General features: G+C 70.8%; 46 protein-coding genes. 23 read left to right on the top strand and 23 right to left on the bottom strand.

Annotation, left to right across the window (positions count from 1 at the left end; all coding sequences use genetic code 11):
- Window positions 1-54 precede the first annotated feature (54 nt).
- Both J3P31_RS16680 and J3P31_RS16675 read right to left on the bottom strand, forming a co-directional pair.
- Window positions 55-771: an LrgB family protein gene (locus J3P31_RS16680; protein WP_210529628.1), complete on the bottom strand. Its 717-nt coding sequence runs from the start codon at window positions 769-771 to the stop codon at window positions 55-57.
- Window positions 771-1,139 (bottom strand): CidA/LrgA family protein, encoded by a 369-nt coding sequence (locus J3P31_RS16675; RefSeq protein ID WP_210529627.1) that lies wholly within the window; start codon window positions 1,137-1,139, stop codon window positions 771-773. The genes J3P31_RS16680 and J3P31_RS16675 overlap by 1 nt, the downstream gene beginning before the upstream one ends.
- Before the next feature lie 205 nt (window positions 1,140-1,344).
- On the opposite strand from J3P31_RS16675, the gene J3P31_RS16670 reads away from it, so the two are divergent.
- From J3P31_RS16670 to J3P31_RS16620, 11 genes are all read left to right on the top strand, one after another.
- Window positions 1,345-2,388 (top strand): LLM class flavin-dependent oxidoreductase, encoded by a 1,044-nt coding sequence (locus J3P31_RS16670; protein ID WP_210529626.1) that lies wholly within the window; start codon window positions 1,345-1,347, stop codon window positions 2,386-2,388.
- 171 nt (window positions 2,389-2,559) lie between these two features.
- Complete coding sequence (locus J3P31_RS16665) at window positions 2,560-2,973, top strand: DoxX family protein (RefSeq protein WP_210529625.1); 414 nt, start codon at window positions 2,560-2,562, stop codon at window positions 2,971-2,973.
- Between the two features lie 165 nt (window positions 2,974-3,138).
- Window positions 3,139-4,041 carry a siderophore ABC transporter substrate-binding protein gene (locus J3P31_RS16660; RefSeq protein WP_210529624.1) on the top strand — a complete coding sequence of 301 codons (903 nt, stop codon included), beginning with the start codon at window positions 3,139-3,141 and terminating at the stop codon, window positions 4,039-4,041.
- Window positions 4,038-4,997 (top strand): ABC transporter permease, encoded by a 960-nt coding sequence (locus J3P31_RS16655; protein ID WP_368373096.1) that lies wholly within the window; start codon window positions 4,038-4,040, stop codon window positions 4,995-4,997. The genes J3P31_RS16660 and J3P31_RS16655 overlap by 4 nt, the downstream gene beginning before the upstream one ends.
- Window positions 4,987-5,928, top strand: a complete 942-nt coding sequence (locus J3P31_RS16650) for an iron chelate uptake ABC transporter family permease subunit (protein WP_246849579.1) — start codon at window positions 4,987-4,989, stop codon at window positions 5,926-5,928. Before J3P31_RS16655 ends, J3P31_RS16650 begins: the two co-directional genes overlap by 11 nt.
- Complete coding sequence (locus J3P31_RS16645; protein ID WP_210529622.1) at window positions 5,925-6,683, top strand: iron ABC transporter ATP-binding protein; 759 nt, start codon at window positions 5,925-5,927, stop codon at window positions 6,681-6,683. Before J3P31_RS16650 ends, J3P31_RS16645 begins: the two co-directional genes overlap by 4 nt.
- A 110-nt stretch (window positions 6,684-6,793) precedes the next feature.
- Window positions 6,794-7,741 (top strand): galactofuranose ABC transporter, galactofuranose-binding protein YtfQ, encoded by a 948-nt coding sequence (ytfQ, locus tag J3P31_RS16640; RefSeq protein WP_210529621.1) that lies wholly within the window; start codon window positions 6,794-6,796, stop codon window positions 7,739-7,741.
- A 179-nt stretch (window positions 7,742-7,920) separates the two neighbouring features.
- Window positions 7,921-9,426, top strand: a complete 1,506-nt coding sequence (locus J3P31_RS16635; RefSeq protein ID WP_210529620.1) for a sugar ABC transporter ATP-binding protein — start codon at window positions 7,921-7,923, stop codon at window positions 9,424-9,426.
- A complete protein-coding gene (locus J3P31_RS16630) occupies window positions 9,423-10,457 on the top strand; it encodes an ABC transporter permease (protein ID WP_210529619.1) in 1,035 nt (344 codons plus the stop codon). Before J3P31_RS16635 ends, J3P31_RS16630 begins: the two co-directional genes overlap by 4 nt.
- Window positions 10,454-11,419, top strand: a complete 966-nt coding sequence (yjfF, locus tag J3P31_RS16625) for a galactofuranose ABC transporter, permease protein YjfF (protein WP_210529618.1) — start codon at window positions 10,454-10,456, stop codon at window positions 11,417-11,419. Before J3P31_RS16630 ends, yjfF begins: the two co-directional genes overlap by 4 nt.
- Window positions 11,416-12,150 (top strand): FadR/GntR family transcriptional regulator, encoded by a 735-nt coding sequence (locus tag J3P31_RS16620; RefSeq protein WP_246849580.1) that lies wholly within the window; start codon window positions 11,416-11,418, stop codon window positions 12,148-12,150. Before yjfF ends, J3P31_RS16620 begins: the two co-directional genes overlap by 4 nt.
- A gap of 15 nt (window positions 12,151-12,165) precedes the next feature.
- Here J3P31_RS16620 and J3P31_RS16615 read toward each other — a convergent pair whose 3' ends face one another.
- From J3P31_RS16615 to J3P31_RS16575, 9 genes are all read right to left on the bottom strand, one after another.
- Window positions 12,166-12,978 (bottom strand): ABC transporter ATP-binding protein, encoded by an 813-nt coding sequence (locus tag J3P31_RS16615; RefSeq protein ID WP_210529617.1) that lies wholly within the window; start codon window positions 12,976-12,978, stop codon window positions 12,166-12,168.
- On the bottom strand, window positions 12,975-13,826 hold the full coding sequence (locus J3P31_RS16610; protein WP_210529616.1) for an ABC transporter permease: 852 nt from the start codon (window positions 13,824-13,826) through the stop codon (window positions 12,975-12,977). Before J3P31_RS16610 ends, J3P31_RS16615 begins: the two co-directional genes overlap by 4 nt.
- The gene (locus J3P31_RS16605; protein ID WP_210529615.1) at window positions 13,823-14,782 is read right to left on the bottom strand and encodes an ABC transporter substrate-binding protein; all 960 of its coding nucleotides are present in this window, start codon (window positions 14,780-14,782) and stop codon (window positions 13,823-13,825) included. Before J3P31_RS16605 ends, J3P31_RS16610 begins: the two co-directional genes overlap by 4 nt.
- On the bottom strand, window positions 14,779-16,866 hold the full coding sequence (locus J3P31_RS16600; protein ID WP_210529614.1) for a N,N-dimethylformamidase beta subunit family domain-containing protein: 2,088 nt from the start codon (window positions 16,864-16,866) through the stop codon (window positions 14,779-14,781). The genes J3P31_RS16605 and J3P31_RS16600 overlap by 4 nt, the downstream gene beginning before the upstream one ends.
- 93 nt (window positions 16,867-16,959) lie before the next feature.
- Window positions 16,960-17,715: an MBL fold metallo-hydrolase gene (locus J3P31_RS16595; RefSeq protein ID WP_210529613.1), complete on the bottom strand. Its 756-nt coding sequence runs from the start codon at window positions 17,713-17,715 to the stop codon at window positions 16,960-16,962.
- Window positions 17,712-18,752: an ABC transporter ATP-binding protein gene (locus tag J3P31_RS16590; protein ID WP_210529612.1), complete on the bottom strand. Its 1,041-nt coding sequence runs from the start codon at window positions 18,750-18,752 to the stop codon at window positions 17,712-17,714. Before J3P31_RS16590 ends, J3P31_RS16595 begins: the two co-directional genes overlap by 4 nt.
- Window positions 18,749-19,522, bottom strand: coding sequence for an ABC transporter permease (locus tag J3P31_RS16585; protein ID WP_210529611.1), 774 nt, complete (start codon window positions 19,520-19,522; stop codon window positions 18,749-18,751). Before J3P31_RS16585 ends, J3P31_RS16590 begins: the two co-directional genes overlap by 4 nt.
- Window positions 19,519-20,358 carry an ABC transporter permease gene (locus tag J3P31_RS16580; protein ID WP_210529610.1) on the bottom strand — a complete coding sequence of 280 codons (840 nt, stop codon included), beginning with the start codon at window positions 20,356-20,358 and terminating at the stop codon, window positions 19,519-19,521. The genes J3P31_RS16585 and J3P31_RS16580 overlap by 4 nt, the downstream gene beginning before the upstream one ends.
- On the bottom strand, window positions 20,355-21,407 hold the full coding sequence (locus J3P31_RS16575) for an extracellular solute-binding protein (RefSeq protein ID WP_210529609.1): 1,053 nt from the start codon (window positions 21,405-21,407) through the stop codon (window positions 20,355-20,357). Before J3P31_RS16575 ends, J3P31_RS16580 begins: the two co-directional genes overlap by 4 nt.
- Window positions 21,408-21,496: 89 nt before the next feature.
- Here J3P31_RS16575 and J3P31_RS16570 point away from each other — a divergent pair, with 89 nt between their 5' ends.
- From J3P31_RS16570 to J3P31_RS16540, 7 genes are all read left to right on the top strand, one after another.
- Window positions 21,497-22,138 carry a TetR/AcrR family transcriptional regulator gene (locus J3P31_RS16570; protein ID WP_368373097.1) on the top strand — a complete coding sequence of 214 codons (642 nt, stop codon included), beginning with the start codon at window positions 21,497-21,499 and terminating at the stop codon, window positions 22,136-22,138.
- Window positions 22,135-23,115 (top strand): agmatinase, encoded by a 981-nt coding sequence (speB, locus tag J3P31_RS16565; protein WP_210529608.1) that lies wholly within the window; start codon window positions 22,135-22,137, stop codon window positions 23,113-23,115. Before J3P31_RS16570 ends, speB begins: the two co-directional genes overlap by 4 nt.
- Before the next feature lie 82 nt (window positions 23,116-23,197).
- Entirely contained in the window at window positions 23,198-24,262 is a 1,065-nt protein-coding gene (locus J3P31_RS16560) for an ABC transporter substrate-binding protein (RefSeq protein ID WP_210529607.1), read from the top strand.
- A 55-nt stretch (window positions 24,263-24,317) separates the two neighbouring features.
- A complete protein-coding gene (locus tag J3P31_RS16555; RefSeq protein WP_210529606.1) occupies window positions 24,318-25,355 on the top strand; it encodes an ABC transporter ATP-binding protein in 1,038 nt (345 codons plus the stop codon).
- A complete protein-coding gene (locus J3P31_RS16550) occupies window positions 25,352-26,203 on the top strand; it encodes an ABC transporter permease (protein WP_210529605.1) in 852 nt (283 codons plus the stop codon). Before J3P31_RS16555 ends, J3P31_RS16550 begins: the two co-directional genes overlap by 4 nt.
- Entirely contained in the window at window positions 26,200-27,000 is an 801-nt protein-coding gene (locus tag J3P31_RS16545; protein ID WP_210529604.1) for an ABC transporter permease, read from the top strand. The genes J3P31_RS16550 and J3P31_RS16545 overlap by 4 nt, the downstream gene beginning before the upstream one ends.
- A complete protein-coding gene (locus J3P31_RS16540; RefSeq protein ID WP_210529603.1) occupies window positions 27,000-27,782 on the top strand; it encodes a carbon-nitrogen hydrolase family protein in 783 nt (260 codons plus the stop codon). Before J3P31_RS16545 ends, J3P31_RS16540 begins: the two co-directional genes overlap by 1 nt.
- 69 nt (window positions 27,783-27,851) lie before the next feature.
- Here the strand turns inward: J3P31_RS16540 and J3P31_RS16535 are convergent, their stop codons facing one another.
- Window positions 27,852-30,917 (bottom strand): efflux RND transporter permease subunit, encoded by a 3,066-nt coding sequence (locus J3P31_RS16535; RefSeq protein WP_210529602.1) that lies wholly within the window; start codon window positions 30,915-30,917, stop codon window positions 27,852-27,854.
- Window positions 30,914-32,173 carry an efflux RND transporter periplasmic adaptor subunit gene (locus J3P31_RS16530; protein ID WP_210529601.1) on the bottom strand — a complete coding sequence of 420 codons (1,260 nt, stop codon included), beginning with the start codon at window positions 32,171-32,173 and terminating at the stop codon, window positions 30,914-30,916. The genes J3P31_RS16535 and J3P31_RS16530 overlap by 4 nt, the downstream gene beginning before the upstream one ends.
- A gap of 156 nt (window positions 32,174-32,329) precedes the next feature.
- Between J3P31_RS16530 and J3P31_RS16525 the strand changes: the two genes are divergently transcribed.
- Entirely contained in the window at window positions 32,330-32,803 is a 474-nt protein-coding gene (locus tag J3P31_RS16525; RefSeq protein WP_210529600.1) for a GbsR/MarR family transcriptional regulator, read from the top strand.
- 172 nt (window positions 32,804-32,975) lie between these two features.
- On the opposite strand, the gene J3P31_RS16520 is transcribed toward J3P31_RS16525, so the two are convergent.
- The 4 genes from J3P31_RS16520 to J3P31_RS16505 form a co-directional block, all read right to left on the bottom strand.
- Entirely contained in the window at window positions 32,976-33,197 is a 222-nt protein-coding gene (locus J3P31_RS16520; protein ID WP_210529599.1) for a YjiS-like domain-containing protein, read from the bottom strand.
- Between the two features lie 340 nt (window positions 33,198-33,537).
- Complete coding sequence (locus J3P31_RS16515; protein WP_210529598.1) at window positions 33,538-34,530, bottom strand: sugar-binding protein; 993 nt, start codon at window positions 34,528-34,530, stop codon at window positions 33,538-33,540.
- 43 nt (window positions 34,531-34,573) lie between these two features.
- Window positions 34,574-35,626 carry an ABC transporter permease gene (locus tag J3P31_RS16510; protein ID WP_210529597.1) on the bottom strand — a complete coding sequence of 351 codons (1,053 nt, stop codon included), beginning with the start codon at window positions 35,624-35,626 and terminating at the stop codon, window positions 34,574-34,576.
- The gene (locus tag J3P31_RS16505; protein ID WP_210529596.1) at window positions 35,623-36,363 is read right to left on the bottom strand and encodes an ATP-binding cassette domain-containing protein; all 741 of its coding nucleotides are present in this window, start codon (window positions 36,361-36,363) and stop codon (window positions 35,623-35,625) included. The genes J3P31_RS16510 and J3P31_RS16505 overlap by 4 nt, the downstream gene beginning before the upstream one ends.
- Window positions 36,364-36,785: 422 nt before the next feature.
- Here J3P31_RS16505 and J3P31_RS16500 point away from each other — a divergent pair, with 422 nt between their 5' ends.
- On the top strand, window positions 36,786-37,811 hold the full coding sequence (locus J3P31_RS16500; protein ID WP_210529595.1) for a LacI family DNA-binding transcriptional regulator: 1,026 nt from the start codon (window positions 36,786-36,788) through the stop codon (window positions 37,809-37,811).
- A gap of 40 nt (window positions 37,812-37,851) precedes the next feature.
- Here the strand turns inward: J3P31_RS16500 and J3P31_RS16495 are convergent, their stop codons facing one another.
- Entirely contained in the window at window positions 37,852-38,532 is a 681-nt protein-coding gene (locus J3P31_RS16495) for an AIM24 family protein (protein WP_210529594.1), read from the bottom strand.
- Between the two features lie 14 nt (window positions 38,533-38,546).
- Window positions 38,547-39,353 (bottom strand): bestrophin-like domain, encoded by an 807-nt coding sequence (locus J3P31_RS16490; protein ID WP_210529593.1) that lies wholly within the window; start codon window positions 39,351-39,353, stop codon window positions 38,547-38,549.
- A gap of 118 nt (window positions 39,354-39,471) precedes the next feature.
- Here J3P31_RS16490 and J3P31_RS16485 point away from each other — a divergent pair, with 118 nt between their 5' ends.
- The gene (locus J3P31_RS16485; RefSeq protein ID WP_210529592.1) at window positions 39,472-40,428 is read left to right on the top strand and encodes a TAXI family TRAP transporter solute-binding subunit; all 957 of its coding nucleotides are present in this window, start codon (window positions 39,472-39,474) and stop codon (window positions 40,426-40,428) included.
- A 200-nt stretch (window positions 40,429-40,628) separates the two neighbouring features.
- On the top strand, window positions 40,629-42,344 hold the full coding sequence (locus tag J3P31_RS16480; RefSeq protein WP_210529591.1) for a calcium-binding protein: 1,716 nt from the start codon (window positions 40,629-40,631) through the stop codon (window positions 42,342-42,344).
- A gap of 44 nt (window positions 42,345-42,388) precedes the next feature.
- On the opposite strand, the gene J3P31_RS16475 is transcribed toward J3P31_RS16480, so the two are convergent.
- Window positions 42,389-43,015, bottom strand: coding sequence for an FMN-binding negative transcriptional regulator (locus J3P31_RS16475; RefSeq protein WP_210529590.1), 627 nt, complete (start codon window positions 43,013-43,015; stop codon window positions 42,389-42,391).
- Window positions 43,016-43,055: 40 nt separating this feature from the next.
- Complete coding sequence (locus J3P31_RS16470; RefSeq protein WP_210529589.1) at window positions 43,056-43,685, bottom strand: LysE/ArgO family amino acid transporter; 630 nt, start codon at window positions 43,683-43,685, stop codon at window positions 43,056-43,058.
- Between the two features lie 72 nt (window positions 43,686-43,757).
- Here J3P31_RS16470 and J3P31_RS16465 point away from each other — a divergent pair, with 72 nt between their 5' ends.
- Window positions 43,758-44,666, top strand: coding sequence for a LysR family transcriptional regulator ArgP (locus J3P31_RS16465; RefSeq protein WP_210529588.1), 909 nt, complete (start codon window positions 43,758-43,760; stop codon window positions 44,664-44,666).
- Between the two features lie 45 nt (window positions 44,667-44,711).
- Here J3P31_RS16465 and J3P31_RS16460 read toward each other — a convergent pair whose 3' ends face one another.
- Window positions 44,712-45,086, bottom strand: coding sequence for a response regulator (locus J3P31_RS16460; protein WP_210529587.1), 375 nt, complete (start codon window positions 45,084-45,086; stop codon window positions 44,712-44,714).
- On the bottom strand, window positions 45,079-47,466 hold the full coding sequence (locus J3P31_RS16455) for a PAS domain S-box protein (RefSeq protein ID WP_210529586.1): 2,388 nt from the start codon (window positions 47,464-47,466) through the stop codon (window positions 45,079-45,081). Before J3P31_RS16455 ends, J3P31_RS16460 begins: the two co-directional genes overlap by 8 nt.
- Window positions 47,467-47,534: the final 68 nt, after the last annotated feature.

Raw genomic sequence — 47,534 nt, 5'->3', positions numbered from 1 at the left:
CCACCGCACCTGGCGCGCCGCCCTGGCCCAGGTCCTCCACACCCCCTGACCCAATCAGGAGATGAGAAAAGCCAGAAGGGGCACGAGGATCGAGGTGGCGATGGCGTTCAGGGCCATCGCCAGCCCCGCGAACAGCCCGGCCGTCGGGCTGACGTCGTAGGCCCGCGCCGTCCCGATCCCATGCGAGGCCAGCCCCGCCGCAAAGCCGCGCGCGGCATAGTCGGTGATCCGCATCGCATTCATGAGCGGCGTCACCACGAGGGCCCCCACGATCCCCGTCAGGATCACCAGCACCGCCGTGAGCGAGGGGTTGCCGCCCAGCGACTCCGAGATTGCCATGGCGACGCCGGCCGTCGCCGACTTGGGCAGGAAGGACAGCAGGACCACCTTCGACAGGCCCAGCGCCCGGCCCAGCACCAGCACCGACCCGGCCGCCACCACGGACCCGACCACGAGCGCCGCCGCCATGGGCAGGACGACCCGGCGCACCTGCTCCCATTCGCGGACGAGCGGCACCGCGATGGCCACCGTCGCCGGCCCCAGCAGGAAGTGGACGAACTGCGCCCCCGCGAAGAACCGCTCGTAGGGCACCCCGAACCACCACAGGAGCGCCGAGAGCGCCAGGATGGATGTCAGCACGGGGCTGGCCAGCGGGTGGCGGCGCGCCCGGACCGAAAGCTCCACCGCCACGACCCAGATGCAGACGGTCAACGTCAGCCAGACGAGCGGCGCGGCGGACAGATAGACCCAGAGCTCGACCGGGCTGCGCATCACGGCGGATCCTCCCGCCCCATCCACCGGCGGGTGAGGAGAAAGGCCCAGACTGTCGCGGCCAGCGTCAGGATTGCGGACAGGACGAGGACCACGGCGATGGCGGCCCCCTGCCCGTCGACCATGGCGCCCAAGGCGACCACCCCGACGCCGGCCGGCACGAACAGCAGTCCGAGATGCGACAGGAGCCCGTCCGCCACCCGTTCGACCGGAAGGCCGGCCTCCGGCGCCCAGCGACGGGACGCCTGCAGGGCCAGGAAGAGGAGCACCAGCCCCACCACCGGGCCAGGGACCCTCAGCCCGGTCAGGAAGACCAGGCTTTCGCCCAGGAGCTGGAAGAGCAGCAGGGCTGCGATGCCTCGGATCATGGGACGGCTATCCGGAAGACGGGCCAGGAGGGGCGGCGGGGTCGGACGTGGGGGCGGGCTGGGGCCGACACTGCCGCAGCCGGACCGCGGCGGCAACGCTTCGCGGCCACCACGCCGCACACGGCTTGTGCAGCGCCCCGGCTTTACCCCGGGACCGGCAGTTCCTACCCTCTGGGCAACCTCGATCCCGGCATCGGAGACCACCATGCCCGCCATTTCCCTCGGACTCGACACCTTCGGCGACGTCACCCTCGGCCCGGACGGACGGCCCAAACCGATGGACCAGGTCCTGCGCGACGTGGTCGAGGAGGCCGTGCTGGCCGACTCGGTCGGGATCGACTTCATCGGCCTCGGCGAACATCATCGCGACGATTTCGCCATCTCCGCGCCCGAGATCGTGCTGGCCGCCATCGCGGGCCGCACCTCGCGCATCCGGCTCGGCACGGCCGTCACCGTCCTGTCCACCGACGACCCCGTGCGCGTGTTCCAGCGCTTCTCGACCCTGAACGCCCTGTCGAACGGCCGGGCCGAGGTGATCGTCGGGCGCGGCTCCTTCACAGAAAGCTACGGCCTCTTCGGCTTCGACCTCCAGGACTACGACACCCTGTTCGAGGAACGGCTCGACCTCTTCGCCCGGCTCGTGCGGGAGGAGAAGGTGACCTGGGAGGGCCAGACCCGCGCGCCGCTGCGCGACCAGACCGTCTATCCCCGGCTTGGCCCCGAGGGGCTCACCACCTGGGTCGGCGTGGGCGGCAGCCCCGAATCCGTGGTCCGCGTCGTGCGCCACGACCTCCAGCTCATGCTGGCCATCATCGGGGGCGACCCGCTGCGGTTCCGGGCCTATGTCGATCTCTACCACCGCGCCTGCCAGCAGATCGGGCGCACGCCCAAGCCCATCGGCGTCCATTCCCCCGGCTTCGTGGGCGAAACCGACGAAGCCGCGCGCGAAGCCCTGTGGCCGCATTACAGCACCATGTTCGGCCGCCTGGGCCGCGAGCGGGGCTGGCCGCCGGTCACCAAGGAGCGCTTCCTGGCCGAGGTCGAGCAGGGCGCCCTTTACGTCGGCTCGCCCGAGACGGTGGCCCGCAAGATCGTCCGCACCGTCCGGGGCCTGGGCATCCAGCGCTTCGACCTCAAATACGCCAATGGCGGCATGCCGCATGACCAGCTCATGTCCTGCCTGCGCCTTTACGGCGAGAAGGTCATTCCCCAGGTGCGCGAGATGCTGAGCCTCGACGCCGCCGCCTGAGGCGGCCGGGCCGCCGGACATGCCCGGGGCCGCACATCGGCTGTGCGCCCCGCGCGTTGCGGGCCGGCCCGATCGGCCCAACAACCGCCCGGTCCCGCCCCCGCGGGATCCCCGACTTCGGCCTGCGCTCCGGCTTCGGCCCGGCCCGGGCCCCAACCGCAAGGAACGCCCATGACCTCATCCCTCGAAACCACCTGGGCGCCCCGCGCCCTCAGCGTGCTGCGGATCGTCGCCGCGCTGATCTTCTTCGCCCATGGCACCCAGAAGCTCCTCGGCTTCCCGGCTTCGGACATGGTGCCGCCCCCGGGCTCCCTTCCCTGGATCGCCGGGGTGCTCGAACTCGTCGGCGGGGCGCTGCTGGTCGTCGGCCTGTTCACGCGACCGGTGGCCTTCGTGCTGTCCGGCCTCATGGCGGTGGCCTACTGGATCGCCCACGCCCCCCAGGGTCCCTTCCCGGCGCTGAACGGCGGCGACGCGGCCATCCTGTACTGCTTCGTGTTCCTGTATCTCGTCTTCGCAGGCCCGGGCCCCTGGAGCCTGGACGCCGCCATGGGCCGCAACGGGCGCTCCACGGCCCGGGCGTGACCCTCGGGCGGGAGGGTTCCGCAAAGTCAGGCGGCTTTTCCTAGCATTTCACTAGGGAAAGCCTCTGGACAAGGACGGGACGGGTGTCCTACCCCCGTTCCAACCGCGACGAGCCAGGTTCTCCCAGCCAGTCGCACGTCCCGACGTGCCTCAGGAGACCCGCTCATGCCCCGTTTCCCCCTTCTGGCCGCTGCTGTCCTGCTTGCCCCGCCCGCCTTCGCCCAAGGGGTGACCGTGGAGACCGCGCGCGGCCCCGCCGACCTGCCCGGGGCTCCGGCCTCCGTGGCGGCCTATGACATCGCCGCCATCGACACCCTGGACGCGCTGGGCGTCGCCCCGACGGGGGTGCCGGACCGGCTTTACGTCGATTACCTGTCGCACCTGGCCGGCACCGCCACCCCGGTCGGCACCCTGTTCGAGCCCGATCTCGAGGCGCTGAACGCCCTCGCGCCCGATCTGGTGATCGTCGGCGGACGCTCGGCCGACCAGCTCGACTCGGTGTCGGCGCTCGCCCCGGCCATCGACATGACCATCCCCGGAGGCGACCTGGTGACCCAGGCGCTGGCCCGGCTCGACGCCTACGGCACGATCTTCGGACGCGAGGAGGAGGCCCGGCGCCTGGCCGAGGGGTTCCAGGCCAAGCTTCAGGAAGCGCGCGCCGTCGTCGCCGACCAGGGGGACGCCCTGATCGTCATGACCAACGGCCCCAAGGTCACCGCCTACGGCGCGGGATCGCGGTTCGGCTGGATCCATCAGGCGACCGGCTTCCCCGAGGCGGTGCCCGGCCTCGAGGACGCCTCGCACGGCGAGGCCATCAGCTTCGAGTTCATCCGCGAGGCCGATCCCGACTGGCTGATCGTGGTGGACCGCGCCGCGGCCATCGGCGAGGACGGCGAGCGGGCGCAGCAGACCCTGGACAACGAACTCGTCGCCGGCACCACCGCCTGGCGCGACGGCCATGTCATCTACCTCGACGCCGCGGCGACCTATGTCGCCGGAGGCGGGATCCAGTCCATGTCGCGGACGCTCGACACCCTGATCGAGGGGATCCGCGCGACCGGATCGTGACGCGCGCGCCGGGCATCGCCGCCGCCGGGCTGGGCCTCCTGGCCCTGGCCGCGGCCTCGCTCCTGACCGGGGTCATCGCGCTGGGGCCGGGAACCTGGGACGGCCCGGAGGCGCTGGCCGTGCTGGCGGTCAGCCGCATCCCGCGAACCCTGGCCGCCCTCCTGACCGGCGCCTCCATGGCCGTCGCGGGCCTCATCATGCAGATGCTGGCCCGCAACCGCTTCATCGAGCCCGCGACAGCCGGCACGGGCCAGAGCGCCGCGCTCGGCATCCTGGGGGTCACGCTGCTCTGGCCCGCGGCACCCATCTGGGCGCAGATGGGCACGGCCAGCCTGGCCGCGATCCTGGGCAGCCTGGGCTTCCTGCTGATGATCCGCCGCCTGCCGCCCACCCAGCCGCTGCTCGTGCCCCTGGTCGGGCTCATCTACGGCGGCCTCCTCGGCGCGGCGGTGGGGGCGATCGGCTATCAGCTCGACCTCCTCCAGTATGTTGAGGTCTGGATGAACGGCGAGTTCTCGGGCGTGCTCCGCGGCCGCTACGAGCTCCTCTGGGCCAGCGGCGCGCTGACCCTCCTCGCCTACGCCTTCGCGGACCGCTTCACCATCGCCGGCCTCGGCCGGGAGGCGAGCGTGAGCCTCGGCCTGAACTACGCCCGGGTCGTGGCGGTGGGCCTGCTGATCGTGTCGGTCACCACCGCGCTGACCGTCGTCACAGTCGGCATGATCCCCTTCGTGGGCCTCGTGGTGCCCAACATCGTGAGCCGCCTCGCGGGCGACAACCTGCGGGCGACCCTGCCGGGCGTCGCCGCCCTGGGCGCCGGGCTGGTGCTGGCCTGCGACCTGCTCGGGCGCATCGTCCGCGCCCCCTACGAGATCCCGGTCGGCACTCTCCTGGGCGTGCTCGGGGCGCTCCTGTTCCTTTGGCTCCTCAATGCGCGGCCCCGCCATGCGCGCTAGGTTCCTTTGGCTCGGGCTCGGGCTCCTGCTGGCCTCGGCGCTGTTCCTGACGCTCGGGGCGCGCGGGGACTGGGGCTTCGTGCTGATGCTCCGGGGCACGCGGCTCCTGGCGCTGCTGGTGGTGGGGGCCGCGATGGCCGTGGCCACCGTGCTGTTCCAGACCCTTTCCGGCAACCGCATCCTGACGCCCTCGGTCATGGGGTTCGACGCGCTCTTCGTGCTGCTCCAGACCATGCTGGCCGTGACGCTGGGCGGCTTCGGCCTGGCCTCCCTTCCCGCGCAGATCCGGTTCGGGCTGGAGCTCGCGCTGCTCCTTGCCGCGGCGCTGGCCCTGTTCGGCACCCTCCTGGGACAGTCGCGGCCGGATCTCCACCGGATGATCCTGACCGGCCTCATCTTCGGCGTGCTGTTCCGCAGCCTTGCGGGCTTTCTCCAGCGCCTCATCGACCCCAACGACTTCGCCATCGTCCAGAGCGCCGCCTTCGCCCGCTTCAACGCCATCCCGGCCGACCTCCTGGCCCTGTCCACGGTCCTGACCCTGGCCGCGCTCGGGGCGGCCTGGAGCCTCCGGCACCGGCTCGACGTCATGGCACTGGGCCGCGACCATGCCGTGAGCCTTGGCGTCGATCACCGCCGGACGCTGCTGCTCGCGCTCGTCGTAGTGGCCGTGCTCGTGTCGGTCTCGACCGCCCTGGTCGGGCCGGTGACGTTCTTCGGGCTGCTGGTGGCCGCGCTGGCCCAGCTCGTGCTGCGCGACCACCGCCACGCCGTCCTTCTGCCGGGCGCGGCGCTCGTTGCCGGAATCGTGCTGGTCGCCGGCCAGACCCTGGTCGAACGGGTGTTCCACCTGTCCATCACCCTGGCCGTCGCGGTGGAGTTCGCGGGCGGCCTCCTTTTCCTTGCCCTCGTCCTCCGGAGCCCCGCGCGATGATCGAGATCAGACAGGTCAGCCATCGGATCGGGGGAACGCCGATCCTGTCGGACATCGACGTCACCATCCCCAAGGGCGGGATCACCGCCCTGATCGGCCCGAACGGCGCCGGGAAGTCCACGCTCCTCGGCCTTGTCGCGCGGCTCGAACGGCTCCAGGCGGGGCGCATCGCGGTCGACGGCCTGGACGTCGCGCGGACCCCCACCGACCGGCTGGCCCGCACCCTGGCGATCCTGCGGCAGGACGGGACCGTGGCGGCGCGGCTGACCGTCCGCGACCTCGTGGGCTTCGGCCGCTACCCGCACCACAAGGGCTGGCCCGGCCCCGCCGACCGGGACGCGGTCGAGGAGGCGCTGGAGGCCTTCGACCTCGCCCCGCTCGGGACCCGCTTCGTCGATACGCTGTCCGGGGGCCAGCGCCAGCGGGCGATGGTGGCGATGACCTACGCGCAGGGCACCGACTACATCCTGCTGGACGAGCCGCTGAACAACCTCGACCTCGCCCATGCCCGCGCCCTGATGCAACGGCTGCGCGGGATGGCCGACCGGCACGGGCGCACCATCGTGGTCGTGCTGCACGAGGTGAACTACGCCGCCCACTACGCCGACCGCATCATCGGCCTCCGCGACGGCCGGATCGCCGCCCAGGGCCCGGCCCCGGAGGTCCTGACCGAACCCACGCTGTCGTCGCTCTTCGGCTCGCCCGTGCGGCTGGGCCGCGTGGGGGAGCACACGGTCGTCCTGCACCACGCCTGACCGGCCGATCCGGCTCAGCTATCTTGCGACCAGTCGTTTTCCAGACTTGTTTGAATCATATTGTATGACTAATCTGACCTGAGCCGAAAGGCTCCAAGGGAGGAAAATCAATGATCAGAACACTTTTCGCCAGCGCATCGGCGCTGGTGCTGGCGACGGCTGCCTCGGCGCAGGTGGTGGGCTTCTCGCAGATCGGATCCGAATCCGGCTGGCGCGCCGCCGAGACCACGGTCACCAACCAGGAAGCCGAGGCCCGCGGCATCCAGCTCCAGTTCTCGGACGCCCAGCAGAAGCAGGAAAACCAGATCGCCGCCGTCCGCTCGTTCATCGCGCAGGGCGTGGACGCGATCCTTCTGGCCCCCGTGGTCGCCACCGGCTGGGACGCCGTGCTGGAAGAGGCCAAGGAAGCCGAGATCCCCGTCGTCCTTCTCGACCGGATGGTGGACAGCGATCCCTCCCTGTACCTGACCGCCGTGGGCTCGGACCTCGTGCACGAGGGCGAGGTCGCGGGCCAGTGGCTCGTGGACCATGTGGCCGACCAGCCCTGCCGCGTGGTCGAGCTTCAGGGCACGACCGGCTCCTCCCCCGCCATCGACCGCAAGACCGGCTTCGAGAACGCCATCAAGGGTCACGACAACATCGAGATCGTCCGCTCGCAGACCGGCAACTTCACCCGGGCCGAGGGCAAGACCGTCATGGAGTCCTTCCTCCAGGCCGAGAATGGCGGCGCCGACATCTGCGCGCTCTATGCCCATAACGACGACATGGCCGTGGGCGCGATCCAAGCCATCAAGGAAGCGGGTCTCAAGCCCGGCGAGGACATCCTCGTGGTGTCCATCGACGCCGTGCCGGACATCTTCCAGGCCATGGCGGCGGGCGAGGCCAACGCCACCGTCGAGCTGACCCCCAACATGGCGGGCCCGGCCTTCGACGCGCTCAAGGCCTACTGGGACAACGGGACCGAGCCGCCCAAGTTCATCCAGACCGAGTCCAAGCTCTACACCCAGGCCGACGACCCGCAGGCGGAGTACGACCGCCGCAAGGACCTCGGCTACTGACGGAACGCCGGGGCCGGCCAGTTTCTCCCACCGGACCGGCCCCGGACGCCGCGGCCGGAGCGGACCCCCGCTCCGGCCCGCGCGCCCAAGGCTGTTGCGCGCCCGGCCCGGCACCGCGCGGTGCCGTAGGGATGTCTTCATCCCAAGGCGGCAGGGTGAGCGGCGAAAGGACCTGATCCATGCTTCTCGAAGCCCGCGGACTGCTCAAGCGTTTTCCCGGCACCGTCGCCCTGGACGGCGTGGGCTTCGGCCTCGCCGCGGGCGAGGTCCACGCCCTCCTGGGCGAGAACGGGGCCGGCAAGTCCACCCTCATCAAGTGCCTGACCGGCGCCTACCGCCGCGACGGCGGCGAGATCCTCCTGGACGGCCAGCCCGTCGACCCGCGCAGCACCTTCGAGGCGCAGGAGCTGGGCATCGGCACCGTCTACCAGGAGGTGAACCTCCTGCCGAACCTGACGGTGGCCGAGAACCTCACCCTGGGCCGCCAGCCCCGCCGCCTGGGCCTCACCAGCCGCCGGGGCATGCGGGCGCTCGCGCGCGAGATGCTGGCGGGCTACGGCCTGGACATCGACGTGGAGCGCGACCTCGGCGCCTACTCGGTGGCCGTGCAGCAGATCGTCGCCATCGCCCGCGCCGTCCACCTGTCCGGCAAGGTCCTCATCCTCGACGAGCCCACGGCGAGCCTCGACGCCCGCGAGGTCGCGATGCTCTTCGAGGTGGTGCGCCGCCTGCGCGACCGGGGCCTGGGCATCGTCTTCGTGTCGCACTTCCTCGACCAGGTCTTCGCGATCTCGGACCGCATCACGGTGCTGCGGAACGGCCGCCACATCGCCACGACCGAGGCCGCGACCCTCGACCGCGTCCGCCTGATCAACCTGATGCTGGGCCGCGAGCTCGAGCAGGCGACCACCCATGGCCGGACCGCCCACGACGCGGGCGCCGAGGTGCTGCGCGCCGAAGGGCTGGGCAAGCGCGGCCGCATCGCGCCCTTCGACCTGTCCGTCCGCGCGGGCGAGGTCATCGGCATGGCGGGCCTCCTCGGCTCGGGCCGGACCGAGACCGCCGAGGTCCTGTTCGGCGCCGCGGCCGCCGACAGCGGAACGGTGCGCGACGCCAAGGGGCCGCTCGACGTCTCCACCCCGGCCCGCGCCATCGCCTCGGGCTTCGGCTTCGCCCCCGAGGACCGCAAGACCGACGGCATCATCGGCGACCTGTCCGTGCGCGAGAACATCGCCCTGGCGCTCCAGGCCCATCGGGGCTGGGCCCGCCCCATCCCGCGGGCCGAGCAGCGGCGGCTGGCCGAGGACTTCATCCGGCGCCTCGACATCCGCACCCCCGGGCCGGAAAAGCCCGTGGGCCAGCTGTCGGGCGGGAACCAGCAGAAGGTGATCCTCGCCCGCTGGCTCGCCATGAACCCGCGCTTCCTCATCCTCGACGAACCCACGCGCGGCATCGACGTCGGCGCTCATGCCGAGGTGCTGCGCCTCATCGAGGAGATGGTGGCGGGCGGCATGTCGCTCCTGGTCATCTCCTCCGAGCTCGAGGAGCTGGTGGCCGTCTCCGACCGCGTGATCGTCGTCCGCGACCGGAGCCACGTGGCCGAGCTGACGGGCCAGGAGATCACCACCGACGCCATCGTCCGGGCCATCGCCGCGCCCGGAGCCAACCTGGAGGCCGCCGAATGACCGCCCTCCTGCGCCGCATCGCGCCCCAGCTCCTCACCCTGCTGGCCGTGCTGGTGCTGGTCACCGTCTTCTTCCCGGGCTTCCTGTCGGTGGGCTTCAGCGGCGACCGCCTGGTCGGCAGCCCCATCGACGTGCTCAAGCGGGGGGCGCCCGTGGCGCTCCTGGCCATCGGCATGACGCTCGTGATCGCCACGCGGGGCATCGACCTGTCGGTGGGCGCGGTCATGGCGATCTGCGGGGCGGTGGCGGCGGCCGCGGTCGACCGGGGCTGGGGCCTCGGCGCCGCGATCCCGCTGGCGCTCGGGGCGGGGCTCCTGTGCGGGCTCTGGAACGGCTTCCTCGTGGCGGTGCTCCGCATCCAGCCCATCGTCGCGACGCTGATCCTGATGGTCGCGGGCCGCGGCATCGCCCAGCTCGTCACCGCCGGCCAGATCCTGACCTTCTCCGACGAGGGCTTCGCCTTCCTCGGGTCGGGCACGTTCCTCGGACTGCCCGTCCCGGCCTGGGCCTGGATCCTTGCCGGGATCGTCGCGGGCCTCGTCGTGCGCCGCACCGCGCTGGGCCTGCTGATCGAATCCGTCGGCGTGAACCTCCGCGCGAGCCGCCTGGCCGGGGTCGACAGCACCGTCCTGCTGGTCACGGTCTACATGATCTCCGGCCTTTGCGCGGCCGTCGCGGGGCTCATCGTCACCGGCGACATCCGCGGCGCGGACGCCAACAACGCCGGCCTCTGGCTCGAGCTCGACGCCATCCTCGCCGTGGCCATCGGGGGGACCTCGCTCCTGGGCGGGCGCTTCTCGATCCTGGCCTCGCTGATCGGGGCGATGATCATCCAGTCGATCAACACCGGCATCCTGCTCGCGGGGTTCCCGCCCGAGTTCAACCTCGTCATCAAGGCCGTGCTCGTGCTGATGATCCTGATGCTCCAGTCGCCGCGCCTGTCGGATGCCGCAAGGGGCCTGGCCACCCGCCGGCGCCGCACCGACGAGGGCGCCGCCGCGCCCCGCGCCGTGAAGGAGGCGCCCCGATGAACCTCCGCCGCCTGCCGCTCTATGCCACGATCGCCATCTTCGTGGCGGCCTACCTGCTCTGCTGGCTGCAGTTCCCCAACATCCTGTCCACGCGGGTCGCGGGCAACCTGCTCACCGACAACGCCTATCTCGGCATCGCGGCGGTCGGCATGACGATCGTCATCCTGTCCGGCGGGATCGACCTGTCCGTAGGGTCGGTGATCGCCTTCGCGGGCGTGTTCATCGCCGTCATGCTGCGGGACACGGGGCTGCATCCCCTGGCCGTCTTCGCGCTGCTCCTGATCCTCACCACGGCCTTCGGGGCGGCGCAGGGCGCGCTGATCCACGCGCTGGCCATGCCCGCCTTCATCGTGACCCTGGCGGGCATGTTCCTGGCGCGGGGGATCGCCTATCTCCTGACGCTCGATTCCATCCCCATCGACCATCCGTTCTTCGAATCGTTGCAGAAGGCCTACTGGCTCATGCCCGGCAAGGGGCGCCTCACCCTTCTGGGCGTCCTGATGCTGCTGTCGGTGCTGGGCGGGATGCTGCTCGCGCACCGGACGCGGTTCGGCACCAACGTCTTCGCCATCGGCGGGGGCGAAGGGACGGCCCGCATGATGGGGGTGCCCATCGGGCGGACCACCATCCTGATCTACGCCTTCTCGGGCTTCATGGCGGGCCTCGCGGGGATCGTCTTCGCCATCTACACGGCCGCGGGCTATCCGCTGGCCACCGTGGGGGTGGAGCTCAACGCCATCGCCGCCGTGGTCATCGGCGGCACGCTCCTGTCGGGCGGCAGCGGCACCGTCCTCGGCACGCTGTTCGGCGTCCTCACCATGGGGCTGATCCAGACCTACATCGTCTTCGACGGCACCCTCTCGAGCTGGTGGACCAAGATCGTCATCGGCCTCCTGCTGTTCCTCTTCATCGTCCTGCAGAAGGGCCTGCTGAAGGTCGGCCTGTCGCGGCGGACGGCATGAACGGCATGTCGGACCTTCTCCGGGGCGCGCTCAACGCCGGGGTCACGCGCAACAGCCACGCCCAGGTGGTGGATGGCCTCGGGGCCGCGATCATCCAGGGCCGCCACGCCGAAGGCTCGGTCCTGCCGCGGGACGATGACCTGGCCCAGCGATTCGGCGTGTCCCGCACGGTCCTGCGCGAGGCCATGAAGACGCTGACGGCCAAGGGCCTGCTGGTCGCCCGCAGCCGGGTGGGCACCAAGGTCCGGCCCCGCGACGACTGGAACATGTTCGACGCGGACGTCCTGCGCTGGCACATGGAGGGCGGGACGGGACGGGCCTTCTTCGACGACCTGTCCGAGATGCGCCTTGCCATCGAACCCTTCGCCGCGGGCCTTGCCGCCACCCGCGCCGACGCCGACGCCATCGCCGCGATGCGCCGGACCCTGGACCTGATGGCGGAGGCGCCGGACCGCAGGTCCTTTGCCGCGGCCGACTTCATGCTGCACCGCCAGGTCGCCAAGGCCTCGGGCAACCTGTTCATGAACTCGGTCAGCGCGCTGATCGAGGCGGCCCTCCTGTCGTCCTTCTGGCTCAGCTCCCCCGCCGAGAACCCGATCGTCCAGTCCGAGGTCACCGCGGACCACGCCCGGATCGTCGAGGCCATCGCCGCCCGCGACGTGCCCGCCGCCGAGGCGGCGATGCGGCAGGTCATCGTGGTGGGCCGGGACCGGATCTCCCGCGCGCTCTGATCCGGCCGGAACGGCTCAGCCCCGTCCGGCCGACAGGTCGGCGGCCATGACCTTCAGGGTTTCTTCCCGGATCTCGGCCAGGATCTCGCGCTTGAGCGCCATGAAGCGCGGCTCGGTCACGAGATCGAAGGCCCGGGGACGCGGCAGGTCCACGGCGATGTCGCGCTTCACGCGGCCCGGGCGGCTGGCCAGGATGATGACCCGGTCGGCCAGGAAGATCGCCTCGTCCACGTCATGCGTGACGAAGAGCACGGTGACCCTGTGCTCCTCCCAGACCTTGAGCAGGAGCTCCTGCATCATGCCCCGCGTCTGCGCGTCCAGGGCGCCGAAGGGCTCGTCCATGAGCAGGATCGACGGCCGGTAGACCAGCGCCCGCGCGATGGCCACGCGCTGCCTCATCCCACCCGACAGCTGCTTGGGATAGGCGTTCTCGAAGCCGCGGAGCCCCACGGCCTCGATGAAGTGGCCGACCAGCGCCTCCTTCTCGGACCGGGGCAGCGCGCTTTTCTCGAGGGCGAAGCGGATGTTGCCGCTGACCGTCATCCATTCGAACAGCGTGTAGCTCTGGAACACGAAGCCCCGGTCGCGGCCGGGGCCGGTGACCGGCGCGCCGTCGATCAGGATGCGCCCCCCGCTCGGCCGGTCCAGCCCGCCCACCATGTTGAGGAGCGTGGACTTCCCGCAGCCGGACGTGCCGACGATGGACACGAACTGCTGCGCGGGGATCGACAGGTCGATCCTCTCGATGGCGGTGAGGGCGGCGCCATCGACCTCGAAGGTCTTGCGCAGGCCGGAGATGACGACCTTGGCCCGGGGATCCGTGGTCATCCGCGCACCGGCGCGTTCCAGCGGAAGAGCCTGCGGCCCGCCCGCTTGAAGGCCCAGTCGGTCACCAGGCCCAGGAAGCCGATGAACAGGGTGCCCCAGACGATCGTGTCGGTAGCGAGGTAGCGCTGCGCGTCCATGATGCGCCGACCCAGCCCTTCGTTCGCGGCGACGAGCTCGGCCACCACCAGATAGGTCCAGGTCCAGCCCACGGTGATGCGGAGCGTGTCCCAGATCCCCGGCGACGCGGCGGGCAGGATGATCCTCCGCAGGATCTCCCGGTCCGAGAAGCCGAGCGTCTGGCCCGCCCGGATCAGGCTCAGGTCGATGTTCTTCACGTTGTCCATGATCATGAGCGTCTGCTGAAAGAACGTGCCCAGGAACAGGATCACGATCTTCTGCATGTCCCCGATCCCGGCCCACAGGATGGTCAGCGGGATCAGCGCGACGATGGGCATGTAGCGCACCACCGAGATGAAGGGTTCGAGAGCGCCCTCGATCAGGCGGTAGTTGCCCATGAGGATGCCGACCGGCACCGCGACGACGGTCGCCGCCAGCCACCCGATCATGATCCGGTAGACGCTGACCGCCGCGTCCTGGAGGAGGATGCCCTCGCTCGCCTGGCGCCAGCCTTCGGCCAGCACCGCGCCGGGCGACGGAAGGAAGAGCGGCCGCACGAGGCCCAGCGCCGTCACCCCCCACCAGAGCGCGAGCAGCGCCAGCGGCACCACTACGCCCGCCGCCGTGAAGACGTGGCGCGGGATCTCCTGCCGGAGGCGCAGCAGGTCGCGGCGACCGGGCGGCCGGGCCTCCGCCGCGCCCTGGGGCGGGACGGAGGGGTCGAGGCTCATTGTCCCGCCACGGCGTTCAGGCCGTCGAGCGACATGATCTGGTCGGCCGTCGGCACCTGCCTCACCTCGTCGGGGTTGGTGGCCTGCATGACGGTGCCGATCTGGGTGACGGTCTCCTGGAACTGGCCCGTCAGGGCGTCCCGGTTCTCGGCGACGCTGTACAGGCGGACGCCGGCGAAGGCCGGGGCGAACTCCTCCATGGGGCTGCCCACCGCCTCGGCGATGATGGCGCTGCCCTCCTCGGGGTTCTCGCGGATGAAGGCGACGGCATCGTCCCAGGCGCGGATCAGGCCCTGCACCTCCTCGGGATGGGCGTCGATCCAGGTTCCGGTCGCGACCATCATGTCGCTGATGAGGCCCGGCTCCTCGGCGGCGGTGTAGATGACCTTATGGCCCTCGCCCTGCGACAGCGCCGCCGAGATGTAGGGCTCGTAGGTCACGGCCGCGTCCACCTGACCCGAGATCAGCGCGAGCCCGGCCTCGGAGGCCCCCATGGGCACGTGCTGGATGTCGGCGAGGCTCATCCCCGCCTCCTTCAGGGCATAGTTGATGAGCAGGTCGCTGGTCGTCCCGCTCTCGAAGGCGACGGTCCGCCCCTTGAGGTCCGCGATCCCGCCCACGTCCGCGCCGGCCAGCACGGCGTCGGCCTCGTTCGAGACGTCGAGGATCAGGAACCCCTTCACGTCGAGGCCCTGGTTGAAATAGGTGATCACGCTGTTGGTGGCCGCCACGCTGACATCCAGGCTTTCGCTTGCCAGGGCGGCGGTCATGTCCTGGTCCCAGTTGAAGGTGGTCAGCTCCACCTCGAGCCCTTCCTGCTGGAAGAAGCCCTTCTCGGCCGCGACCCAGAGCGGCCCGTAGCCCAGCCAGGGCTGGAGCCCCATGCGGATCGGCTCGGCCTGCGCGGCGGCGGCCAGGGCCAGCGTCGCGGCGGACAGCAGAAGGGTTCGGGTCATCGGTGGTCTCCTTCTTGGTTGGCCTGCTGCGGGGGCGTCCCCGTGCCCCCCGTGGCGGTGGCCCGGGCCAGCAGGTTCAACGTGATGCGCCCCACGTCATTCATTTCGCCGGGGGAAGGCAAGGCCCCGCACCAGGCGACCGAACTGGCCGAGAACACCATCCCGCCGCCCGGCAGGTGGCGAAGCGTCATCTCGGCCCCCCGCCGCGCCTGCGCCTCGGGCTCTCCGCCGGGATACCAGCGGGTCGGGTCGGGAACGTAGCCCGGAGGGAAGGCCTCGGCCCGGGCCAGGACCACGGTGTCGGGATGGGTGCCCAGATGCGGATCCGTCGCGTCGACCTCGTAGCCGGCCGCGCCGCCCAGCACGGTCCCGGTCTCGCCGAAGACCTCGCCCGGCACGCCCTCGAAGACCCAGGCGCAGGACGGATCCCGGCTGCCCCCGGTGCGGCGGAAGGGGCGCGCGCCGTCGAAGCCCATGAGGGAGATGGCCCCGCCGATCAGCGAGAACTCCCCCCGGCCCCGGTTGCGGAGGAATCCCCCGGGCTCGTTGGTGATGGCGAGCGCCTGCTCGGCCACCGGCCCGTCCCAGGTCCGCCCCGCTTCCATCGGCCCGCGGCGCAGCTCCATCAGGTCGCCGTGGAACGCCACGGTCGCGGCAAAGCCGTTGCCGCCCAGGTAAAGGAGCGTCCCGCCCCCGGCCGCGAAGCCCCGGAGCGCGTCCTCCATCTCCACCGACATGTATTCCGGGTGGCTGCCGGTCAGGACGGCGCGATAGGGGCGCAGGGCCTCGACCCCCTCGTGGTGGAGGTCGTGGTCGGTGACGAGGTCGAAGGCGATCCCCTGCGCGTGGCAGAAGCGCAGCAGCCTCAGGTCCACCGGAAGGTTGTGGCCGCAACCGCAGAGCGGGTAGCTGTAGTCCTCGCGCAGCGTCGGCATCGGCTTGAGGCAGGAGGTGATCGACACCCCGCTCAGGTCCGAATGGTGGTCATAAAGCGAGCGCAGGTCGTTGTCCTGCGCGAACTCATGCGCCCGGTCGGTGCCGACCCAGGGAAACAGGTGCTGCGGCAGGAACTCGTTGGCGTAGGCCAGGTAGGTCGCCGTGGGGACCAGGAACACGACCGGCGCGTCCGGCGTCCGGCCCCGGACAAAGAACGGGATGCGCTCCACCTGCGCCCCGGCCGCGACCTCGATGGCATAGATGCCCGGCCCGGCCTCCGGCGGCACCGCGACCAGGTGCGTGGCGGGCCAGTCCACCGCCCCCATGTCCGTGTCGTGGCAGTGGATGGCGTCGTAATGGTCGGGCACCAGCCGGGGCTCGAAGCTCGACCCGTCCCAGCGCGGCGAGCGGAGGCAGAAGGTCGGCAGGTTGACCACGGCCATCTCCAGCGCCTCGGGGCCGTCCGACAGGAGGACCGGCGTCCCGGGGAGCCGCGCCGGAAAGCGCCATGCGATCCGGCGGCCGCCCAGGCGAAGCTCGGGCCGGGCGAACCTCGCGTTGGCCGAAGGCTCCCGTTCGTCCCCGCCCCAGCCCAGCATCAGCGGCCCCGGCAGGTCCGGCCAGGCCAGGTCCGGCCGGTCGAGCCGCCAGTCCAGCGGCGACAGCGCGTCCCCTCCTTGGCAGGCGAGCGCCGTCCCGCCGCCCCGGCTCTCGATCCGCAGCGCCATCCACCGCTGGGCGGGGACGGCGAGGTCCCCGACCGTGCCGTGCCCGTCCAGGAGGAACAGGAGCCGCTCCCCCTCCACCTCGACGCGGACCGGCCCAGCCCGCAGGAGCGTCCGGCGCGACGGATTGCGGGTCAGCAGCACCTCGACCGCGACCCCCTCGACCGGGCCGATCCGGGCGATGTCCTCGGCCGCCACCACGAGGCGCGAGCCCCGGTCGAAGGCCTGCGGAGCCGGGGACGCCACGGGCCTGACGGGCCAGGGGACCGGCACGGCCTCCGGCGTGTCGATGCGCACCGCGCGCACCCGGTCCACCGGGTCCGGGCAGGACAGGTGAAGGGCCACCTCCTGGCCGGCGCGCACCGACCAGGGGCTGACGAAGCCCGCGACGGCGAGGGCCCGGTGATCGACCATCCGCTTCATGCTCTCTGCCCTGGGCTGTTGTCCGGGACTGTTGGCCACGGCCAGGCCGCCGATGCAACCCGGTCCTCCAAGGGGGGGCCGGGAGCCGCGGCGTCAGGGATGGGACGGCGGGCGGCCCGGGGCGGCCTCCTTGTCGCGCAGCCAGGCCGTCACGATCTCCCGGTGCCGGGCTCCGTCGTAGCTGGGGAAGTGGCCGCCATGGACCACGCGGACGGGCAGGTCGAGAAGCCGGCGCATCGAGGCCAGGTAGTCCCGGGCGTCTGCGTGGTAGGTGTCCTCGATCAACGGCCCGTCATAGACGATGTCCCCCGAGAACAGGGTGCCGGTCGCCTCCTCCCAGAGGGCGATCCCCCCCGGGGAATGGCCCGGCGTGTGGATCACCTCCAGCCGGCGGTCCCCCAGGTCCAGCACCTCGCCGTCCTCGAGGAGCCGCGTCGCCGGCGCGGCCCGCACGGCATAAAGCGCCGAGGCGTAGGGCTCGGGCGGGAGGCGGTCGAAGATGTCGTCGGTGACATAGGGATCGGCAAGCGTCGCCGCCCGGGTCGGATTCGCGAGGATCCCGGCCTCGGCCGGATGGACGGCGCGGTCCTCGAACTCGTGATGGGCGCCGACATGGTCGAAATGCGTGTGGCTCGCCACGGCGAGGAGCGGCTTTTCCGTGACCAGAGGCACCCAGCGGCGCAGCGGCACGACGCCCATGCCGCTGTCGATCAGGAGATCGCGGTCCGCGCCCCGGATGTGCCACATGTTGCAGCGGTAGAACTCCTTGATCCAGGGCTCGGAGATCAGGGTGACGCCGTCGCCCTTGCGATCCAGGGCGTACCAGTCCTCGGGGCGGGCGCGGATCATGGGACCTCCTCGGGAAAGATCGACAGCTCGGCAGGATCGACGGCAAGGCGCAGCACGGAGTCGGGGGCGCGGTCGGGCGGCAGGTGGGCGACCAGCCGCAGGTCCGGGGCGCGCTCCGGGATCAGGTGGGCGCGGAAATGGGTGCCGAAGAAGGCCAGGTCCCCGACCCGGGCGGGACCGAGATCCCAGGCCCCGGACCCGTCGCGCAGCGCCTCGGGCCGCAGGCAGAGCGTCAGGCGCGCCGCGTCGCCCGGCACGGCCACCGGCAGGGGGCCAAGCGGCGTCTCGACCCCGGCCGGGCCGCGGCGGGCCGGGATCCGGTTCATCTCGCCCATGAACCCGGCGGCGAAAAGGCTCGCCGGACGGCGGTAGACACGGTCGGGCGGCCCCTGGTCCTCGATCCGGCCCGCATTCATGACCACGATCCGGTCGGCGATGGCCATCGCCTCCTCCTGGTCGTGGGTGACGTGGACGAAGGTCGTCCCCACCCGGCGCTGGATGGCCTTGAGCTCGTCCTGCATGCTGCGGCGAAGCTTGAGGTCCAGCGCGCCCAGGGGCTCGTCGAGGAGCAGGACCTCCGGCTCCACCGCAAGGGCGCGGGCCAGCGCCACGCGCTGCCGCTGCCCGCCCGACAGCTCGTGAGGACGCTTGCCGCCCGCGCCCTCGAGCCCCACGAGCGCGAGCTGCCGGTCGGCGGCCTCGTGGCGGCGGGCCCGTGCGACCCCCGCCATGCGGAGCCCGAAGCCCACGTTGTCCCGCAGGGTCATGTGCGGGAACAGCGCATAGTCCTGGAACACGGTCGTCGTCGGCCGCCGCGCGGGCGGCACGGCGGTCACGTCCCGCCCGCCGATCAGCACGCGCCCCTGGTCCGGGCGGACGAAGCCGCCCAGGATCGACAGCAGCGTGGTCTTGCCGCAGCCCGACGGCCCCAGCAGCACCACGTATTCGCCCGCCGCGATCTCGAGCCGGATGTCGCCCAGGGCGCGGTGCGGGCCGAAGCTGTGGGCCACGCGGTCCAGCGTGACGGGCGCGGTCATGGCCGGCGCCCCGGCCGCAGGACCAGTTCCACGGCGGCGACGACCGCGATGGACACGAGGAAGACGAGGCTTCCGATGGCGTTGAGGCGGGGCGACAGGCCGGATCGCAGCATGCTCCAGATTTCCACGGGAAGGGTCACGTCAAAGCGGGTGAGGAGGAAGGACACGATGAACTCGTCCCAGGACAGGGTGACCGACAGGAAGAACGCGGCCACCAGCGCCGGCCTCAGCATCGGCACGGTCACCAGCCGGATCACCTGCCCCTCGCTGGCGCCGAGGTCGCGGGCGGCGCGCTCGGCGTTGCGCTGCTGGTCCCCCATCGAGGCGTAAAGGATCGCGAAGCAGAGCGGCAGGTTGATGACGACATGCCCCATCCCCGCCGTCCAGAGCGACAGCCCCACGCCGAGCCGGCTCGCGACGATCAGGAGCCCCAGGCCCACGATCAGCGTGCTGACGGCGAGCGGCAGGACGAGGATGGCGCGCAGGAGCGCCGCTCCGGGCAGGACATGCCGCGCGAGGCCGTAGGCCGCGAGGAAGCCCAACGCGCAGGCCACGGCCGAGGAGCCGGACGCCACCAGCGCGGAGTTGAGCAGCGCCGCCATCAGGTCGCGGTCGCCCAGCACGTCCGCGTACCAGCGCAGCGACACGCCCTGGAACGGCGGCACCGGCAGGCGGCCGTCCTGGAACGAGAACAGGACCAGCGCCCCCACGGGCAGGAGGATGAAGCCGTAGGCCAGGAGCAGGTAAAGCCAGGCCAGGAGGCGCGTCATACCCGGTCGAGCCTCAGCCAGCGGGCGCAGAGCAGGTAGGCCAGCATCACCAGCCCCATGAGCACGATCGACAGCGCCGAGGCGAGCGGAAAGTCCGCCCGGCGGCCGAGCTGCACCATGATGACCTGCGGCAGCGAGAGCTCGTTGTTGCCGCCGAGGATCTGCGGGGTCACGTAGTCTCCGATGCACAGCACAAAGGTCAGGAAGGCCCCGGTGACGACGCCCGGCAGCGTCAGCGGCAGGATGACGTGCCGGAAGGTCTGCCACCCGTTCGCCCCCAGGTCCTGCGCCGCGCGCGCATAGTTCCGGGGAAGCTGCATGAGGTTGGCGTAGATCGTCAGCGTCAGGAGCATGGTGAAGAAGTGGACGAACCCGGTCACGGTGGCAAAGCGCGTGTTGGCCAGGGTCAGGGGCTCGGCAACCAGCCCCAGGCCCAGCAGCGCCTGGTTCACGACCCCCTGCTTGGACAGCACGAGGAGCCAGGAATAGGAGCGCACCACATAGGAGGTCCAGAACGGCAGCACCGCGAGGAGCAGCGCCAGCCTCTGCCAGCGCGGCGGCACCCGGAACGCGATGATGGCGGCCAGCGGATAGGCCAGGAGCACCGAGACGGCGGTCACCGTCAGCGTGATCTCCAGCGACACGAGGACCGCGCGGGCGATCTGCGGCTTGGCCAGCTGGGCGTAGTTGCCCCAGTCCACCCCCCAGACCAGGTCCCGCCCCTCGAGGCGGGCCAGGCTCATGGCCGCCATCACCGCGAAGGGGACGACAAAGAGCCCCACGGTCCAGAGGAGGGCCGGGGCGACGAAGCCCCAGCCCCTGCCTGTATCGCTCATTGCTGGAGCATCTCGAGCCAGACGTCCTGCATCCGCGCGTCGAGGTCCGCGTCCGGCGCGGGATAAAGCTGGGCGCGCGCCAGGTAGTCGTCCTGCTCGTCCCAGCGCAGGGTCGCCTTCTGCTCTCCGGTCAGGATGTCCCCGGCCTTCCGGTTGGCCGGCATCCCCCAGTAGCAGGACGAGGTGGCGAGCCGCGCCTGCCCCTCCGGGCTCAGGATGTATTTCACGAACTCGGTCGCGAGATCCTTGTTCTGGCTGTCCGCCAGCACGCCGATGGACTGCGCCCAGCGCACGGCGCCCTTGTCGGGGATGGTCCAGGTCAGCTCCGGCTGCTCGCCCGCGAGGCCCGCGGTCAGCCACTCTCCGCCGCCGATCACGATGTCCGCCTCGCCGGTGGCGAGCGCCGTCTGGCTCGCGGTCACCTCGCCCACCGAGGAGGCGAGCGACTTCATCCGGAGCAGCTCGTCGCGCAGCGCGGGCAGGTCGGCCTCGGTCAGGTCGGCGGTGTTCAGGCCCAGGTTCACGGCGGCCAGCCCCATCACGGGGAGGTAGTAGTCGTAGATCGCGACCCGCCCCGCATACTTGTCGGACAGGATCTTCGACATGTCCTGCATATCGGCCGGATCGACCGCGTCCGAGTTGAAGGACACCGTGTTGTAGCCGAACTTCTCGGTCACCGCGTAGATCCGGCCGTCCCGCGTGGTGCTGTCGGCCATCACGACCTCGGGGAAAAGGTCGCCGAGCGGCAGCTGGTCGGCCGGAAGCTCGGCCATCAGGCCGGCATCCACCACCCGCGGCACGTCGATGGAGTCGATGACCAGCACGTCCCAGTCCCCGGGCTGCGACTGCTCCAGCATCGCCAGGGCGGCCCCGGTGCCCTCGTACTCCCGCAGGTTCACGGTGACGCCATGGGCCTCCTCGAAGGGCTCGACCAGGGCCGGGTCGGTGTGGTCGCACCACACCAGGGCGTTGAGCTCCTGCGCCGGCGCGATCCCGGGAAGGGCGGCCAGCAAGGCGGTCGAAAGCAGCGCGCGGTCCGTGACGCTCATGCAGATCTCTCCTGTCGGTCCCGCTTGCGCCGCGGGCTTTGCGTTTGACAGAAAGAGTTGAATAGGCTCAGATTTGAAGTCAACGATAAATTTATTCCCGAGGTGAAGCCCTGACCGGCCTCCGCGAACGCCAGAAGGCCGACCGCCATCGCCGCATCCTCGCGGCGGCGGTGACGCGCTTCCAGCGCGACGGCTATCATTCCGTCCGCATCGAGGATCTGGCCGAGGATGCCGAGGTCTCGGTCGGGACGGTCTACAACTACTACGGCACCAAGGGGGACCTCCTGATGGCCACCGTGGCCCTGGAGGTGGAAGAGGTCCTCGCGGCGGGCGAGGCGATCCTCCTGGCGCCGCCGGCCGAACCGCAGGAGGCGCTTCTCGGCCTCATCTGGCAGTATTACGATCACTCCCTCGAATACCTCAGCAAGGAGATGTGGCGCGCCGCCATGGCGCTTTCGATCGAGGAGCCGCACACGCCCAACGGGCGCCGCTATGCGGATCTCGACGGACGCCTGGCCGATCAGGTCGCGCGCCTCGTGGCGCGGCTCCAGTCCCGGGGACGCGTTGCGCCCGATCTCGACCACCGCGCGATGGGCGAACTGATCTTCAACACCCTCAATGCCATGTTCATCGAATTCGTGAAGGATGACGGTATGACCCTCGACACCCTCAAGGCCCGCGTGGCCGCCCAGATCCGCCCCCTGGCCCGCCTGATGGAAGCCCCCGCATGACCCATTTCAACCAGCCGCTCGGCGGCAACGACATGCCCCGCTTCGGCGGGCCGGCGACGATGATGCGCCTGCCCTCCCGGCCGACGGCCGAAGGGCTCGACGCCTGCTTCGTGGGCATCCCGATGGATATCGGGGCATCCAACCGACCGGGGACGCGGCTTGGCCCGCGGGCGATTCGCGACGAAAGCCGGATGCTGCGCCCGTTCAACATGGCGACCGGCGCCGCTCCGTTCGAGCATCTGCAGGTGGCCGACATCGGCGATGTCGCCATCAACACCTTCGACCTCAAGAAAAGCTGCGACATCATCACCGCCGCCTACGACGAGATCCTGTCCCACGGCGTCATCCCCCTCACCCTGGGGGGCGACCACACCCTCACCTGGCCCGTCCTGCGCGCCATCCGCGACCGGCACGGGCCGGTGGCGCTCGTGCATGTGGACGCCCATGCCGACATCAACGACACCATGTTCGGCGAACGGGAGGCGCATGGCACCCCCTTCCGCCGCGCCTGGGAGGATGGGTGCCTGCTCAACGACAAGGTCGTGCAGATCGGCCTGCGCGGCACCGGCTACGCCCCCGACGACTTCGCCTGGGCGCGCAGCCAGGGCTGGAGCGTCGTCACCGCCGAGGAGATCCACGGCAAGCCCCTCGTCCGGCTCATGGAGCAGGTGCGCGCGCTGATCGGCGACGCGCCGGTGTACCTGACCTACGACATCGACAGCCTGGCCCCCGGCCTCGCCAACGGGACGGGCACCCAGGAGATCGGCGGGCTGACGGACTGGCAGGCGCTCCAGATCGTGCGGGGCATGGCGGGGCTCAACCTCGTGGGCTGCGACCTGGTCGAGGTGTCCCCGCCCTTCGACACCACGGGAACCACCGCCCTGACCGCCGCGAACCTGCTCTTCGAGATGCTCTGCGCGCTGCCGGGCGTGCCCCAGAACCCGCCCGGGCCGCTCCACGGCTTCCGGCTCGACTGAGCCGTTGCCCTTGCGGCCCCGGTTTGCCAGAAGCGCCCCGTCGACGGCGGGGCACAAGACCGTCCAACACGGAGTGAGATCAATGAAACGACGCACGTTCCTCGTCACCGGCGCGGCGGGCCTGTCCGCGCTGGCGGCCCCGGCCCTCCTGCGGGCGCAGGGCGCGCCCTTGAAGGTCGGGACCTACGGGGGCTACTTCCAGGACAGCTTCAGCCAGCACATCTTCCCCGAGTTCACCGCCGAGACCGGCATCGAGGTCGAGTCCATCGGCGAGCCGACGGGCGAAGCCTGGCTCGTGCAGCTCGAGCAGGCCGCCCGGGCGAACCAGGCGCCGGCGGACGTCTCGATGATGTCGCAGGTGTCGCGCCTCAAGGGCGAGGCCGCGCAGGTCTGGGCCCCGCTCGACGAAAGCAAGCTCACCAACCTCGGCAACCTGCCCGAGCATTTCGTCCACCGCTACGAGGATGGCCGCCTTTACGGGACGGGCGCCGTGAGCTGGTACATCACCCTCGTCACCAACACCGAGGCCTATCCCGAGCCGCCCGCCTCCTGGACCGCGCTCTGGGATCCGGCGAACGCCGACAAGCTGGGGCTCCTCGCGCTCGCCTCGAACTCCTTCCTGCTCGAGATCACCGCGGTCACGCATTTCGGCGGCACCGACATCCTGGGCACCGAGGACGGGGTCATGCAGGTCCTGGCCAAGCTGGCCGAGGTCAAGCCCAATGTCCGGCTCTGGTACCGCGACGAGGGGCAGTTCCAGCAGGCGCTGGAATCGGGCGAGATCCCGATGGGCCAGTACTACCACGACGTGACCGGCCTCGCCGCCTCGAACGGGCAGCCCGTCCGCTCCACCTTCCCCAAGGAAGGCGCGGTCCTCGACTCCGGCTCCTGGGTCGTCTCCAAGGCGTCGCAGATGCTGGACCAGGCGCAGATCTTCATCGACTACATGGCCCGGCCCGAGATCCAGGCCAAGCTGTCGCGCAACGTGGGCACCGCGCCCACCGTGGACCGCACGCTGACCGACCTGTCGGACGAGGAGTTCGCGGCGGTGTCCTCGGACCTGCCGCCGATCCTGCCGCGCTACGACCTTTACGTGGACCGGGCCGACTGGGTGAACCAGAAGTGGTCCGAGATGATCACGGGCTGACAGGCCCCACGGCCCGGCCCCCGGCGGCCGGGCCTCACCTGACCGGAGAGACCCGATGAACGACCTGTCCCTGCGCGGCGTGACCAAGCGCTTCGGGGCCACGGCGGCTGTGGACGACGTGACGCTCGACATCCCCGGGGGCAAGTTCATCTGCCTCCTCGGGCCGTCCGGCTGCGGCAAGACCACCCTGCTGCGGCTGCTCGCGGGCCTGGAGGAGCCGACCTCCGGCCAGATCCTGGTGGGCGGCCGGGACCAGACGCATGTGCCGACCCACCGGCGGGACTTCGGGATGGTCTTCCAGTCGCTCGCCCTGTTCCCGCATCTTTCGGTGGGCGAGAACGTCGCCTATCCGCTCGCGATCCGCGGCACCCCCCGGGCCCAAAGGCGCGCCCGCGCCGAGGAGCTCCTGTCCCTGGTCCAGCTGTCCGGCATGGCCGACCGGCGGATCCACCAGCTTTCGGGCGGGCAGCGCCAGCGCGTGGCCATCGCCCGCGGCCTGGCCATCGACCCCAAGCTCTTCCTGCTCGACGAGCCGCTCTCGGCGCTGGACGCCAACCTGCGCGAGCACATGCAGATCGAGCTGCGGCAGATCCAGACCCGCCTGGGCGTCACCACGCTGGTCGTGACCCACGACCAGAAGGAGGCGCTCACCATGGCCGACATCGTGATCGTCATGGACCGGGGCCGCGTCCAGCAGATGGGCGCACCGATGGAGGTCTACCGCGATCCCGCCAACGCCTTCGTCGCGGGCTTCATCGGGACGTCGAACCTCCTGCCCTGCCGCCTCCTCGACCCTGCCACCCTGGAGGTGTCGGGCCAGCGCCTGCCCCTGGCCGGACAGGACCGCGTCAAGGCCGCGCCCGGCCCCGCGATCCTGTCCGTCCGCCCCGAGGACGTGCGGCTCGGCCCCGAAGGCCTGCCCGCCCGCGTGACCTTCATCCGCGACCTGGGCGAGAGCGTGCAGCTCGTGCTCGACCACGCGGGCCAGGAGGTCACGGCGCTGTTCTCGCCCCGCGAACGGCCGGAGGTCGGGATCGGCGAAACCGTGGCGCTGACCTTCGCGCCCGGCGGCCGCGTGGTGCTCGCGCCATGAAGGGACGCGAGGCCACGACCCCGGGCTGGCTGGGGATCCTTCCAGGGACCGCGCTGGTGGTGCTGTTCCTCATCCCCTTCGGCATCATGCTCGCCGTCAGCGTGGCCCAGCGCGAGACCGGGGGCTTCTACCAGTGGGGCTTCGACCTTTCGGGCTACCAGAGGTTCCTGTCCGCCTTCTTCGGCGGCGTCCTCCTCACCTCGGTCGGCATCGCGGCGGGCACGGCGGCCATCGCGGTCGCGCTCGCCCTGCCCTTCACGGTGATCCTGGCCGGGCTCTCGCGGCGGACACAGACGGCGATCCTCGTGGTCCTGCTGTCGGTCCTGTCGCTGTCCGAGGTGATCGTGGGCTTTTCCGTGTCCACGCTGCTGTCGCAGACGGCGGGCGTGGGCAACATCCTGGCCTGGCTGGGCCTCACCGCCGAAGCCCGGGCCTACACGCCCAGCCTGTTCGCCCTCATGACCGGCCTGACCTACCTGTCCTTCCCCTACGCGGTGCTGGTGCTCTATCCGCCGGTGGCGCGGCTCGACCCCGAGCTGGCGCAGGCGGCGCGCACCATGGGCGCCTCGCCGCTGCGGACCTTCTTTTCCGTCACCATGCCGCTGCTGCGCGCCCCGCTTCTCGGGGCGCTGATCCTCGTCTTCGTGTTCGCGCTGGGCTCGTACCTCCTGCCGCAGGTGCTGGGCCGGCCAGAGCACTGGACCCTGTCGGTCCACATCACGGACCAGGCGATCTACCAGTCCAACCTGCCCTTCGCGGCGGCCATGGCGGCCTTCCTGCTGCTCGTGGCGCTGGCCATGGTCGGGGTGGCGCTGCTGCTCGCCCGGGAAAAGGGAGACCGGGCATGACCTCGCGCCTTGGACGCGCCTATGTCGCGCTGGTCCTGATCCTGCTGGCCCTTCCCATCCTGGTGGTGACGGGCGTGTCGCTGAACGGCGGGCAGGCGCTCCGCTTTCCGCCGCAGGACCCGTCCTTCCGCTGGTACGGGGAGCTCTTCCGCGCGGCCGACTGGCTCGGCCCCCTGAAGAACTCGCTGGTCATCGCGGCCGTGGCGTCCCTGATCTCGGTGGCGGTGGCCCTGCCCCTCGCGCTCCATGCCTGGGGCCGCGGGGGATGGCTGTCGCGCGTGCTCTACACGCTGGGCGTGGCGCCATTCATGCTGCCGCCGGTCATCACCGCGCTGGGCTTCCTGGTGTTCTGGGTGGCGCTGGGCATGTACGGGCAGATGGCGGCGACGATCCTGTCGCACGGGATCTTCCTCGTGACCCTGCCGCTGGTGACGATCTCGCTGGGGCTGCGCGCCATCGACCCCGCCCTGCTCGAGGCGGCGCGGACCATGGGCGCGACCCGGGGCCAGGTGCTGCGGACGGTCGTGCTGCCGCTGGTGCTCCCATATGTGGTGTCGGGCTACGCCTTCGCCTTCGTGCTGTCGCTCAACGAATACATCATCGCCTACATGGTCGCGGGCTTCACGGTGGAAACCCTGCCGATCAAGATCTTCAACAGCCTGCGCTACGGCTACACGCCCATCATGGGCGTCGTGTCGGTGCTGTTCGTCCTGCTGGCCGTGCTGGTCTACGGCACCATCGGCGTGTTCGGGAACCTGCCGCGCCTGATGGGCGCCGACCGCGTGGAGGACCGTTGATGCGGCTGGCTCTCTGGCAGGGCGAAGGCGCACCCGGCAACCTGGCCGCCACCCTGTCCGAGGTGGAGCGGGTGGCCGGCCTCGCTGCGGCGCGGGGGACCGGTCTCCTCGTGTTCCCCGAAGGCTATCTCACCGGCTATCACCTTCCCCGCCTTTCGCCCGGCGACCTGACCGGGGTGGAGGCGGCCCTGGGCCAGGTGGGCCGGATCGGCGCGCGGGCCGGGCTCGGGATCGTGATCGGCAGCCACACCGGCGACGGGGACACGATCCGCAACAGCGCCGTGGCCTTCGACGCGGCGGGGACCGAGATGGGCCGCTACCACAAGCGGGCGCTGTTCGGCCCCTGGGAGAAGGGCACCTTCCGGCCGGGACAACAGACCTGCCTGTTCGACTGCGCCGGCCTGAAGGTCGGCCTCGCGATCTGCTACGACGTGGAGTTTCCCGAGCTGATCCGGCCCTACGCCCGCCTGGGCGCCGACCTCGTGGTCGTGCCCACGGCGCTGATGGCCCCGCATGACCGGATCGCGCGCCAGGTGGCTCCGGTCCGCGCCATGGAGAACCAGGTGTTCCTGGCCTACTGCAACAGGACCGGCCACGAGGCCGGGCTGGACTATGTCGGCCTGTCCTGCATCTGCGGCCCGCGCGGGCAGGTCCTGGCCGCAGCGGCCGGCGACCCGGAGCTCCTGATCGCCGACCTCGATCCCGCCATCCTGGCCGAGGAGCGGGGCGAGAACAGCTACCTGTCCGACCTGAACCTCCTGGACCGGCCCCACGCCTCCTGACCCTGGCCCTCGTCGGCCATCCCGGTCAGGGGGACGGCGGCCCGAGGCGGCGTCGGCCGCGCCACCCCGTCACGGGGCGGCCTTCGGCACAGGACGGCCGGGCTCGCGGTCCGATCCCAGGACCCGGACCAGCAGGGCGCGGAGCCGGTCCTTGAGCCCCTCCAGCACGCTGAAGAGCGAGGGGATGAACAGGAGCGACAGCAGCGTCGAAAGCAGCAGGCCGCCGATGACCGCGATGGCCATGGGCGCGCGGAACTCGCCCCCGGTGCTGTGCGCGAGAGCCGAGGGCACCATGCCCGCGGCCATGGCGATGGTGGTCATGATGATGGGCCGCGCCCGCTTGTGGCCGGCGTCGATCATGGCCGAGGCCCGGTCGGCGCCGTCCTTGACCGCCTCCAGGGCGAACTCCACGAGCATGATGGCGTTCTTGGTGACGATGCCCATGAGCATCAGGAAGCCGATCACCACCGACAGCCCGATGCCCGCGCCGTAGAGATACAGGGCGAAGATCGCGCCTCCGATGGCCAGCGGCAGCGACAGGAGGATCGTGACGGGCGTCACGAAGCTGCCGAACAGCAGCACGAGGACCACGTAGACGAGCAGGATCCCCGCCCCCATGGCCAGGCCGAAGCTCGTGAAGATCTCGTTCATGGTCTCCACGTCGCCCGCGGGTTGGATCGAGGTGCCCTCGGGCATGTCCGTGGCCGCCGGGAGCTGCATCACCGCCTGGGTCGCGGGGCCGAGGACGGCGCCTTCGGCGAGGTCCGCCTCGACGGCCACGCTGTAGCGGCGGTCGTAGCGCTCGATGACGCTGGGCCCGGTGGCGAGCCGCACATCTGCCACGGCTCCCAGGGGCACCTGCTCGCCCGTCGAGGACGGCACGCGCGACCCCGCAAGGCGGGACAGGTTGTCGCGCGCCGCCTCCTCGAGGCGGACCCGGATCGGGATCCGATCCTCGCCGGCGTCGAACTGGGCAAGGTTGGCATCGGTGTCCCCCAGGGTGGCGACCCGGATCGCGTTGGCGAGCGTGGCCGCATTCACGCTCAGCTGGGCGGCCTGCTCGGGCCGGGGCGTGATCTGGATCTCGGGCCTCACGAGAGCCGCTTCGGTGGACACGTCGCGCAGCTCGGGCAGGCCCTTCATCTGCTGCGAGAGCGCCTGCGCGGCGGCCGAGGCCGCGGCCTCGGTGTCGCCCAGGACGTTGATCTGGATGTCGCGCTGGCCGCCTTCCGCCAGCACGAAGAGGCGCACATCGGGAAGGACGGCCAGCCGCGCCTCGATGTCCCGGTTGATCTCCTCCCAGCCGCGCTCGCGATGCTCCTTGTCGCCGTAGTTGACCTGCACGTTGAGGTCGGTGGCCGAAGATCCGTCCACGAAGACGCTTTCCACCTCCGGGACCTCCGACACGATCCCGGTCAGGCGCTCGCCGACGGTCCTCGCCTGCGCGAGGGTGGAGCCCGGCGGCAGCTCGACCGTGACGGTCGCGCGCCCGGTGTCGGCAGCCGGGATGAACTCGGTCGGCAGCAGCGTGGCGGAATAGATCGAGCCCGCGAAGATCAGCACCCCGCCCAGCAGCGTCACCGCCCGGTGGTGCAGGGTCCAGGCCAGCACGCGCAGGTAGCTGCGCATGAGCCAGCCGTCCTCGGCCTCGTGCGGCACGGAAGAGCTCTTGAGGAAATAGGCCGCGAACAGCGGGGTGATGAGCCGCGCGACCAGGAGCGAGAACAGGACCGCGACGGCCACCGTGATGCCGAACTGCTTGAAGAACTGGCCGGCGATGCCCCCCATGAAGCTCACGGGCGCGAAGACGGCCACGATGGTCAGGCTGATGGCGATGACGGTGGTGCCGATCTCGTCCGCCGCCTCCTCGGCCGCCTCGTAGGCGGGGCGCCCCATGTGGATGTGGCGGACGATGTTCTCGATCTCCACGATCGCGTCGTCCACCAGGATGCCGACGACTAGGGTGATCCCCAGAAGGCTGATGGTGTTGAGCGAGAAGCCCAGCGCGTCCATGACGATGAAGGTCGGGATCGCCGACAGCGGCAGGGCCACGAAGGCCACCATCGTGGCGCGCCAGTCGCGCAGGAACAGGAACACCACGACCACGGCCAGGGCCGCACCTTCATAGAGCGTGTCCATGGCGGCCCCGTAGTTGGCCTCCGTGTAGACGGTGGCGTCGTCCACGAGTTCGAACCGCGTGTTGGGATACTGGGCCCCCAGCGCCTCGAGCCGCGACTTGGCGTTCCCTCCGGCCTCGAGATCGCTCGCCCCCGTGGCGCGGAACACGCCGAAGGCCACGACGGGCTGGCCGTCGTAGAGCGCGAAGCTCGCGGTCTCGCTTGCGCCGTCCCGGATGGCGCCGAGCTGGTCGAGCCGCACGGTGTCGCCCGTGGGCAGCCGGATGGGCGTGGCCCCGAGCGCGCCCACGCTGCTGGCCGAACCCAAGGCCCGGATGGAATATTCCTGCCCCGCGAGGTCGCCGCTGCCTCCCCCCTGGTCGAGGTTGGTGCCGGCGAGCTGGGAGCTCACATCCGTGGCGCTGAGCCCGAGCGCGAGCAACCGGTCGGGGTCGAGCTCCACCTGGATCTCGCGCTCCGCCCCGCCCAGGCGCTCCACGCTGCCGACCCCGGCCGCCCCCTGGAGATTGCGGGCCACCACGTCGTCCACGAAGGTGGACAGCTCCTCGACCGAGCGGGTCGGATCCGAGACGGCATAGGTCAGGATGGGGGCGCCGGTGAAATCGAGGCGCTGCACCACCGGCTCGGAGATGCTGTCGGGCATGTCGCCGCGGGCGGCCGTGACGGCGTCCTTGACGTCGTTCAGGGCCCGATCGGTGTTGGTCCCGACGGCGAACTCGATCGTGAGGCTGGCCACCCCGTCATTGGCCGTGGCCGAGACATGCCGCACGCCCGAGATGTCGCTCACCTCGGCTTCGACCGGCTGGATGACCTGGCTCGTGATCTCGGCCGGCGCGGCGCCGGGCAGGCCCACCGAGATGGTGACGATCGGCAGGTCCACGTTCGGCATCTCGGTGACCGGCATGCGAACGAAGCTCACCAGCCCGACGACGATGAGCACCAGGAAGAGCGCGATCGGCGGCACGGGGTGGCGGATGGACCAGGTGGACATGTTCATTGGCCGTCCTCCGTCGCCCGGGCCTCGCCCACGGCTGTCGCGCCCGCGGCCGTTCCCGTCTCCGCCGCGCCCCCGGCCTGGTCGTCCCGCACCGGCTGGATGGTGTCGCCCTCGCCGAAGAAGGCCCCGGCGCGGGCCACGACCAGCTCATCCGGCGCGAGGCCGTCGACGATCTCGAACTGGTCCTGCCACAGGAGGCCCGGCACCACGGGACGGCGTTCCAGCACGCCGCCCTCACCGACGCGCAGGATATAGGACCCGTCGGTGTCGGTGATGACGGCGGTCGCGGGCACACCCAGCCCCTGCCGTTGCTCCACCGTGATCCAGCCTCCGGCAAAGACGCCCGGGCGCAGGCCGTCCCTGGGCTCGGCCGTGATGCGCACCGTGCCCAGCCGGCTCTGGGCATTCACCGTGGGCGAGATCAGCCGCACCTCGCCGGGTACGGTGCCCAGGCCCGCGACCCGCAGCTCGGCCGGATCGCCGACGCTGACGAGCGCGAGATCCGTCTCGATCACCTCCGCCTCGACCTCCACCAGCCCATCCCGGATGAGGCGGTAGATCGGCTCGCCCGAGGCGCTGGCGATCCCGCCCACCTGCCCGTTGCGGGAGGAGATGACGCCGGCCACGGGCGCGGTGATCTGGGCGTTGTCCAGGTTGAGGCGGGCGACATCGAGCGAGGCCTGCGCCTGCTGGAGCTGGGCCCTGGCCACCGCGACGCCGTTCTGCGCGTTCTGAAGCTGCGCCTCGGCAGTGAGCTCGGTGGCTTGGACCTCGTCGAGTTGCGCCTGCGTGGCGGTCCCGCTGCCGCGCAGCGCCTGCGTGCGCTCCAGCGTCTGGGATGCCTGGGTCAGCGTCGCCTGGGCCGAGGCCACCTGGCTCTCGGCCTGCCGCACGCCGGCCTCGGCGCGGGCGAACTCCGCCTCGGCCTGAGCCACCTGCGCGCGCAGCGCCCGATCGTCGAGCCGGGCCAGCACCTCGCCAGCCTCGACCCGGTCCCCGACCTCCGAGGTGAGCTCCTGGATCGCGTAGCCGCCGGTTTCGGGGAACACGAGCACTTCCTCGCGCGGCATGAGAGTGCCCGAGACCGGGACCTGCTGGAGGAACTCGCGCGGGGCAGCGGTGGCCACGGTGACCGCGGGCACCCGCACCGAGCTCTCGGCCTCCTGCGCCCGGACGACCTGGGGCGCCGCCCCGAGAAGGGCCAAAACAGCCGCCAGCGGTGCAAGCCGGCCAAGGAGAGATGGAAAGCGGGACATGCTGGTCTCCTCGGGGGCGGGCGACAGATAGCGGCGATTTCGTTCAGTTCACGCTGAACGCAGCTAGGACCCGCGCCGAGCCCTGTCAATGCATACGTTCATTATTGACTGAACATAATGACAGGCCTAGATGTCAGGAAAATCAGGGATTGGAGCATGGACGATCGGCTTGTCGCCAGCCGGAACGATTTCGTCGAACTCATGGGGCGCGCCATGGAGGCGGAAGGCATGCCCCGGATCGGGGGCCGGATCGTCGGCCTTCTCCTGTTCGAGGGACGGCCTTACTCGTTCAGTGAGCTGGCGACCGAGCTTGGCGTCAGCCGCGGCAGCATCAGCTCGAACACCCGCCTGCTGGTCGAGCGCGAGATGATCGCGAAATGCAGCCGCCCCGGCGACCGCCAGGACTACTTCCGCGTGGCGGACGATCTTTACGGCGATCTGCTGAGCGGCGTGTGCCGTCGGATCAGGCGGACGTCCGGGGACATCCGGCGGATCGTCGGCGAGCTGCCCGACGAGGGCGACACCCCGCGCGAGCGGCTGGAACGCTTTGCGGATTTCTACGACGCGGTCGCGGACGGCATCCAGGTTGCCGCCGACAAGGTCAGGGCGCAGCGGGACACAGCGGCGTAGTTCGGAACCGGGCCATTCGGGTCAGGAGGCCGGGACGACAGGACCTGCCAAGCCACCCCTTACCCGGGCCCCGAAGGTGGCGTCCATCCACAAGGAAACTGAAAAGGCCCGCACGCCCCCGGGTGGCGTCCCCGGGGCGCGCGGGCCCTGGCCTTGGCTGCGGTCCGAGGGCTCAGGCCCAGTCGGCCGCCATGCGGGCGATCTCGGGAATGAGGCTCCGATGGAGATCGAGGTCGGCGAGGTCGCGGTCGCTCAGCGCCCGAAGCTCCTCGAGGGTGGCCCGGTAGGCGCGGCGGCGCGCCAGATGATCGGACAGGCTCAGGCGGAGCCCGGCCAGATGCTGCAGGACGGACAGGCGTTCGGACGCGCGGGGGCCGAAGGTTGCGTAGGCCATGGAAGTTCTCTCACACCGGTCGGCTCCACCACCCCAGAGGAGCCCGAGTTTCATGCTGTCAGGGGTACCGGTGCAGATATCGAGGCGAGGCCCCCGATTCACAATCCTGTGGATCGGAAGCGCGGCCATGCACGGAATGCATACGTCCGAACGGGCGCCGCGTTCCGGCCGATTCGGAGCCGTGGGCCATGAGACCCGACCGAGGCTCAGGCCCATTCACGCCCTGGCGCCAAAGGCTCGGCGCGCGGGCCGCGATCCGGCGCGCGGCCCGGCCGCCCCGGGGCCATGGATGACCCCAGAGGAGGTTGATGGTCCCCGGCCAGCCGGAGACCGTGGCCGATCAGTTGCTGCCCAGGCAGGTGTCCACGTTCTCCTGGGTGCAGATGTCGAGGCCGGTGTAGATCGGGTCCTCGACCGTTTTGCCTTCCTTGAGGTCCTTCAGGATGTGCATGGCCTGGTAGCCCATCTCGTAGGGGCGCTGCCCGACCTGCCCGACCGACAAGCCGTCCTTGAGCTGGCCCATCTGCATCGGCAGGGTGTCGGCCACGATGATGGACAGGTCGCCGCTGGCCAGCTTGTCGGCGTAGGGGCCGGCCGCCTGGCGGTAGGCGTTGTCGAACCATTGCGTGAAGGCGCCGGTCGAGATGAAGGCCGTCAGCTCGGGGTTGGCGGCCAGGATGTCGGTCATGCCCTGGACCGCCTTGTTGCCGTCGTCATCGGTGATCAGCGGGCATCCCGAGATCTCGGTCCAGCCGCCCTGCCCGGTGAGCGGCTCGCCGGGAGGGGCCCCCAGGCTTTCGCCGGACAGGGTCTCGCGGACGCCCAGCAGGCGTTCGTTATGGTTGGCCGCCGCCGCGCCGCCGGTCTGCAGGCAGACCGTGCCGCCGTCCGGGTGGCGCGACTTGGCGATGTTGGCGAGCTCCACGCCGATGTCGTAGTTCTTGGTGCCCACATAGGTCGAGCGGAGCGCCACATCCTCGGGCAGGAGGTCGGAGTCCCAGGTCATGACCGGGATGCCGGCGTCGACGGCCGCCCGAAGGGCGCGCGCCATGGCCGGTGCGTTCGAGGGCGCGACCGCGATCCCGTCCACGCCCTGGCTGATCAGGTCCTGCACGATCTGGACCTGCTCCATCTCCGTATGCTCGCCCGGGCCGATGTAGTTGCAGGTGATTCCCATCTCCTCGGCGGCGGCCATGCAGCCGTCGCGGGCCAGATCGAAGAAGGGGTTGTTCATGGCCTTGGGCACGAGCGCGAAGGTGTAGCTGTCCTGCGCGAAGGCCCCGGCCGGGGCCAGGATGGCTGCCAGAGCGGTGGCGGTCAGTAGTTTCTGCATGATCTCCTCCCTGAAGTGTGCAGAACGGGGGTGCGGGGGCCGGTTACTCCGACCTCCCACGGTTGCGGATCTGTTCCAGGAGCACCGCGATGATCAGGAACAGGCCGACGAAGAACTGCTGCCAAAGGGCGTCGATGCCCGCCAGCAGCAGCGAATTCCGGATGAGCTCCATGAGCGCCGCCCCGATGGGCGCCCCCAGGGCATAGACGACGCCCCCCATCAGGTTGGCCCCGCCGATCACGCTGGCGGCGATGACGTTGAGCTCATAGCCCTCGCCCAGCGCGTTGGTGACCGAGCCGAACCAGCCCACCAGCAGGAAGGCGGCCAGCCCGGCCATCATCGCCGACAGGACGTAGACCGAGACGATGATCCGCTCGACCGGGATGCCCGACAGGCGCGCGGCCTTGGCGTTGCCGCCGATGGCGATCACCCAGCGGCCCCAAGTCGAGTAGCGCCAGACCCACCAGAACACGGCCGTGAGCACGATCAGCACCCAGACCGGGTTCGGGACGCCCAGGACGCTCTCGCCTCCGAGCCAGAGATACAGGTCGGTGTCCGGGCCGAAGTCGTAGATCATCTTGTTGTTCGAGATGACCATGGACACCGACCGCGCCATGGCGAGCATCCCCAGCGTCACCACGAAGGGCGCCATGCGCAGGTAGGCGATCAGCACGCCGTTGATCAGCCCCACGAGCGCAGCCACCCCCATGCAGGCCAGGAAGCCGGGAACGATCCCGTAGCCCGCCTGCATCACGAGCCCCGTGACGATCCCCGCCAGGCCCATGAGCGACCCGACCGACAGGTCGATGCCGGCCGTGCAGATCACCGCCGACATGCCCAGGGCCATGATCCCGAAGAAGGCGAAGTTGCGCGTGGTGTTGAAGAAGTTCCGCTCGGTCAGGAACACGTCGGACACGAAGCTCATCACGAGGCCGATGACGATGATCGCCATGAGGACCCAGAAGGGCTGGGTGCGGATGATGGCCTGAAGGCCGCTCGTCTCGGTGCGGGTGGTGATGGATTCGTCGATCTCGGCATGGCCCATGGGGCCCCGGCCGGGTCGGGTGCGAAGATCCTGGCTGGTTGTCTCGCTCATGCCGATGCAATCGCCCCCGTGATGAGCCCGGTCACTTCCTCGGGCGTGGTCTGATCGATGCGCTTGTCCGCGACCTTGGTCCCGCGACGCAGCACCGCGACCCGGTCGCAGACGTCGAAGACGTCGGGCATCCGGTGCGACACCAGGATCACCGCGTGGCCCGTGTCCTTGAGCCGCTGGATGAGGTTCAGCACCTCGGCGACCTGCCGGACCGAGATGGCGGCCGTGGGCTCGTCCATGAGCACGAGCTTGGGGTCCGACAGGCGGGTCCGGGCGATCGCCACCGCCTGGCGCTGCCCGCCCGACATCTGCTTGACGAGGTCGCGGGGCCGCGTCTCGGACTTGAGTTCCGCGAAGAGCTCGGCCGCGCGTTTGTACATCGCCTTGTAGTCGAGATACCGGATCGGCCCGAAGGACTTCTTGAGCTCGCGCCCCAGGAAGACGTTGGCCGCCGCCGTCAGGTTGTCGCACAGCGCAAGGTCCTGGTAGACGATCTCGATGCCGCTCTGGCGGGCGTCGATCGGCTTGTGGAACTGGACCTGCCGGCCCTCGATCCGGATCTGGCCGGAGGTCGGGGGAAAGTTCCCGGCGATGATCTTCATCAGGGTCGATTTGCCGGCCCCGTTGTCGCCCATCAGGCCCACCGCCTCCCCCGGCGCGACCGACAGGCTCACGCCCTGCAGCGCATGGATGGCCCCGAAGCTTTTCGTGATCCCATCCAGTTCCAGCAGGCTCATCCAGTTCCTCCCCTTGTCGAGCGGCGACCGGGCCCGGCTGAAACCGCGCGTCCCGGCCGATCCGTGCAGCGCTGGCCGGGGACCCGCGGCACGGCCGTCCCGTGATCCGCCCTGCCGACGACGGCTGCGTCGGCGGCATCCCCGGCAGTCAGCGCCTGTCTCTTCCCCTTGGCCATCCGATGCGCCGGCCCCGCACCCGATGGTCGGGCCGGTGGCCAGTCTCCTCCCCTTCCCGCTTCTCCGAGCGGGGTAGGCCAACTATGGCGGCGGTTCCGGCCTCCGCAAAGCTGCTCGGCGGCCCAATCCTGATGCGAAAGGCATCAAAATCCTTCGCAGCCGCAGAATGACGGCAAAGAGGCCAGACACTTGCGATCCTCCACAGGACGAGGATGATCGGGTTCGCATCAATCTCGGAGGCGGCGATGCCAAGGGAGGTCGCCGGTCCGCGCTGGAAGGGGCCAACGGTCCGGGACATCGCCGAGGTCGCCGGGGTCGGTCCCGCGACCGTGGACCGGGTGCTGAACGACAGGCCGGGGGTCCGGGAACGGACCCGCCGCCGCGTGCGCGCCGCGCTCGACAAGCTCGCCGCCGAACGGCAGGACGGCGAACAGCGCCTCGACATCCGGCTCTTCTGCGACTCGGGCGAGAGCTTCAACGAGGTGCTGGCCGCGGCGGAGGCCGAGATCAACCGCTCGGTGTCGGGCGCGGTCGTGACGGGCCACTACGTGCCCACCAGCCGGCTCGACCCGGATGCCTTTGCGCGCAAGCTGATGGAGGACGGGCTCCGCTCCGATGGGGTCGTCCTTGTCGCGCGGGAGCATCCGGCCATCAACCGGGCCGTCCGCAGGCTGCGGTCCGAGGAGGTCCCCGTGGCCTGCCTGACGACCGACCTCCCGAACTCGCGTCGCAGCGTCTATGTCGGCAACGACCAGCACGCGGCGGGCAGCGTGGCGGCCCAGCTCATCGGCCGGGGGCTGCCGCCGGACCGCTGCCGCATCATGATCGTCATGAGCACGTCGTTCCGCTGCCAGCAGGAGCGCGAGATGGGCTTCAGGCGGGTGCTGCGCGCCGAATACCCGCATCTCAGGATCGAGGAACGCGTGATCTCGGACGACCAGCCCGAGACGACCTTCGACCAGCTGTCCCGCTACTTCGATGCCAGCGGCGTGCCGGCGGCGATCTACAACCTGGGCGGCGCCAACCGGGGCGTGGCGCTGGCGCTCGAACGGTCGGGCCGGGCGGGGGACGCCATCTTCGTCGGCCACGAGCTCACGCCCCGGTCGAGGCAGCTCCTGGAGAGCGGGACGATGGATTACGTCATCTCCCACGACATCGAGGCGGAGCTCGCCACGGCGGCCCGATGGATCCGGGAATCGCGGTCGGGGCGCTGGACCGAGCCGCCGCCCAGCCAGATCCTCATCCACACCCGCTACAACTGCGGGCTCTGAGCGGCGCGGCCCCGGTCGGCAGGGACGCGGGGCTGCGGGATCACTCGAACAGGGAGGCGCGGATCGTCTCGCCTGTCATGCGCTGGTAGATGTGCTGGTTCCAGTACGGGGTCCAGCACACCAGCGCCTTGCCGGTCCCGGTCAGGACGCGTAGGAGCTTCTGCCCCACGAGGGGAGAGCGGAGCAGCGTGCTCGCCCGCTTCATGGAAAAGCTCAGGCCGTCGGTGCGGCCCAGCACGAGGCGGCCCTGCACACGAATTTCGTTGTCCTCGACCTCGACCACCTCGACGGGGCCGGGGGCGTTGATGGCCACGAGGCCCTGGCCCGCCACCGTGGTCTTCCATGCGAGGAAGCCGTCGCCGGCCCAGAAGCTCGGCCACATCCGTTCGCGGTGGAGGCCCAGGCTGACCGTGGATTCGGAGGCCCAGAACACCCCGGGCTCCAGCACCCAGCGGTCGCCGCCGGTCAGCTCCATCACGTGATAGCCGCCCAGCGAGGGCTGGAGCAGGATCGCGCCGGTGCCGGAATATTCGGGCCGGACGCGCGCCTCGTCGGTCAGGGCCCCGCGCACGAGGTCGCCCATGCCGGGCAGGCGGGCGGTGACGCGGATGCGCCCGCGCAGGTTCGACAGCGCGCCGCGCCGGGTGCGGATCGCCTCGTCCTGGAGGTCGATGCGGACCTGCCGCATGCCCTCGACCTCGCGCACGGTGAACTGGGCCATGGCGGTTCCCCCCTTCAGCCGATCGATTCGTCCCAGACCATCTGGCGGTCCCAGAGGAGCTGGAAGGCCGTGGGCTGGACGCCGAGGCTGCTGCGGAGCGGATCGTCGAGCACGGCGATGACGTACAGCACCACCCCCAGGAAGAAGGCGCTGATCGCCCCCAGGATCAGGTGCGCCAAGAGCCTCATCCGCAGCAGGATCAGGATCAGGATGTTGAGCGCGGCCCCGACGAGGACCGCGTACCAGAGCACGTCGGGGATGCGGGTGATGAGGCCGTTGAGCCGCTGCTGCCGCGCCTCGGCGAAGTGGCTGAAGGCGCTGACGGTTTCGGCGTGCAGGATCTCCTGCCCGGGGTTCGAGGGCGTGAAGCGGGTGAGCCGCTGGCGGATCGCGTCCATGCGGTTGGTGCCGCCGTCGAGATAGGTGCCCTGCCGGTGCGCGGGCCAGTCGCGGTGGATGGTGAACAGCACATAGTCGCGCAGCAGCGCCTTGACGTCCGAGCGCGTGGGCTCGGGGTAGCTGTTCATGCTGGCGTAAAGGCCGCCGACGGCCCCGGCCTCGGTCAGGACGGACTGCTCCACCCGGTCCTTGTTCTGGTAGGCGGCAACGGTGAGGAGGCCCAGCAGCAGCGCGTAGAACAGGCTGAAGCTCGCCGTGCCGTAGCCGATGCTGTCGTTGATCGTGGGGTCGCCGCGCCCGATGGCGAGGCGCAGGATCGGCTTGAGGATCAGGATGCCGAGGACGACGGCCCCCACGGAGGCCACCGCGAACAGGAGCGCCAGTCGGTCGGCGGGCGTGGTCTGGATCAGGTCGCGGAACATGGACACCCGAACACTTGGAGACCTTGCATTTACCTTACGTCGCTTCGGTCGCGGATCAAGCTCGCTTCCCTTGCGGAAGGCCGCTTGGCATAATCGAGGCGAACAGGGAGGGCCCGCCATGACGTTCCTTCGCCTTGCGGTCCTGGCCGCGATGACCGCAGGCCCGGCCGGGGCGATGACCTTCTACTCGGTGGGGACGGCCGACCTGGACGGGGGCTACTACCGGGTGGCTGCGAGGATCTGCGACCATGCCAACAGGGACGGCGACGCGGAGGTGCGCTGCTCGCCCGAACCCACGCCGGGGTCGGTCTACAACCTCATGGCCCTGCGGCGCGGCCAACTCGACCTCGCCATCGTGCAGTCGGACTGGCATCGCGATGCCTGGGACGGGGTGTCCCTCTTCCAGGACGGCGGCCCCATGACGGAGCTGCGCAGCGTCCTGTCGCTCTACCCCGAGCAGGCGACGCTCCTCGTGCGGCGGGGCTCGGGCGTGGCGGAGTTCCGCGACCTCGAGGGCAAGAGGGTGGACATCGGGCATCCCTCCTCGGGCCGGCACGCCACGTTCCTGACCCTGCTGTCGGCCTATGGCATGAAGGAGGACGACTTCTCGGAGGTCACCGAACTGCTGACGGGCCCGGCGCTCGACGCGCTCTGCGCCGGGGCGGTGGACGCGACCCTCCTCGTCACGGGCCATCCCAGCGCCACCGTCGCCCGCACGCTGGAGCGTTGCGACGTGCAGGTCCTGCCGCTGGCGGGCCCCGAGGTGGACAGGCTCGTGCAGGCCAACGCCGGGTTCAGCCAGGGGGCGATCCCGGCGGGCTCCTATCCGCAGCTTGCCCGCCCCGTGGCCACCTTCGAGGTCCGGGCAACGGTGGTGGCGCGGGCCGACACCGACCCGGCCATCGTCACCGACTTCGTGCGGGCCACGCTCGGGGGCCTCGACGCCCTGCGCCGCGACGATCCGCTCCTGGCGGGCCTCACCTCCGAGGCGATGCGGACCGAGGGGCTGTCCGCGCCCCTGCATCCCGCAGCCGAGGCGGCCTTCGCCGCCTTCCGGGCCTCGCCTTCGCAGTAGAGGGAGCCCCGCCGGCCGGACCGTCAGGTCCGCCTCGGCCCGATGGCGCCCGGCCCTCCCGGCCGGGGATGCCGCCAGCCTGATCCCGTCGCCCCCGAGCCCCACGCGGGAGTTGGCAACCGAGCCTTGCGGCCGGCCTTCGGGGCACTAACCTCCGGCACTCCTTAGAGCATCCCGGCACGGGTCGAGCGAGGAGCCACATGGGCAAGCAGTTCCAAGTCAACACCTACACCAACAACTGGCAGGACGAGCCGGACATCCTGGCCCTGCCGAACGGCGGGTTCCTCGTGACCTGGGACAGCTACCTCAACGAATACGACGACGGACCGTCCGCCTATATCCTGTCGGGCCAGCGCTACGACGCCTCGGGCCGGCGGGTGGGCAGCGAGTTCCTGATCGACGGCATCGACCAGGCGGCCTCGACCGAACCGTCGATCACCGCGCTCGGCGATGGCGGCTACGCCATGGCCTGGTCCTATTCCCCGGACGGCATCCTGGGCCGGACACAGGCCTATGTCCGCGCCTTCGACGCCGATGGCACGCCCCGCACCAAGGCCCTTCGGGTGGACACGATCGACCTGTTCGAAGCGGTTCAGCCCCGTGTGGTGGGCACCCAGGGCGGCGGCTTCATGGTCTTCTACACGGCCGACAAGGCCGGCCCCACCTTCGACGACGTCTACATGCGCCGCTACGACGCCGACGGCGACCCGCTGGGCCGCGAGCGCCGCATGAACACGCGGGAGGATTATCTCGACCAAGGCATCGTCGAGACCGCCCGCATGGCGAACGGCCGGATCGTGGCCCTGTGGAACAGCGAATCCACGCTCGACACCAAAGGCGACCTCGACAGCAACGAACTCCGGGCCACGGTCTTCTCGCCCAAGGGCGAAGTGCTCCGGAGCGATGTGCACCTGAGCTCGAACTTCGGGAGCGCGGGCGGCGGCAACGGCCAGGGCTTCAGCGTGGCGGAGGCCGGGAACGGCTTCGTCATCAGCCAGATGGAGTACGGATCGAGGTTCGGGACCGATTATCTGTACCATGTCGTGGTGCAGACCTTCGACGACGACGCCCGCACGACCTCGGGCCGCATCTCGGCCTTCCGGACGGAGGAGGTGGTCTATTCCACCGACGTGGCCCGGCTCAGCACCGGGGAGATCGTCGTCGTCTGGGAGCAGCAGCCCATTCCCAAGGGCGAGGTCGGCAACGACGTCATGGCCCGCGTCCTTTCGGCCTCGGGACGGCCGCTGACGGCGGCCTTCGAGGTCGGGCTGGATTACAGCCGGTACGACGAGCAATCCGACCCCGTGGTTGAGGCGCTGGCCGGGGGCGGCTTCGTGGTCAGCTACGCCCATGACAACCTCGACGGCGATCACGAAGGGATCGGAGCGCGCATCTTCGGCCGGGGGACGAAGGGGAACGACACCGTGACCGTCGACGCCGGCAACTACCTGTCAGGCCTTGGAGGCCACGACCGCCTGAACGGGAACAGCAAGGGCAACGTGATCCATGGCGGGGCGGGGAACGACACCCTTCTGGGCAACGGCGGCGACGACGTCCTTTACGGCGGGCCGGGCCGGGACCGGCTCACGGGGGGGCGCGGCGCCGACGACTTCGTGTTCAACGGCAAGCCGAACGGAACGAACGGGCCGGACCGCATCACGGACTTTGGCGGGAACGACCAGATCCTTCTCGACAACGCCGACTTCCGGGGGGTCGGCCCCGAGGGCGGGTTGTCCCGGGGGGCGTTCCGGGTGCTCGGGGAGGGGCGCGTCGATGGGTCGGACCGGATCCTCTACGACCGCCACGACGGCACCCTGTACTTCGACGCGGACGGATCGGGCCGTGGTGCGCGTCACGAGTTCGCGATCCTGAACGGCGCGCCCCAGCTTGATGCCGGGGATATCCTGATCATCTGAGCCCCGCCGCGGGAGAGGCCGGGGGTCCTGGCCCCGCCCGGCCCTCAATCGCCCGGGATGAGGGCGGCCGCGTCACGGTCCTCGGACCGGGGACTCGCGGCCAGCCCGGCCTTCACCCCCGCCCGATCCGCGGCGCTGCGGTTCTGGCTCATCTTCAGCTTGCCCTCGATCCGGGCGATCGGCAGCCGCAGGCCCACGATCCCGCGCAACTGGCCCTGGATGAAGGCGGCGGGGGCATCCGCGACGGACCAGGGCTCGGCCCGGCGGCCCTCGTGGAGGTCGGTCAGCCGCGTGACCACATCAAGCAGACGCCCCTGGTCTTCGAAGATCTCGGGGACGCCGTAGGCATGGACGGCCAGGTAGTTCCAGGTCGGCACCACGCGGCCGGTCTCCGGCTTGGTCGCGTACCAGGCCGGCGTGACATAGGCGTCCGGCCCCGTGAACAGCACCATGGCCTCGGTCGAGGCCGCCAGCGTCGCCTGCGGGTTGGCGCGGGCGAGGTGGCCGTAAAGGGTGCCCAGGCGGCCCTCGTCGGGCACCAGGAACAGGGGGAGCGGCGTCGCCAGCAGCCCCTGATCCGTGGCGGTCACGAAGGTCGCCAGGGGGACGGCCTGCATGGTCCGGTGCAACTCGGCCAGATCCTCGAGGCGGAACGCGGGCGGCGTGTACATGGGCGGGCTCCAGGGATGAGGGGATCGGACGGCGAAGCGGTCAGGCGCCCTCGCCTGCCGCATAGCCCAGAAGCCCCGCCGCGAGAACCAGCATGGTGACCCCGATGAGAAGGTCGAGCAGGCGCCATGCGGCGGGCCGGGCGAACCACGGGGCCAGGAGGCGCGCCCCGAACCCGAGCGCCGCGAACCATGTGGCGCTCGCGAGGCCTGCGCCGGCGACGAAGGGGACCTGCGCGCCGTCGGGCTGGGCCGCGCCCACCGATCCCACCAGGAGCACCGTATCGAGATAAACATGGGGGTTCAGGAGCGTGAAGGCCGCGACCTGGGCCAGCGCGGCGCCCAGCGACACGGCGCCGCCGGTTCCCTGGGCCAAGAGCCGGTCCGGCCGGGCGGCCCGGCGCAGCGCGGCCAGCCCGTACCAGCCCAGGAACGCCGCCCCGCCCAGCGCCAGGAGGGTCACCAGTCCCGGCAGCCCCCTGATCACCGCGCCGAGCCCCGCCACGCCTGCCGCCATGAGCACGAGGTCCGCCAGCGCGCAGAAGGCCACCACCGGTCCCACATGCTCGCGCCGAAGACCCTGCCGGAGCACGAAGGCGTTCTGCGAGCCGATGGCGATGATGAGCCCGGCCGAAAGGGCGAAGCCGGTCAGGAGGGGAGCGGGATCGAACATGGCCGCTCCCTTGCCATGGGGAGCCGGTGCAGGCGAGATAAAGATGCTAAGCCGCCTGAAGCTGGACTTAAGATGCTCGATTACACCGTCCTGGCCACCTTGGCCGCCGTCGTGCGCGAAGGCGGCTTTGAACGGGCCGCCGCTGCCCTGGGTGTCACGCCTTCGGCGGTGTCCCAGCGCGTGCGCGCCCTCGAGGAACGGGTCGGGGCGACCCTGGTCGTGCGCAGCCAGCCCCCGGTGCCGACCGAAGCCGGCGCGCGCCTGTGCGCCCATGTCGAGCGCGTGCGGCTCCTGGAAGGGGAGCTGGCCGACGCGCTCCCCGGGGTCGAGGGCTCTGTGGCCGGCGACCATGCGCCGGTGACGCTGCGCATCGCGGTCAACGCCGATTCCTTGGGCAGCTGGTTCCTGCCCGCGGCGGCCCGCTTCGCCGAACGCACGGGGGCTTTCCTGGATTTCGTTCTCGACGCGGAGGAGCGCACGGCCGAGCGCCTGCGCTCGGGCGAGGTCCTGGCGGCGGTGACGGCCGATCCGGCGCCGGTCCCGGGCTGCCGCACCCGGCCCCTGGGGGCGCTTCGCTACATCGCCTCCGCCAGCCCCGCCTTCGTGCGCCGTCACTTCGCGGAGGGCGTCGACATCCCTGCGCTGGCCCGCGCGCCCGTGCTCCGGTTCGACCGGATGGACGCGCTCCAGGTCCGGTGGGTGCGGGACAGGTTCGGCTTTGCGCTGGAAGCGCCGACCCACTGGGTGCCTTCGACCCAGGGCTTCCTCGACGCAAGCCTCGCCGGGCTCGGCTGGGCGATGAACCCCCTGGCCCTGGCCGGCCCGCATCTCGCGGCCGGGCGGCTGGCGGACCTGATGCCGGGGTGCCCCCTGGACGTGCAGCTGCACTGGCAGCACGCCCGGCTCGGGGCCCGCCTTCTCGATGCCCTCACGCGCGAGGTCGTCCTCGAGGCGCGCCAGAGCCTGATGCCGCCGCGCTAGGGCCCCCGGAGTCCGGGGGCGCTCATGGGCCGCGGAGCCCTTCCCTCATTCCGCAAGCGCGCTGGCGACCTGGCGGATGTTCAGCGGCTTTTCGAAGCGGGGCATCCGGACATAGGGCTCGGGGATGGCCCATTCCTCGTAGCCGGTGGCGAGGACGAAGGGGATGGCCCGGTCGCGCAGCCGATCCGCCAGGGGGAAGACCATCTCTCCTCCCAGGTTGATGTCGAGGATGGCGGCATGGGGCGGGGGATCGGCGGCGAGAAGCTCGAAGGCGCCCGCGAGGTCCGGCACGGGCCCGATCACCTCGGCCCCCAGCGATGCAAGCTCCATGGCCAGGTCCTCGGCCGTGATGTAGTCATCCTCGACCACCAGGATACGGCGGCCCCGAAGCAGGCGGCTGGCGGTGTTCGGCTCAGGCATGGGCGTCCCTCTGACTGGAGAATGCCACATCCAGTGTGGAGGAAACAGGCACGATCACGGTGCAGCGCAGCCCCTCCGCCGTGAGCTCGTAGGTCGTCGGCGCCCGGAGCTGATACGGCAGCGCGAGCTCGATCAGGACGCGGCCGTAACCCTGGCGCCCCCCGGCCGGAGCGTCGTCGGGCACGTCCACCGGCACGCCGTGTTCGCGCCACTCCACCCGCAGCCGCCGCTCGCCCTCCCGCCCCCGCTGCAGGCTCCAGCTCACCCGCAGCCGTCCTTCCGGGCGAGACAGCGCCCCGTGCTTCAGGGCATTGGTCGCGAGCTCATGGAGCGCCAGCGCAAAGGTCTGCACCGTGGCCGACGGCAGGGGCACGCCGGCGGGCCCGCTGAGCTCGACCTGCTCGCCATGATCCGGGCCGTCGAGGACCCCATGCGCCGCCAGCTCTGTCCGCAGGAGCTGGTCGAAGGTGATCCTCTGGCCCTCGTCCAGACGCGACAGGAGCCCGTTGACCCGACCCAGCGCCTCCAGCCGTGCCCGGAACCGGGGGCGGAAGTCGTCCAGGGTCTCGGAGGTGGTCAGGGTCCGGTCGGCCACGCCCCGCACCACGCTCATCAGGTTGCGGGACCGGTGCTGCAGTTCGGCCACCAGCACGCGCAGCCGGTCGTTCAGCTCGACCTCCTCGGTGGCGTCATGGCCGATGCCGGCCAGGCGCTGCACCCGGTTCCGGTCGTCGAGCAGCGGAAACCCCGTATCGCGGATCCAGCGGACCTCGCCGTCGGGCCGCAGGACCCGGTAGGCATGGAGCACGTGCTCCCCCTCGCGCACACGCCGGAGATGGTCGAGCGCCAAAGCCCGGTCCTCGGGCAGGACCAGCTCCAGCCAGCGCCGGACATGATTGCCGTCGAGGATGGAACTCAGCGGCGCGCCATGGATCTCCTCGAAGGCCGGGCTGACATACTCGAATTCCAGCGTCTCGGCGTTGCGGATCCAGAGCACGTCCGCCGAGGCGTCGCCGAACTGGCGGAAGCGCGCCTCGCTTTCGTGCAGCGCGTCCTCGGTCGCCCGCCGCTCCGTCACGTCCTGGCCGACCTTGAGAAAGCCCGTGACGGCGCCATCGGGACCGGTGAGCGGCCGGGTCACCCCGTCGATGAAGACGCGGGAGCCATCCTTGCGAAGATGCCAGCGCACGTCCGGGGCGGCCCCGGCGATCCGGGCGGTGCTCCGTTCCGCCTCGGGCACGCCCCTGGCCCGGTCCTCGGGCGTGAAGGTCATGTCGACCGGTTGGCCGATCGCCTCCTCCGCCGACCAGCCGAAGACCTCACGGGCTCCGGTGGGCCAGGCTTCGATCCGGCCCGCGGCGTCCACGGCGAAGATCGCATAATCCCGCGCGGTCTCGACGATGGCGCGGAACCGCTCCTCGCCGCGGCGGAACGCCTCCTCGGCCCGCGCCCGCTCCAGCGCGGCCCAGGTCCGTTCGGCCACCTCCTGCACCAGCGCGACCTCCTGGGGCGGAAAGCTGTGCGCCGTCCTGTAGTGGACGGCCAGGATCGCCACCAGGCGCCCGTCCTTCACCTGCGGCACGTTCAGGGTGGCCCCCAGTTGCAGGACGGCATGGGCGGCCTTCTCGGCCACGCTCAGACGAGGGTCGTTCGCGATGTCGGGGCGGATCACCGGCCGGCCGGCCTGCATCTCGGGCAGGAGGTCCTCGCCGTAGTCCAGGTAACTGTAGCGGCCCTCGATGCCGGGCACCCCGTCGGTGTAGTTGCGGGTCAGGATCACCGTGGCTCCGTCTCCCAGGTCCTCGGCATAGGCCACCCGGTTGGCGCGGAGATGCTCCCCCAGGATGCGGCTCGCCGTGCTCTGGATCTGGATGGGATCGACCAGGGGGCGCAACGCGTCCGCGAGCTTGAGCAGGGCGGCCTGCCGTTCCTCGCTTTCGCGCAGCGCCGCGTCGGCGGCCAGCCGTCGGCCGACCTCGAAGCCCGTCATGTGGACGGCAATGACCCGACCGTCGCTGCCGCGCACCGGCGTGAGATAGGCTTCGAAGATCTCGCCGCCCTGCTCGCTCACATCGGCCGGCTGGGCCGCGACATGCACCGGCTCGCCCGCGAAGCTCCTGTCGTAGAACGCGATCACCTCCGGATAGCTCCGGGGGAAGCTCTCGGCCAGGGGACGCCCCAGCATCTGCGGATGCCGCTGGCCGTACAGGCGGCCGGCGGCGTCGTTGTAAAGGAACACGCGCTCGGGTCCGCAGGCCAGGGTGCTGACGAGCGGGCTCGCCAGCATCATCTCGACCACGACCTTCAGACGCTCGGGCCAGCCTTCCACCGGGCCCAAGGGGGTGGCGCTCCAGTCCAGCTCCCGGATGCGCCGTGCCATCCCGCTGGTCCCGGCCGGCCAGGCCGGGGCTCGATCACTGGGCGCCATGGACCTGTCCTCCGAAAGGC

It is taken from the genome of Rubellimicrobium arenae (genome assembly GCF_017916275.1).
GTDB lineage: Bacteria > Pseudomonadota > Alphaproteobacteria > Rhodobacterales > Rhodobacteraceae > Rubellimicrobium > Rubellimicrobium arenae.
The sequence above is the reverse complement of the archived record's forward strand: the minus strand, read 5'-3'. Positions and strand labels throughout refer to the sequence as shown.

What these genes read in the sequence shown, in the direction of transcription:
- J3P31_RS16460 (WP_210529587.1), bottom strand. Translation starts at nt 45,086, where the DNA reads ATGCCTGAGCCGAACACCGCCAGCCGCCTGCTTCGGGGCCGCCGTATC.
- J3P31_RS16675 (WP_210529627.1), bottom strand. Translation starts at nt 1,139, where the DNA reads ATGATCCGAGGCATCGCAGCCCTGCTGCTCTTCCAGCTCCTGGGCGAA.
- J3P31_RS16575 (WP_210529609.1), bottom strand. Translation starts at nt 21,407, where the DNA reads ATGAGCGTCACGGACCGCGCGCTGCTTTCGACCGCCTTGCTGGCCGCC.
- J3P31_RS16620 (WP_246849580.1), top strand. Translation starts at nt 11,416, where the DNA reads ATGAACGGCATGTCGGACCTTCTCCGGGGCGCGCTCAACGCCGGGGTC.
- J3P31_RS16545 (WP_210529604.1), top strand. Translation starts at nt 26,200, where the DNA reads ATGACCTCGCGCCTTGGACGCGCCTATGTCGCGCTGGTCCTGATCCTG.
- J3P31_RS16505 (WP_210529596.1), bottom strand. Translation starts at nt 36,363, where the DNA reads ATGAGCCTGCTGGAACTGGATGGGATCACGAAAAGCTTCGGGGCCATC.
- J3P31_RS16470 (WP_210529589.1), bottom strand. Translation starts at nt 43,685, where the DNA reads ATGTTCGATCCCGCTCCCCTCCTGACCGGCTTCGCCCTTTCGGCCGGG.
- J3P31_RS16610 (WP_210529616.1), bottom strand. Translation starts at nt 13,826, where the DNA reads ATGAGCCTCGACCCCTCCGTCCCGCCCCAGGGCGCGGCGGAGGCCCGG.
- J3P31_RS16560 (WP_210529607.1), top strand. Translation starts at nt 23,198, where the DNA reads ATGAAACGACGCACGTTCCTCGTCACCGGCGCGGCGGGCCTGTCCGCG.
- J3P31_RS16615 (WP_210529617.1), bottom strand. Translation starts at nt 12,978, where the DNA reads ATGACCACGGATCCCCGGGCCAAGGTCGTCATCTCCGGCCTGCGCAAG.
- J3P31_RS16485 (WP_210529592.1), top strand. Translation starts at nt 39,472, where the DNA reads ATGACGTTCCTTCGCCTTGCGGTCCTGGCCGCGATGACCGCAGGCCCG.
- J3P31_RS16520 (WP_210529599.1), bottom strand. Translation starts at nt 33,197, where the DNA reads ATGGCCTACGCAACCTTCGGCCCCCGCGCGTCCGAACGCCTGTCCGTC.
- J3P31_RS16670 (WP_210529626.1), top strand. Translation starts at nt 1,345, where the DNA reads ATGCCCGCCATTTCCCTCGGACTCGACACCTTCGGCGACGTCACCCTC.
- J3P31_RS16590 (WP_210529612.1), bottom strand. Translation starts at nt 18,752, where the DNA reads ATGACCGCGCCCGTCACGCTGGACCGCGTGGCCCACAGCTTCGGCCCG.
- J3P31_RS16500 (WP_210529595.1), top strand. Translation starts at nt 36,786, where the DNA reads ATGCCAAGGGAGGTCGCCGGTCCGCGCTGGAAGGGGCCAACGGTCCGG.
- J3P31_RS16550 (WP_210529605.1), top strand. Translation starts at nt 25,352, where the DNA reads ATGAAGGGACGCGAGGCCACGACCCCGGGCTGGCTGGGGATCCTTCCA.
- J3P31_RS16660 (WP_210529624.1), top strand. Translation starts at nt 3,139, where the DNA reads ATGCCCCGTTTCCCCCTTCTGGCCGCTGCTGTCCTGCTTGCCCCGCCC.
- J3P31_RS16645 (WP_210529622.1), top strand. Translation starts at nt 5,925, where the DNA reads ATGATCGAGATCAGACAGGTCAGCCATCGGATCGGGGGAACGCCGATC.
- J3P31_RS16595 (WP_210529613.1), bottom strand. Translation starts at nt 17,715, where the DNA reads ATGATCCGCGCCCGCCCCGAGGACTGGTACGCCCTGGATCGCAAGGGC.
- J3P31_RS16490 (WP_210529593.1), bottom strand. Translation starts at nt 39,353, where the DNA reads ATGTTCCGCGACCTGATCCAGACCACGCCCGCCGACCGACTGGCGCTC.
- J3P31_RS16525 (WP_210529600.1), top strand. Translation starts at nt 32,330, where the DNA reads ATGGACGATCGGCTTGTCGCCAGCCGGAACGATTTCGTCGAACTCATG.
- J3P31_RS16495 (WP_210529594.1), bottom strand. Translation starts at nt 38,532, where the DNA reads ATGGCCCAGTTCACCGTGCGCGAGGTCGAGGGCATGCGGCAGGTCCGC.
- J3P31_RS16580 (WP_210529610.1), bottom strand. Translation starts at nt 20,358, where the DNA reads ATGAGCGATACAGGCAGGGGCTGGGGCTTCGTCGCCCCGGCCCTCCTC.
- yjfF (WP_210529618.1), top strand. Translation starts at nt 10,454, where the DNA reads ATGAACCTCCGCCGCCTGCCGCTCTATGCCACGATCGCCATCTTCGTG.
- J3P31_RS16605 (WP_210529615.1), bottom strand. Translation starts at nt 14,782, where the DNA reads ATGACCCGAACCCTTCTGCTGTCCGCCGCGACGCTGGCCCTGGCCGCC.
- J3P31_RS16585 (WP_210529611.1), bottom strand. Translation starts at nt 19,522, where the DNA reads ATGACGCGCCTCCTGGCCTGGCTTTACCTGCTCCTGGCCTACGGCTTC.
- J3P31_RS16480 (WP_210529591.1), top strand. Translation starts at nt 40,629, where the DNA reads ATGGGCAAGCAGTTCCAAGTCAACACCTACACCAACAACTGGCAGGAC.
- J3P31_RS16465 (WP_210529588.1), top strand. Translation starts at nt 43,758, where the DNA reads ATGCTCGATTACACCGTCCTGGCCACCTTGGCCGCCGTCGTGCGCGAA.
- J3P31_RS16510 (WP_210529597.1), bottom strand. Translation starts at nt 35,626, where the DNA reads ATGAGCGAGACAACCAGCCAGGATCTTCGCACCCGACCCGGCCGGGGC.
- J3P31_RS16540 (WP_210529603.1), top strand. Translation starts at nt 27,000, where the DNA reads ATGCGGCTGGCTCTCTGGCAGGGCGAAGGCGCACCCGGCAACCTGGCC.
- J3P31_RS16650 (WP_246849579.1), top strand. Translation starts at nt 4,987, where the DNA reads ATGCGCGCTAGGTTCCTTTGGCTCGGGCTCGGGCTCCTGCTGGCCTCG.
- J3P31_RS16680 (WP_210529628.1), bottom strand. Translation starts at nt 771, where the DNA reads ATGCGCAGCCCGGTCGAGCTCTGGGTCTATCTGTCCGCCGCGCCGCTC.
- J3P31_RS16665 (WP_210529625.1), top strand. Translation starts at nt 2,560, where the DNA reads ATGACCTCATCCCTCGAAACCACCTGGGCGCCCCGCGCCCTCAGCGTG.
- J3P31_RS16515 (WP_210529598.1), bottom strand. Translation starts at nt 34,530, where the DNA reads ATGCAGAAACTACTGACCGCCACCGCTCTGGCAGCCATCCTGGCCCCG.
- speB (WP_210529608.1), top strand. Translation starts at nt 22,135, where the DNA reads ATGACCCATTTCAACCAGCCGCTCGGCGGCAACGACATGCCCCGCTTC.
- J3P31_RS16455 (WP_210529586.1), bottom strand. Translation starts at nt 47,466, where the DNA reads ATGGCACGGCGCATCCGGGAGCTGGACTGGAGCGCCACCCCCTTGGGC.
- ytfQ (WP_210529621.1), top strand. Translation starts at nt 6,794, where the DNA reads ATGATCAGAACACTTTTCGCCAGCGCATCGGCGCTGGTGCTGGCGACG.
- J3P31_RS16635 (WP_210529620.1), top strand. Translation starts at nt 7,921, where the DNA reads ATGCTTCTCGAAGCCCGCGGACTGCTCAAGCGTTTTCCCGGCACCGTC.
- J3P31_RS16535 (WP_210529602.1), bottom strand. Translation starts at nt 30,917, where the DNA reads ATGAACATGTCCACCTGGTCCATCCGCCACCCCGTGCCGCCGATCGCG.
- J3P31_RS16555 (WP_210529606.1), top strand. Translation starts at nt 24,318, where the DNA reads ATGAACGACCTGTCCCTGCGCGGCGTGACCAAGCGCTTCGGGGCCACG.
- J3P31_RS16630 (WP_210529619.1), top strand. Translation starts at nt 9,423, where the DNA reads ATGACCGCCCTCCTGCGCCGCATCGCGCCCCAGCTCCTCACCCTGCTG.
- J3P31_RS16475 (WP_210529590.1), bottom strand. Translation starts at nt 43,015, where the DNA reads ATGTACACGCCGCCCGCGTTCCGCCTCGAGGATCTGGCCGAGTTGCAC.
- J3P31_RS16600 (WP_210529614.1), bottom strand. Translation starts at nt 16,866, where the DNA reads ATGAAGCGGATGGTCGATCACCGGGCCCTCGCCGTCGCGGGCTTCGTC.
- J3P31_RS16530 (WP_210529601.1), bottom strand. Translation starts at nt 32,173, where the DNA reads ATGTCCCGCTTTCCATCTCTCCTTGGCCGGCTTGCACCGCTGGCGGCT.